This is a genomic window from Streptomyces sp. NPDC044704 (genome assembly GCF_056433525.1).
In genome coordinates, this window is the sequence record NZ_JBWKGY010000013.1 from 56,107 (window position 1) to 113,777 (window position 57,671).

Genomic DNA, 57,671 nt, shown 5'->3' on the forward strand with positions numbered 1-57,671 from the left:
TCCGGGGGATCGGACGAAAGGGGGCGGGGGGACATGAAGCCCATGGCACACCTGGGGGTGGGCATCGGCTGGCGGCCGGAGATCGCGGAGGCGGTCGAACGGCTGCCGGGCCTGGACTGGGTCGAGGTGGTGGCCGAGAACGCCTGTCCGGGCCACCTGCACCCCAGCCTGCTGCGACTGCGCGAGCGCGGCGTCCGCGTCGTCCCGCACGGGGTCTCGCTGGGGCTCGGCGGAGCCGACCGTCCCGACGTCCGCAAGCTGGCCGACCTCGGGGAGCGGGCGGTGGCGCTGGGGGCGCCGCTGGTCACCGAGCACATCGCCTTCGTACGCACCTCCTCGCCCGTCCTGGAGGCGGGGCACCTGCTGCCCGTGCCCCGCACCCGCGACGCCCTGGCCGTGCTGTGCGAGAACGTGCGGATCGCCCAGGACGCGCTGCCCGTGCCGCTGGCGCTGGAGAACATCGCCGCGCTCGTCTCGTGGCCCGGGGAGGAGCTGACGGAGGGGCAGTTCCTGACGGAGCTGGTCGAGCGGACCGGCGTACGGCTCCTCATCGACGTCGCCAACCTGCACACGAACCGGGTGAACCGCGGCGAGGACCCGGCCGCCGTCCTCGACGCGATCCCGCTGGAGGCGCTGGCCTACGTGCACGTCGCCGGGGGCGTGGAGCGCGACGGCGTCTGGCACGACACCCACGCGCACCCCGTGCCGCCGGTGGTGCTCGACGTGCTCGCGCAGCTGCGCGAGCGGGTCGCCCCGCCGGGGGTCCTGCTGGAGCGCGACGACGACTTCCCGCCGGAGGCGGAGCTGGCGGGGGAACTGGAGCGGATCCGCGGCGTGGTGGACCGCGCGGGCACCGGGCGGCCGCGGACACCGGCCGAGCCGGCCGCCACGGAGGAGCCCGCCACCGCGAAGGAGCCGGCCCCCGCGAAGGAGGGCGCCGACGGGGACACCGGGGCCGCGCGCACCCGGGTGGGGCTCGGTCAGGCGGCCCTGCTGTCGGCGCTGGTCGCCGGAACGCCCGTACCCGAGGGCTTCGACCGGCAGCGGATCCGCGTACAGGCCCGGGCCCTGGCCGCCAAGCGCGCCTCGGTGATCGCGAAGATCGCACCGGAACTGCCCGGGATCCTGGGCGGCGCCGACGCGTACCGCACGGCCTTCCTCGCCTACGCCCGGCACCGCCCGATGACGGGCGGATACCGCCGCGACGCCCTGGACTTCGCCGAGCACCTGCTCATCCAGGACCTGCCGGCCGACCCGGCCGCCCGCCGCCGGCTCACCTCCTGGTGGCGGGACCGCTCCGGGGCGCGGCCGCCCCGCCGCATCGTCCGCTGGGCCCGCGCCCTGGTGGGGAGATCCGCGTGAACGTCCTCGCCGCCGCCGTCTGGATCGCCGTCGTCACCTCCACCGTCCTGCTCGTACGCTCCCTGCGCCGCGCCCGGCCCCTGGTGACCGGGCCCGCGCCGCGGCTGCACGACCTGTCCGAGGCCGCCTTCCTGGCGGGCGGCCCCGGCGCCGTCGTCGACGCCGCGCTCGTGTCCCTGCTCGGCGACGGCCGGCTGGTGATCGGCGGACCGGGCATCGTCCACGCCCGGTCCGGGGCGCGGGCCAACGACCCGGCCGAGCGGGCCGTGCTGCTGGCCCTGCGGGCGGCCCCCTCGGGGTGGCTCTACCAGGTGCGCTACGCCGCCATGCTCGACCCGGCCGTGCAGGAGACCGGGGACGCGCTGGCCGCCCGCGGCCTGGTCGCCGAACCCGGTTCGGGGCGCGGCCTGCGGCGCTGGGGCGTGGTCCAGGCCGTGGCGTGCGGGGTACTGGTCCTCCTGTCACCGGTCGTCACCTTCGTCGCCATCGCCCTGGACGCCGGTGGCGGGGTGCCGTTCGCCTTCGCCGTGTTCCCCGTCCTGGTCGGCGGCCTGGTCACGGGCGTCGTGTACGCGAAGCGGGCCGGCCTGCGCATCACCCCCGCCGGGCAGGCCGCGCTCCGGGAGGTCCGGGCACAGCACCTGGGCGACCCCGCCCCGCACGTGCAGACCGCCCTGTTCGGGCTGCGCGGTCTTCAGGACCCGTACCTGCGCTCGCACCTGGTGCCCGCCGCCCGCGAGGCGCGGCTCGCCGCGGCCCAGTCCGGGGCGCGGCCGCACCGGGCGCACTCCTCGTCCGGGCCCTCCGACGCCTGGGTGGTCCCGGTGGTCTGGTGCGCGGCCTCCGACGGCGGCGGGGGCGGCGGCGGATCCGGCTGCGGCTCGGGCGGGGGCTGCGGGTCCTCGGGCGGCGGCTGCGGGGGCGGGGGCGGGGGCGGGTCCAGCTGTTCGTCGGGCGGTTCGAGCTGTTCGTCGGGCGGATCCAGCTGTGGCAGTTCCTCCAGCTCCAGTTGCGGGAGCAGCAGCTCCTGAAGGTCCGGCCCGTCACCGGGACGTCACGGGCTGCTCACGGGAGCGCGCCACCCCTGCCCGGGGGCGTCAACGCCCTGTAGAAATCAAGCATGTTCTGGGTCCTGTTCCTCCTGCTGGCGTGGGCCGGCGTACTGGCGGCCTGCGTCCGGCTCCTGCGCGCCTCGACCGAGGCCGCCGGTCCCGACGGGAGCGTCGTCGTCGACCACCGGCTGAGCCTGTACGAGGCCGCCTACCTGGCCGGCGGCCCCGACCGGGTCGCGGTGGTGACGCTGCTGTCCATGGAGCGCCGGCGGCGGCTGCTGCTCGCCCACACCGGCTGGGCGACCGTCGTCGATCCAGTCGGGCGGGACCCCCACGAGCGGGACCTGCTGGGCGCGTTCGGCCCCGACGGGCAGTCCCCGGTCAGGGCGCTGCGGGCGGCGGCGGCCGGGCACCGGGCCGTACGGGACCTCGCGGACCGGCTGGCCTCGGCCGGGCTCACCGTCTCCGACGCGGTGCGGGGCGCCCTCGCGGACGGCCTCCGGGCGGTCCGCCGGGCCACCGGGCTGGTGCTCGTCCTGGCCGCCGCCTCACTGGCGGCGGCCCCCTCGGGCGCGGGCGCCACGGCGACCGTGCTGTGGTGGTTCTCGCTGCCGCTGCTCCTCACCCTGACCTGCCTGGCCGTCGCCCGCTTCGAAGGGCACCGCCACTCCCCGTGGGCGTCCCCCTCGGGCCGGCGGCTGCTCGTCGAACTGCAGCGCGCGGACGGCCCGGCGGACCCCCTCACCGCGGTGGCCGTGCACGGGGTGCGGGCCGTGACCGATCCCGGCCTGCGGGCGGCCCTCGCCTGACGGCCGGCCCGCCCCCGCCTACGGCAACCGGGGGCGGATCGGGAGGCAACGGGGGCATTGCGCCGGGCGTCCGGCGGTGCGCCTGTACAGGGCGTCCGGCCCGGCATCTCATCGGACCAGCCGATGAGACGAAGGAGCCGCCATGCGGACGACGCCCGGACGCTACGGAGCCGCCGCGGCGGCGCTCTCCCTCGCCCTGTGCCTGCCCGCCCCGGCCTTCGCGGACCCCGCCCCGCCGCCCGGCCCGGCCGGGGCCGGAGCCGGGGCCGGAGCCGCCGGGACCGCCGCCGAGGACGCCGGGGCCGCGCTCGCCGCCCGCCGCGCGGCCCCCGACGCCCCGGACGGGCGCGGCGGGCTCGGCTTCGGCCCCTGCGCCCCGGTCGAGGAACTCCCCAGCCGGGTGCGGTGCGCCGCCCTGCGCGTCCCCCTCGACTACGCGCGCCCCGACGGCCCCCAGATCACCCTCACCGTCAGCCGGGTCCCGGCGACCGGCCGCGGGGGCGTCCCCCGGCAGGGCGCGCTCGTCTACAACCCGGGCGGCCCCGGGGCCTCCGGGATGCACTTCCCCCTGTTCGCGGGGGTCCCGGCCTGGCGGGGCGTCGCCGCCGCCTACGACCTCGTCGGCTACGCCCCGCGCGGGGTCGGCCGTTCCGCCCCGCTGTCCTGCCGGGACCCGGACGCACGGCCGGCCGGCCCGACCCAGGTCCCGGCCGTGCCGTCGGCCGCGTACAAGCGGGAGCGGGTCGCCGCGGCCCGGACGTACGCCCTCGGCTGCGGGCGACGGGCCGGCGGAGCGCTGGCGCACTACACGACCCTGAACAACGTCCGGGACCTGCACGTGCTGCGCGCCGCGCTCGGCGAGGAGCGGCTCACCTTCATGGGGGCCTCGTACGGCACCTACCTGGGGGCGGTGTACGCCACCTTGTACCCGGGGCACGTGCGGCGCATGGTGTTCGACTCGGCGGTGAATCCGGACCCGCGGCGCGTCTGGTACCGCAACAACCTCGACCAGGCCCCCGGCTTCGAGCGCCGTTGGGCCGACTTCCGGACGTGGGCCGCCCGCCACCACGCCGCGTACGGGCTCGGCGCGACCGCGCGGGCCGTGCAGGCGAGTTACGAGCGGGTCCGCGCGGCCGTGGCCCGGACTCCGGCGGGCGGGGTCGTCGGTACGGGCGAACTGCACGCGGCGTACCTCCAGGCCGCCTACTACGACGACGTCTGGCCGGACCGGGCGGCGGCCCTGGCGGCCTTCCTGCGGGGCGATCCGGGGCCGCTGGCCGAACAGGCGGGCCCGCGCCCGGAGTCGGCGGCGGAGGCGGCGAACGCGACGGCCGTGTACACGGCGGTGCTCTGCAACGACGCGCCCTGGCCCGCCGACTGGGAGACCTGGGACCGGGACAACACCGAGCTGGCGGTCCGGGCGCCCTTCGAGACCTGGGCGAACGCCTTCCTGAACCTGCCCTGCGCCTTCTGGCCGGTACCGGAACGGCAGCGGCCGGTGGCGGTCGGGGCGCCGGCGGCGGCGCGGGCCGGGTCCCCGCCGGCCGGGCTCCCCGGGACGCTGATCGTGGCGGCGGAGCGGGACGGGGCGACGCCCCACCGGGGCGCGCTGGAGCTGCAACGGCGGCTCGGGCCGCGGGCGGCGCTGGTCACCGAGGTGGGGGCGGGCGCGCACGGGGTGGCCGGCGGACGCAACGCGTGCGTGGACCGGCGGGTGGAGCGGTACCTGCTGACGGGCGCCACTCCGGGGTGGCGCACCGCGTGTGCGCCGCATCCGGAGCCCGCACCGGTGTCGCTGGACGACCGGGCAGCAAGCGCTCCCAGGGCGCTGCTGCCGCCAGTCGTCTGAACTTCCGGGCGGGGTCTCCGGCTGCGTCGATTCGGGGGCAGTGCCTCCCGATCCCCGGAGGAGGTCGAGTCCTCCGGTCCTTCCCCCCAGGGGAGGTATCAGGCGAGTCCGGCCACCAGATCGGCGACGGACTTGCGGCGCCCGGTGTAGAAGGGCACCTCTTCACGGACGTGCATACGGGCCTCGGAGGCACGCAGGTGACGCATGAGGTCGACGATGCGGTAGAGCTCGTCGGCCTCGAAGGCCAGCATCCACTCGTAGTCGCCCAGGGAGAAGGAGGCGACGGTGTTGGCACGCACGTCCGGGTAGCCGCGGGCCATCTTGCCGTGGTCGGCGAGCATGCGGCGGCGGTCCTCGTCGGGCAGCAGGTACCAGTCGTAGCTGCGCACGAAGGGGTAGACGCTGACGTAGTCGCGGGCGACCTCGTCGGCCAGGAAGGCCGGGATGTGCGACTTGTTGAACTCGGCGGGGCGGTGCAGCGCCATGTTCGACCAGACCGGCTCCAGGGCGCGGCCCAGCTTGGTGCGGCGGAACAGGTTGTACGCGGTCTGCAGCTCGTCCGCGGTCTCGGCGTGCCACCAGATCATGACGTCCGCGTCGGCGCGCAGGCCGGAGACGTCGTAGGTGCCGCGGACCGTGATGTCCTTGGCGTCCAGCTGGTCGAACAGCTCCTGGACCTCGTCGGCGAAGCCGGTGCGGTCCTCCGGGAGGACGTCCTTCAGTTTGAAGACGGACCACAGGGTGTAGCGAATGACCTCGTTGAGGTCCTTCGCCTTCTTCCCCGCGTTGGGAATCTTCTCCGGTGCAGTCATGTGTCCATTGTCCCGTGTGCTGATCAGTGGTCTGCGCCAGGGGTGGCCAACGAGGCGATCACCACATCGGCGGCCTTCCCCGCGCTCGCGACGCAGGCCGGGATGCCGACCCCGTCGTAGAGGGCGCCGCACACGGCCAGGCCGGGCAGGGCGGCGACGGCGGCGCGGATCCGGGCGACGCCGGCGAGGTGGCCGACGGGGTACTGGGGCAGTCCGCGGTCCCAGCGGGTGACCGTGGAGGCCACGGGCCGGGCGCCGAGGCCGACGGCCTCGCCGAGGTCGGCGAGGGAGACGTCGACGAGTTCGGCGTCCTCCCGCTTCAGGTCGTGGTCGTCGCCGTGCCGGCCGACGGAGGTGCGCAGCAGGAAGAGGTCCGGATCGGCCCCGGCCCAGGCCCACTTGTTGCTGGAGAAGGTGGACGCCTTGATGGTGCGGCCGTCGACGGGCGGTACGAGGAATCCGCTGGCCTCGCCCCCGGTGACGGCGGCGGGCAGGTCCGAGCGGCGGAAGGCCATGGTGACCAGCGCCATGGAGGCGTACTCGGCCCCGCGCAGTTCGGCGGCGGCCGCCGGGGCGAGGCCGGACAGCAGGTCGGCGGTGGGGCCGGCCGGGGTGGCCAGTACGACGGCGTCGGCTTCGACGGTCTCGGTGCCGGTCACCACCCGCCAGCCCGTGGCCGTGCGCAGGACCTCGCGGACGGGGGCGGCGGTGCGCAGGTCGGCCCCGGCGGCCCGGCAGGCTTCGGCGACGGCCACGGGCAGGCGTCCGATGCCGCCGTCGATGCCGGCGAAGACGGGGCCGGCGGTCTGCGGCTGACGGGCCGCGCGGGCCTGGACGTCCCGTACGGCCTCGCTCAGCAGGGGGTGCGCGCGGGCGGCGTCGAAGAGCTGGGGCACGGCGGCCCGCATCGAGATGCGGTAGGCGTTGCCGGCGTAGACCCCGCCGAGGAGGGGTTCCACGAGCCGGTCGACGACTTCGTGCCCGAGGCGGGCGGCGACGTACTCGCCGACGGCGACGTCCTCGCCGATTTCGGTGGGGGGCAGCGCGTGCTCGGCCTCGATGCGGGCCAGTCCCTCGGCGGAGAGCACCCCGGAGGCGGCGAGCGGGCCCGGTTCGGCGGGGACGCCCATGACGTGGCCGCGCGGCATGGGGCGCAGGGCGCCGCGGGTCCACAGGTGGGCGGTGGCGGTGGCGGGCGGCTGGAGGGCGTCGGCGAGGCCCACGGCCCGGGCCAGTTCCACGGCCTCGGGGCGGCGGGCGAGCACGGATTCGGCGCCGAGGTCGACGGGGAGGCCGGCGAGTTCACCGGCGTGGAGCTTGCCGCCGAGGCGTGGTCCGGCTTCCAGGAGGGTGACGCGGAGGCCGTCGGAGAGCAGCCGGTGGGCCGCGGCGAGGCCCGCGATCCCGCCCCCGATGACGACGACGTGGGCCGGGGCTCCCGGCCGGTCCGTACGCGTGTCCGCTTCGTGCATGGACACATCGTCTCAGACCGGCCGGTGAGGCCGGACCGTGACCTCATCGGGACCGGCTCGGGACCGCGTGTGCGAAACCGGGAACGGGACGCTGTACGTCGAACCGGCGACACTGGCCGATCCCTCGGGGGGTACTCACCATGCGCACGCTCCACAGACACCGTACGGCGGCGGCCGTCGCCGCCCTGTCCCTGGCCGGGGCCCTCGCGCTGACCGGCTGCGGGGCCGACGGCGCCGCGTCCTCCTCGGACAGGGCCGTGGCCGCGCCGAAGGGGGCCGAGGCCGCCGGCAAGCCGGGGGCCGAGGCGGCCGCTCCCCCGGCGGCGGCGGACGCCAAGGCCCCGCAGGCGCCCGTCGCGGTCCGCCCGCACGTCATCCGCACCGGCTCGCTGGGCATCGAGACGGCCGAACCGCAGAAGGCCCTGGCGGCGACCCGTACGGCGGCGGAGGGCGCGGGCGGCTACGTCGGGAACGAGTCCACCGAGCGCGGCAAGGACGGCCGGATGACCTCGACGGTGACCCTGCGGGTGCCCGGCGAGCGTTTCGACGCGGTGATCGGCGCCCTGGAGGGCAGCGGGAAGCTGCTGCACCGCAAGGTCGAGGCGCGGGACGTCACCGAGAAGGTCGCCGACGTGGACAGCCGGGTCAAGTCCCAGCAGGCCAGCGTGGTCCGGGTGCGGGAGATGATGGACCGGGCCTCGGCGCTGAGCGACGTGGTGATGCTGGAGAGCGAGCTGAGCCGGCGCCAGGCCGACCTGGAGTCGCTGCTGGCGCAGCAGAACGCGCTGAAGGACCAGACCGCGCTCGGCACGATCACCGTGGCGGTGTCGGAGCCCTCCGCCCCGGCGGAGAAGAAGAAGGAGAAGGAGCGGACCGGCTTCGGTGACGCGCTGGCCGGAGGATGGTCGGTGTTCACCACCCTCCTGCGGTACGTGCTCATCGCGCTCGCCGCCGTCCTGCCGTTCGCGGTGACGGCGGCCCTGCTGCTGCTCGCCTTCCGCGCGTACCGCGGGATCCGGCCGGCGAAGCCGCGGACGGGCCCCGCCCCGACCTGGGTCCCGCGCCAGACCCCGGCCGCGCCGGCCGCCCCCGCCGCCCCCGCCGCGCCGGCGGGAAGCCCCGCCTCCACCGGGACGGAGGCGGATGTGGACCGCTGAGCGCGCGGCCGCCCGTAGCGTGTCCCCGTCAGCCCGGCACGGGGTGAACGGCACGGAACGGGGCGGACGATGGCGACGGAACGACTGGTGGTGGTCGGCGGTGACGCGGCGGGCATGTCCGCCGCGTCACAGGCCCGGCGGCTGAAGGGCCCGGCGGAGCTGGAGATCACCGCCTTCGAGCGCGGGCACTTCACCTCGTACTCCGCGTGCGGGATCCCGTACTGGGTCGGCGGCCTGGTCGCCGAGCGGGACGACCTGGTCGCCCGCACCCCCGAGGAGCACCGCGCGCGGGACATCGACCTGCGCATGCGCACGGAGGTCGTGGAGCTGGACCTGGACGGGCGCCGGGTCCGTGCCCGCGATCTGGACTCCGGGACCGAATTGTGGACGGAGTACGACAAGCTGGTCCTGGCGACGGGCGCCCGGCCGGTCCGCCCCCGGCTGCCCGGGATCGGCGCGCACGGCGTGCACGGGGTGCAGTCCCTCGACGACGGCCGGCGTCTCGTGGCCGACCTGGAACGCGCGCCCGGCCGCCGGGCGGTCGTCGTCGGCGCCGGCTACATCGGCGTGGAGATGGCCGAGGCCCTGGTCCGGCGGGGGTTCGGGGTCACCGTCCTGCACCGCGGCGAGCAGCCCATGGCCACCCTCGACCCGGACATGGGCGGCCTGGTGCACACCGCGATGAACGGCATGGGCATCCGTACGGTGTCCCGGGCCGCGGTGACGGGGATCCTGACGGACGGGGAGGGCCGGGCCCGCGCCGTGACCACGGAGGCCGGCGAGGAGTACCCGGCCGACGTGGTGGTGCTCGGCATGGGCGTGGAGCCGCGCACGGCCCTGGCCCGGGAGGCGGGACTGCCGCTGGGCACGTCGGGCGGCATCCTGACGGACTTCTCGATGCGGGTGCGCGGGTACGAGGACGTCTGGGCGGGCGGCGACTGCGTGGAGGTCCTGGACCTGGTGGCGGGCCGCACCCGGCACATTCCGCTGGGCACGCACGCCAACAAGCACGGCCAGGTCATCGGCTCGGGCGTGGGCGGCGGCTACGCCACCTTCCCCGGGGTGGTGGGGACGGCGGTGAGCAAGGTGTGCGACCTGGAGATCGCCCGGACCGGACTGCGCGAGCGGGACGCCCGGGAGGCGGGCCTGCGCTTCGTGACGGCCACCATCACCTCCACCAACACGGCGGGCTACTACCCGGACGCGGCGGAGATGACGGTCAAGATGCTGGCCGAGCGCCGTACGGGCCGCCTGCTGGGCGTCCAGATCGTCGGCGGCGCGGGCGCGGCGAAGCGGGTGGACGCCGCGGCCGTCGCCCTCACCGCGGGCATGACGGTGGAACAGGTCGTCTCCCTGGACCTGGGCTACGCCCCGCCCTTCTCCCCGGTCTGGGACCCCGTCCTGGTGGCGGCCCGCAAGGCCGTCTCGGCGGTCAGGTCGGCCGTCTGACGTCCCGGCCCGACGGGTCCGGATGCGCCGGCGCGCCGCAGGACGGTGTCCTGCGGCGCGCGGGTGCCGCCCCTGGTGGGGGGCGGCGGGGTGTCAGCGGGCCGTCCTGGTGTGGACGTGCTCCACGAGGCGGGTCAGCGCGTCCGGGTCCGTGGTCGGCAGGACGCCGTGGCCGAGGTTGAAGACGTGGCCCTCCAGGCCCGCCGCGGCCGCGAGGACCTCGTCGGTCTTGGCCCGGACGGCCTCGGGGGTGGAGAAGAGCACCGCCGGGTCCAGGTTGCCCTGGAGCGCCTTGCCGGGGCCGACGCGGCGGACGGCCTCGTCCAGCGGGACCCGGTAGTCGACGCCCATGACGTCCGCGCCGGCCTCGCCCATGAGGCCGAGGAGCTCGCCCGTGCCCACGCCGAAGTGGATGCGCGGGACCCCGTACGAGGCGACGGACTCCAGGACCTTCGCCGACGCGGGCATCACCGAGCGGCGGTAGTCCGCCGGGGCCAGGGCGCCCACCCAGGAGTCGAAGAGCTGGACGGCGGAGGCGCCGGCCTCGATCTGGACCTTGAGGAAGGCGGAGGTGATCTCCGCGAGGCGGTCCAGCAGGTCCGCCCACAGCTCCGGGTCCCCGTACATCAGGGCCTTGGTGTGCTCGTGGTTCTTGGACGGTCCGCCCTCGACGAGGTAGCTCGCGAGGGTGAACGGCGCGCCGGCGAAACCGATCAACGGCGTGGAGCCCAGTTCACCCGTGAGCATGCCGATCGCCTCGGTGACGTAGGTGACGTCCTCCGGGGTGAGGTCGCGCAGCTGTGCGAGGTCCTCGCGGCGGCGGATCGGCTGGGCGACGACCGGGCCGATGCCCGGCTTGATGTCCAGGTCGACGCCGATGGCCTTGAGCGGGACGACGATGTCGGAGAAGAAGATCGCCGCGTCCACCTTGTGGCGCCGCACGGGCTGCAGGGTGATCTCCGTGACCAGGTCGGGGCGCATGCAGGACTCCAGCATGGCCGTGCCTTCGCGCACCTTGCGGTACTCCGGGAGCGAGCGCCCCGCCTGCCGCATGAACCACACGGGCGTGTGCGGGACCGGTTCCCGCCGGCACGCCTTCAGGAAGGCGGAATCGTACGTCTGACTCGGCGGGCCCGCGGGGCGGTGGTTGGCACTCACGACCCGAATCTTCGCACGTATGAAGAAGTGCCCGGCCCGGCGCGGGTGTCCCTGCGCCGTACGGGCGCTCGTTCCGCCTAGTCTTCCCGGCATGGCTGCGGCTCAGGGACGATTTTCAGATGGCGCTGACGGTGTGGACAGCGCGAAGGAGAGCTCCGTCCCGCTCCCGTTCCGGCGGGCGGTCGAGGGCTTGAGGAAGGCGCGGCTGCGCCCGGGCATCGAGATCGACCCGACGAAGCCGCCGCAGAGACTGGCGCCGTACGCCTACGCCCTGGAGGCGGCGGTCGTCGACGGCGAGGACGATCTGGCCGACGGCCGGCTGATCCTGCTGCACGACCCCTCCGGGCACGACGCCTGGCACGGGACCTTCCGCCTGGTGACGCTCGTACGGGCGGAACTGGAGCCGGAGATGGCCGCGGACCCGCTCCTCCCGGAGGTGTGCTGGTCCTGGCTGACCGGCGCGCTGGACGCGCGCGGGCTGACGTACGGGGAGCCGAGCGGGACGGTGACCATGGCGAGCTCCCACTACTTCGGGGGGCTCTCGGAGCGGCGGCCCGCGACCCAGATCGAGATCAGGGCCTCCTGGACGCCCCGGGAGGGGGTGGGAGGGGTGCCGGACACCTCGGCCCACCTGTCCGCCTGGTGCGAGCTGCTGTGCCAGATCGCGGGGCTGCCCCCGGTCGGGCCGACGGACACCGTCACGGGCGTGGTGTCCCTGCCACAGCGGCGCGGTCCGCACCACCCGTAGCCGAGGTACCCGGCGGGGCCGTCCGGCCGCACGCGCGCGCCGCGAACGGCCGGCCGGGTCCGTCACGGAGTGTCAGAACAGCGCATCCGTTGCGGGCTTCTGATCACCCACTGATCGATCGTGCGTCCGAATTGCCCGAATTGTTACTCACTAAATCGTGATCATTCCCTAAAGCCGGGCGGGTGACGTGCCGAAGGAGTCAGTGACCATCCGCACGGTTCGCACCGGCTTCCTTCCCCGAGCCGGCCCGTCCCGCCACTCCCCCAGGAGGCCTAGGTGTCCGTTCTTCTCGAGCAGCCCGCAAGCCTGGTCGCCTACCGCCCGAACAAGCCGACGGCTATGGTCGTCGTGGCCGACCCGCGCGTCCGCTCCACCGTGACCCGCCACCTGTGGGCCCTCGGAGTCCGTGACGTGATCGAGGCGTCGTCCATCGCGGAGGCCCGCCCCCGCGTCGGCAGCCCGCGCGACATCTGCGTGGCCGACGTACACCTGCCCGACGGTTCCGGTCTCACCCTGCTCTCCGAGACCCGGGCCGCCGGCTGGCCGAACGGCCTGGCCCTGTCCGCCGCCGACGACATCGGCGCCGTGCGCAACGCCCTCGCGGGCGGAGTGAAGGGCTACGTCGTCACCGGTACGCGCACCAACATCGGGCTCCCCACCAGGCCCGGCGCCGCCCCCATCGGTGCCGCCGCCGCCCGCATGCACCGCCGCCCCCCGGGTGCCCCGAGCCACCCGGGCGGCTACCGAGAGCTCTCCGGCCGCGAGGTCGAGGTCCTGCGCCTCGTCGCGGAGGGCCAGTCCAACAAGGCCATCGGCGTCTCGATGGGCCTGTCCGCCCTCACCGTCAAGTCCCACCTCGCCCGGATCGCCCGCAAGCTGGGCACCGGCGACCGGGCCGGGATGGTCGCCGTCGCCCTGCGGACCGGGATCATCCACTAGGGAGTCTCCCGTGCCGGCCGGAGACCTCCGGGAGAACCGCCGGCGAACCCCGGGAACCGCCCGCCCCTCCCCCTCGCGCCCGTCGACGGAACGTTCCGGCGACGGGCGCGTCACATCCACGGATACCCTTGACCGGTGACCGACGCCCAAGAGACCGCAGCAGACCTGCGCACCACCACCGGGGGCGGCCCCCCGGACGACACGGTTTCGTCCGACGGGCTGCCGACCCCCTTGCTGGAGCCCCGCGAGGGCATTCCCCCGGTCGCGGCCGACGCGGACGCCCTCGCCCGGGTGGTCGCGGCCTTCGCGGCCGGTACCGGGCCCGTGGCGGTCGACGCCGAACGCGCCTCCGGATACCGCTACGGCCAGCGCGCCTACCTGGTGCAGCTGCGCCGCGAAGGCGCCGGCTCCGCGCTGATCGACCCCGTCGGGTGCCCCGACCTCTCCTCGCTGGGCGAGGCCCTGTCCGGCACCGAGTGGATCCTGCACGCCGCCACCCAGGACCTGCCGTGCCTGCGCGAAATAGGCATGACGCCCACCTCCCTGTTCGACACCGAGCTCGCCGGCCGGCTCGCCGGCTTCCCCCGGGTCGGACTCGGCGCGATGGTCGAGAGCGTGCTCGGCTACGTGCTGGAGAAGGGCCACTCCGCCGTCGACTGGTCCACCCGCCCGCTTCCGGAGCCGTGGCTGCGCTACGCCGCCCTGGACGTGGAGCTGCTGGTGGACCTGCGGGACGCGCTGGAGAAGGAGCTGGACCGCCAGGGCAAGCTGGAGTGGGCCCACCAGGAGTTCGACGCCATCGCCTCCGCCCCGCCCGCCCCGCCGCGCAAGGACCCGTGGCGCCGCACCTCCGGGATGCACAAGGTGCGCCGGCGCCGGCAGATGGCCGTCGTACGGGAACTGTGGGAGTCCCGCGACCGGATCGCCCAGCGCCGGGACGTGTCGCCCGGCAAGGTGCTGGGTGACGCGGCGATCGTCGAGGCGGCCCTGGCCCTTCCGGCGAACGTGCACGCGCTCTCGGCCCTGCCCGGGTACGGACAGCGGATGGGCCGGCGTCAGCTGGACCAGTGGATGGCCGCCGTGGACCGGGCGAAGGCACTGCCCGAGAACGAGCTGCCGCAGCCCGGCGCCACTCCGGCGGGTCCGCCGCCGCCGCGTTCCTGGGCGGACAAGGACCCGGCCGCCGCGGCCCGGCTGTCGGCCGCCCGAACGGCCGTCTCGGCGCTCGCCGAGGGGCTGAACCTGCCGCAGGAGAACCTGATCACCCCGGACACGGTGCGCCGGCTGTGCTGGGAGCCGCCGCAGCGGCTGGACGCCGCCTCGGTGGGCGACGCCCTCGCCGGCCACGGCGCCCGCCCCTGGCAGATCGAGCAGGTCACGGCGGCCCTGGTGACGGCCCTCGCGGCCACCGCCTGATCCCGCACGTCCCGTCGCCCACGCGAACCCCCGGCCCCCGGCCGGGGGTTCTCCGTTTTCCGGCGCGGCGCCGCGGTCCCGCCGGCCGCCCCTTCTGTTACGCGGCCATGACACACAAGGCCTTTTGAACACGCTCAACAATCGCTAGTTTCTTGAACATGATCAAAACCGGGTACGCGGCATGGGTGGACGAGTTCGAGGCCGAGCGGGAGCGCCGCGCGGCGCTGGGAGATCCCGACTGGGGGCACGGCGCGCGGCTGCCCGCCGAGATCGTCCGCAGCGTCCAGAAGTTCCAGGTGGGCGAGGACGGCGACGGCTCGGCCCTGACCGGCAAGGCGGAGCGCGCGGGCGACACCACGTACGCGGCGGCGGTGCGGCTGTTCGTCGCCGAGGAGCAGAACCACGCCCGGATGCTGGCGCTGCTGCTGGCCGCCGGCGGCGCGGGGACCCTGGACGGGCACTGGAGCGACGCCGCGTTCGTCCGGCTGCGCCGGCTGATGGGCCTGAAGCTGGAGCTGCTCGTGCTGATGGTCGCCGAGGTGGTGTCCCTGCGGTACTACCGGGCCCTGCGCGACGGCAGTCCCGATCCGCTGGCCTCGGAGGTGGCGCGCCGGCTGCTGGCCGACGAGGAGCGGCACGTCCCCTTCCACTGCCGGCGCCTGAACGAGGGGCTGGCCCCGCTCCCCCGGCCCGTGCGGCGCGCGGTGACCGCCGGGTGGCGGGGGCTGCTCGCGGGGGCGGCCGTCGTGGTGGCCGTCGACCACGGCCCGGCGCTGCGCGCGCTGGGGGTCGGCCGCCGGGCCTTCGTCGCGGACGTGCTGCGTTCCTCGGGGGTCATGGCCTCGGCGATGGCCGACGGGCCGGTTCCGGAGCCGGTGGCGGGACGCCTGGCAGTGTGACCTTCGCCGCTCCTCGGGGAGGGGGTGTGCACATTGGTTACCCACAAGTAGCATGGGCCGGGTGAGCGGGCGCTCAGGACCACGTCCCGGGCCGCCCCCGCGCAGCAGTGCACACCCGCACCTGGAGGAGAGCCAACGTGCCTCGTACCGTCAGGGACGTCGTCTTCGTCGACGGCGTCCGCACCCCGTTCGGCAAGGCGGGCCCGAAGGGCATCTACAACGAGACCCGCGCCGACGATCTCGTCGTCAAGGCGATCCGGGAGCTGCTGCGCCGCAACCCGGACCTGGACCCCGCGAAGATCGACGAGGTCGCCATCGCCGCGACCACGCAGATCGGCGACCAGGGCCTGACGCTGGGCCGCACGGCCGGAATCCTCGCGGGCCTCCCGCAGTCCGTCCCGGGCTACTCCATCGACCGCATGTGCGCCGGCGCGCTGACCGCCGTGACCGCCGTCGCGGGCGGTGTGGCCTTCGGTGCCTACGACGTCGCCCTCGCCGGCGGTGTCGAGCACATGGGCCGTCACCCCATGGGCGAGGGCGTCGACCCGAACCCGCGCTTCGTCTCCGAGAAGCTGGTCGACGAGTCCGCCCTGTTCATGGGCATGACCGCCGAGAACCTGCACGACCGGTACCCGGCGATCACCAAGCTCCGCACCGACGAGTACGCCGTGCGCTCGCAGGAGAAGGCCGCCAAGGCGTACGCCGACGGCAAGATCCAGCAGGACCTGGTCCCGATCTCGGTGCGCAACACCAACGAGGCGGCCGGTGAGACGGGCTGGGGCCTGGTCACCACCGACGAGCCGATGCGCCCGGGCACCACGCTGGAGAACCTGGCCGGCCTGAAGACCCCGTTCCGTACGCACGGCCGGGTCACCGCGGGCAACGCCGCCGGTCTCAACGACGGTGCCACCGCCGCGATCATCGCGTCCGAGGACTTCGCCCGCGAGAACAACCTCCCGGTCAAGATGCGCCTGGTCGCGTACTCCTTCGCCGGTGTCGAGCCGGAGGTCATGGGCTACGGCCCGATCCCCGCCACCGAGAAGGCCCTCGCGCAGGCCGGTCTGTCCATCGAGGACATCGGTCTCTTCGAGATCAACGAAGCCTTCGCCGTGCAGGTGCTCGCCTTCCTGGAGCACTACGGCATCGCCGACGACGACGCCCGCGTGAACCAGTACGGCGGCGCCATCGCGTTCGGCCACCCGCTCGCCTCCTCCGGCGTCCGTCTGATGACGCAGCTGGCCCGCCAGTTCGAGGAGCAGCCGCACGTCCGCTACGGCCTGACCACCATGTGCGTCGGCTTCGGCATGGGCGCCACGGTCATCTGGGAGAACCCGAACTTCAACGCCGAGGGAGACTCCAAGTGAGCACCACCGCTGAGCTCCTGAAGGGCGCGGCCGAGCTGTTCCCGGACGAGGTCGTCACGTCCGCGCACGTCCGTCACCTGGACCTGCCGTTCGGCGCCGGGCGCTTCGCGCTCGTCACGCTGGACAACGGCTTCGACCACACCAAGCCGACCACCTTCGGTCCGCAGTCCCTCGCCAACCTGAACGCGGCGATCGACCAGGTCGAGCAGGAGGCCCTCGCGGGCTCCATCGTCGGCGCGGGCATCACCGGCAAGCCGTTCATCTTCGCGGTCGGCGCCGACCTCAAGGGCGTCGAGCTGCTGAAGCAGCACGACGAGGCGCTCGCCATCGGCAAGGGCGGTCACGACGTCTTCAAGCGCCTCTCGGCGCTGGCCGTCCCGACCTTCGCGTACTACAACGGCGCGGCGATGGGCGGTGGCGTCGAGGTCGGTCTGCACTGCACCTACCGCACCGTCTCCAAGGCCATCCCCGCCTTCTCGCTGCCCGAGGTCTTCCTCGGCCTGGTTCCCGGCTGGGGCGGCTGCGCCCTCCTGCCGAACCTGATCGGCGCGGAGCGCGCGGTCTCGGTGATCATCGAGAACTCGCTCAACCAGAACCGCCAGCTCAAGGGCAAGCAGGTCTTCGAGCTCGGCATCGCCGACGCCTTGTTCGAGGGTGCGGACTTCCTGGAGCAGTCGCTCCTGTGGACCGCGAACGTCCTGAACGGCACCACCGAGGTCGTCCGCGACGAGATCGACCGCGGCGAGGCCTGGGACGCGGCCGTCGCCAAGGGCCGCTTCATCGCGGACTCCAAGGTGCACGGCGCCGCTCCGGCCGCCTACCGCGCGCTGGACATCATCGCCGCGGCCAAGGACGGCGACCTCCAGGCCGGTTTCGACGCCGAGGACACCGCGCTGGCGGACCTCATCATGGGCGGCGAGCTGCGCTCGGGCATCTACGCCTTCAACCTGGTCCAGAAGCGCGCCAAGCGCCCGGCCGGTGCCCCGGACAAGTCGCTGGCCCGTCCGGTCACCAAGGTCGGCGTCGTCGGCGCGGGCCTGATGGCCTCGCAGCTGGCGCTGCTGTTCCTGCGCCGCCTGGAGGTGCCGGTGGTCCTCACCGACATCGACCAGGAGCGCGTGGACAAGGGCGTGGGCTACGTCCACGCCGAGATCCAGAAGCTGCTCGGCAAGGGCCGCATCAACCAGGACAAGGCCAACCGCCTGACCGCCCTGGTGAGCGGTGTCCTGGACAAGGCCGAGGGCTTCGCGGACGCGGACTTCATCATCGAGGCCGTGTTCGAGGAGATGTCCGTCAAGCAGAAGGTGTTCGCGGAGGTCGAGGCGGTCGCCCCGGCGCACGCGATCCTCGCCACCAACACCTCCTCGCTGTCGGTGTCGGAGATGGCCTCCAAGCTCCAGCACCCGGAGCGCGTGGTCGGCTTCCACTTCTTCAACCCGGTCGCGATCCTCCCGCTGCTGGAGATCGTCCGCGGTGAGCAGACCGACGACGCCTCGCTGGCCACGGCCTTCGGTGTCGCCAAGAAGCTGAAGAAGACCGCGGTCCTCACCAAGGACGCCCCGGCGTTCGTCGTGAACCGCATCCTGACGCGCTTCATGGGCGAGATCCAGAACGTCATCGACGAGGGCACCCCGGTGGTCACGGCGGAGAAGGCCATCGAGCCGCTCGGCCTGCCGATGTCCCCGCTGGTGCTGCTGGAGCTCGTGGGACCGGCGATCGGTCTGCACGTCTCCGAGACCCTGAACCGCTCCTTCCCGGACCGCTTCACCGTCTCCCCGAACCTGGCGGCCGTGGTCAAGGCCGGCAAGCGCGGCTTCTACGTCTACGATTCCGGCAAGCCGGAGCTGGACCCCGAGGTCGCCGCTCTCCTGGTCCAGGGCGACGTCGTCCTGACCGAGGAGCAGGTCCGCGACCGCGTCCTGGACGCGGTGGCGCAGGAGATCGGCCTGATGCTGGAGGAGGGTGTCGTGGCCGAGGCCCAGGACATCGACCTCTGCCTCATCACCGGTGCCGGCTGGCCCTTCCACCTGGGCGGCGTGACGCCGTACCTGGACCGTGAGGGCGTCTCGGAGCGGGTGAACGGCAAGAAGTTCCTCGCCCCCGGCGTGGCGAGCGTCCCGGCGTAACGCCCCGGACGCAGGAAGGGCCCGTCCGCACCGTGTGCGGACGGGCCCTTCGCGTTCACTCGGACCGGCCGGGTGTCACTTGCGGCCCGTCCGGCCGTTCTTGACCAGGCGCTGGGCGGCGGGCGAGTCGGGGTTGACGCTCAGCGCCTTCCGGGCGGCCTGACGGCGCAGCTCGTCGCCGGGCTTGCCGAGTTTCGCGGCGGTCTCGGCGATCCGCAGCCACACCAGGGCGCGCCCGCTGCCGGCGGAGATCTCCACGGCGCGCTTCAGGCGCCGCTTGGCCTGGTCGGTCTCCTTGCGGCGGATGTGGGCCTGGGCCATGCCGATGAGCAGGTCGAGGTTCTCGTGTTCGGCGAGGAGGCGGGCGCCGACCTCCAGGACGCCCCGGTCGTCCTTGGCCTCGACGAGCGAGGCGAAGCCGCTGAGCGTGATGTCGGTGAAGGGGACGTCGTCCGCCTCGTTGCGGTCCCGGGCGCCGCGGAAGGTCCAGCCCTTGCCGCGCCGCCACTTCCAGGTGCGCGGGCCGGGCAGGTCCAGGCGGGTCCGGGTGCGCTCGTTGAAGTGCATGGACAGCTCGGGGCGGCCCTCCCACTGGTCGACGGCGGCCTCGACGTACTCCTCGGCCACCGGGCGCAGGAAGGCGTACCGCTTGGGCTGCATGCAGTAGCCGACGGCCTGGACGTACGGGGTGACCTCGGCCCGGATGTGCTCGACGTCCAGCACCCGGTCGGCCGGGGGTCCGGTCGGCGCCTCCAGGTCGGGCAGCAGGGCGTGGGTGAGGGTGGCGGGGATGCGGTTGCTGTTGGCGTACGGGCGCATCCTGCGGATGACCTCCAGCGCGCCGATCTGCGCGACGGGGATGCCGTAGAGCGCGCGGGCGGTGAACAGGCCGGTGGAGAAGCAGCCGATCACCTGGCGGGGGTTCAGGTACGCGAAGACCGTCTCGGCGAGGACGGGCACGTCCAGGACGAGGAAGGGGACCCCCGCTTCCCGGGCGGCGAGGCCGAGGGTGTCGGCGAGGCTGGAGGGGGCGCTGGGGTGCGGTTTGAAGATCACCGAGGTGTAGCCGAGCCGGAGGGCGTGGGTGAACATGCGCAGGTGCAGCTCCTCCTCTTCCTCCTCGGTGAGGATGCCCAGCGGGGAGAGGTACTGGCCGAGGAGGACGGCGGTATCGGGGCCGCGCCGGGCGAGCGCGGGCGGGATGACCCGGTCGAGGATCGGCCTGCACTCGTCGGTGACCTCCGCCATCAGTTTGAGGACGGCTCCGGTGTGGACGGGCTGCGAGGGGGTGCCGTACTCGGTGAGGAGCATGGGCAGCAGGGTGGGGACCAGGTCCAGGTACAGGACCTGCGCGATCCGGCCGTGGATCTGGCGCGGCAGGTCGTTGCGGGTGGGTCCGTAGCTCATCAGGCCGTCGGCGTAGACGGCCAGCGTGGCGTCCGAGAAGATCTTGCAGAGGGTCTGGGCGGGTTTGACCTGGATCGATTCGACGACGAGTTCCAGGGGGCCGGGCCGGATGCCCATCTTCTCGGCCATGACCGTGCGCCAGAGCGGGGCGTCCTCGTCGCGGGGGGCCCACAGCGCGGGGTGGAAGGGGTAGATCAGGTCGTTCCAGTAGACGACGCGGTGGAAGCGCGCGAGGACGGCCGCGGCGCCGGGCATGTGGTGCAGCGGGGTGGCGACCTCGGGGATCTCGACGTTGTTGCAGACGAGCAGGACGCGCTCGCGGTCGTCCTGGCCGAGCTGGCCGGCGTCGATGGCGGCGGCCACCGTCATGGCGCCGTAGAGGGTGGAGGCGGCGAATATCCGGGTCATCGGGCGGCGGCGCCCTGGTGCCGGGACAACAGTGCCCTGAGCTTGTTCACGCGTCCGGAGTCCATTCCCGCGAGAGTTCCTTCGAGGACGTCCTGGGGGAGGTCCCGCAGGATCTGGGCGCCGCGTTCCATGAGGAGCCCCCGCGTGACTTCCTCGTAGGACTCGGCGCGGTCCATGTGAATGACGATGAGGGCGCACAGAGTTCGCATCGCCTTGAACGACAGTTCATATCCGCGGGGGTGTTGCGCCAGCTCCTGGAAAATGAGCCGGAAGGCGGGGAGGAAGTCGAGCTGGCGCTCGTCCGGGGCCTTGGTGAGGGAAGTGGACACGTCACGGCGGTAGAAGATGCCGTGGAGGTCGACGACCCCGAAGGATGCGGTCCGCAGGTGCAGCTTGTAGAACCAGGGCCGGTCCTCGGCGGTCCTCAGCCTCTCGTCGAAGTACAGCGCGCCGGCGTCGAGGAGCCGGCGGCGGTCGTAGACGCCGGCCCAGGACTGCGGGTAGTCCATGAAGGTCGAGGCGTCGACGGGGCCTATGTAGTCCGCGGGATTCAGCGGGAGGGCCCGGGGGGCGAGCGGCGCCATGACGATCTTGCGTTTTCTGCCGTAGACGCGGACGTGGCCGGTGCGCAGGAAGTCGACGCCCGACTGGCTCATCCAGCCGACCAATTGCGCGAGGTATCCGGGCGCGTACCAGTCATCGCCGTCGAGAAAGGTGAAGAACCGTCCGCGGGCGGCCGCGAGGCCGATGTTCCGGGTGGCCGATATTCCCAGATTCTGCTGATTACTCATCAGTACGGCGCCGGGAATGCGCGGCACCATCTCGCGCAGGATCTCTGAGGTCCCGTCAGTGGATCCGTCGTCCACGACGATGAACTCGAAATCCTCCCGGGCATTCAGCACCAAGGACTTGAGCGCCGTCCGGCAGTAGTCGCGGACGTCACACATCGCGACGATTACCGAAAGGGTCACCATCGGAGGCACTCACCATCTCCCCATTTTCGACACACTTCCCCGCGAGGCCACCGGAAGGGCCGCCCGCACGACCCTCCAGTCTACGTTCAAGTAACAGGCCGCCATCATGACAGAACCACTCGGAAGCCCCGTACGGCCACCGCGGTGTGACGTACAACTCCCTTGCCCGCCGAGGCCTATTCGTGACACGTAAGGATCGGATCAGCATGTAAGGTCTAACGGACCGCGCGGCAATCCGCCCTGTGTCCGCGCCCAGCTGCGGCTATCCCGACGGCAGTTGGGCCCGACCGACCGACCAGGAATCACCAGTGCGCATCCACGTGCTCGCAGACTCCGACACCCGCTGGAAATGGGGGGCGGCACTGGCGGTGGGACTGGCTCCGGGCAGCGAGGTCCACGCCCACATGCTCCGCGGCCGCAGCACGCCGACGGCACGCCAGCTCGCGGAGGTCGGCATCACCCCCGCCTCCCTCACGGAAGCCACCCTCGCCGGGTTCGCGGCGGCACCCGAACTCGACGGCGCGGACCTGATCATCCTGGGCACCGTCGGCGGCGCGACGCACGCGGCGCTGCACGCGCTGGCCCGCCGCTTCCGCAACGCCCGGCGCCGGCCGATCCTCATGACCGGATACGTGGGCGTCGTCTACGAGAAAATGGCCGACGGACTGCTCCTGCGCGCGGGCGCCGACATCGTACTCGCCAACAGCCCTTTCGACCGGCGCCGGTTCACCGACATATACGAACCCCTGGGAATTCCCGCCTCCTGCATCGTCCAGACCGCACTCCCCTTTCTCGACCAGCGGCCCTACGACCCGAACCGCACCCACGCCCGGCACCCTTATACGGTGTGTTTCGCCGTCCAGCCCTCGGTACCCGCCGACCGAAACGGCCGCCTCTACCTGCTGCGCCGCGCGATATCCCACGCACGGCTGCGCCCGGGACGCGACGTACTCGTCAAACTCCGCAGCAGACCGGGCGAGGCGACCACCCACGTGGAAGCACACCACTACCAGGTCCTCGCCGAACAGCTCGAAGAACCCCTGCCCCCGAACCTGCATTTCGTGTACGGCAACATGTCGGAAACCCTGGACCGCACCGACCTGCTGGTGACGGTCAGTTCCACGGCCGCACTCGAATCGATGCACCGCGGCATGCCGACCGCGATCCTGAGTGATCTCGGCATACGCGAGATCCACGGGAACCACTATTTCGCCGCCTCCGGCTGCGTCACCGACTGGACGGCCATAGACGAGGGCGCGGCCCCTCTCGCCCACGAATCCTGGACAACTGACCAAGGAATTCGATCCGATGATCCCTACGCGGAACTCCGGGCCCGGATCGATGAATTGTGGGGCATTCCGCTGCCGCCCGTGACCCCCTTCTACACGGCCGGCAGCGCCCCCGAATACGTCGGCACGCTGCTGCGCCGCAGGGGCCTCGACCCCGACGGCTCCCCCGGCGCCGGAGCCGTCACCCGCCGGGCCGGCCCGATGCGGCGCACCTCCCGCCGCGTACTGAAGGTCGCCTACCAGTTCGGCGTCCAGCGGGTCGCCCCGAAGATCCAGCAGTGGGGCGGCGTATGACCGGCCCCGCCCGCGCACCACACCCGGCACCCCCAGGGGAGAACCTCGTGAACGTCACCGCCGTCATACCCGCCCGGGGCGGCTCCAAGGGCATCCCCGGCAAGAACGTCGCGGAGGTCGGCGGAGTGCCCCTGGTCGCCCGGGCCGTCCTGGCCTGCCGCGCCGCCGCGCACGTCACCCGGGTCGTGGTGTCCACCGACGACGCGGCGATCGCCGCCGCGGCCCGCGCCGCCGGCGCCGAGATCGTCGAACGCCCCGCGGAACTGGGCTCCGACCGGGCCTCCAGCGAATCCGCGCTGCTGCACGCCCTGGACCGGCTGGAGGAGCGGCACGCGGAGCCCGTCGGCGTCCTGGTCTTCGTCCAGTGCACCAGCCCCTTCGTCACGGCCGAGGAAGTCGACGAGACCGTTCTGGCCGTCGTACGGGACGGCGCGGACTCCGCCTTCACCGCCGTGCCCTTCCACGGGTTCCTGTGGGGCACCGGGCCCGCCGCCGGGCCCGGGCACCGCGCGCACGGCGTCAACCACGACAGCGCCGTGCGCCAGCGCCGCCAGGACCGTACGCCCGAGTACCTGGAGTCGGGCGCCGTCTACGCCATGCGCGCCGACGGCTTCCGCCGGCACGGCCACCGCTTCTTCGGCCGGACCCAGCTCGTCCCCACGGCCCCCGAACGTGCCATCGAGATCGACGAGCCCGGCGACCTCGCCCGGGCCCGCGCCCTGGCCCCCCTCCTCGACGCGCCACAGCGCGCACCGCACGTACCGGCCCAGCCGGCACCCCCGCAGCACATCGGAAAGGAACTCTGAACAGTGGTACACAGCAGCCGCGTCCGCCGCATCGGAAACAAGGAGGTCGGCACGGGCCGGCCCACCTACGTGATCGGCGAGATCGGGATCAACCACAACGGCGAGCTCGCCAACGCCCTGGCGCTCGTCGACGCGGCCGCCGAGGCGGGCTGTGACGCCGTCAAGTTCCAGAAGCGCACCCCCGAGATATGCACCCCCCGCGACCAGTGGGACATCGAACGGGACACCCCCTGGGGCCGGATGACGTACATCGACTACCGCCACCGGGTGGAGTTCGGCGAGGACGAGTACCGCGCCATCGACGCGCACTGCGCCGAACGCGGCATCGCCTGGTTCGCCTCCCCCTGGGACACCGAGGCCGTCGCCTTCCTGGAGAAGTTCGACGTCCCCGCCCACAAGGTGGCCTCCGCCTCCCTCACCGACGACGAACTGCTCCTCGCCCTGCGCGCGACGGGCAAGACGGTCATCCTGTCCACCGGCATGTCCACGCCCCAGCAGATCCGGCACGCCGTGGAGGTGCTGGGCAGCGAGAACATCGTCCTGCTGCACGCCACCTCCACCTACCCGGCCAAGCCCGAGGAGCTGAACCTGCGGGTCATCAACAGCCTGGAGGCGGCGTACCCGAACGTCCCCGTCGGCTACTCCGGGCACGAGACGGGCCTGCAGACCACCGTCGCCGCCGTCGCCATGGGTGCCTGCGCCGTGGAACGGCACATCACCCTCGACCGTGCGATGTGGGGCTCCGACCAGGCCGCCTCCGTCGAACCGGGCGGCCTCACCCGCCTGGTGCGCGACATCCGGACCATCGAGACGGCCCTCGGCGACGGCGTCAAGCGCGTCTACGACTCCGAAATCGCTCCGATGAAGAAGCTCCGCCGCGTCCAGGGCGTCCTCGCCGCCGAGGGCGTGACGGCCTCGGCATGAGCGGCACCCTCGCCCTGGTGGAGAGCCCGGCTCAACTACTGAACGTCCTGGAGTGGGCCCACGTCCACCCGGGCGAGGCAGCGTCCCTCACCGTCGCCGTGCTCCAGCCGACGGATCCGCGCTCCCGGGCGCAGGTCCGCCGGCTGTGCCGGTTCGCTTCCCAGGCCCAGGTGGCGTGGCGGCGCTACGAGGTCCGCGCCGGCTACCTGGAGCGGGCCCAGGAGCTGCTCCGGCTCGGCCGGGCGGTCGCGGCAGCCGAACGCCTGGTGATCGGGGACCTGTTCTCCCGTACGATCCAGCTGCTGCTGCCGCGGTCCAAGGCCGGCGAGGTGGTCGTCGTGGACGACGGCACGGCCACCACGGAACTCGTCAGCCTGCTGACGTCCGGCCGGCAGCTGACCCGCTGGCACCAGGGCGGGGCGAGACCGTCCGCCAAGGGGGGCCCGGTGAACCGCTGGCTGGCCCGCGAGGGCCTGGCCCGCGCCACCTTCTTCACCTGCATGCCGGTCGAGGCCCCGCCGGGCACCGAGATCCGGGCCAACACGTACGCGTGGAGCCGCGAGACCTTCGGCCCGGTGCGGGTACGGGCCGGGGCCGACCTGGCGGGAAGTTCCCTCGTGGAGACCGGAGTCATCGACGAGGACCGGTACGTCGAGGCCGTCGCCTGGATCGCGGGCAGCCGCGGGGCGGGCCGGTACCTGGCCCACCGCAGGGAGGACCGGCCGAAACTGGACCGGATCGCCGCCGCCACCGGCATGGAGATCGTCCACCCCGAACTGCCCCTGGAACTGACCGCGTTGACCGAGCCCATCGGCCTGTCCGTGCTGACCTTCGCGTCCACCGTCGCCTACACCCTGCCCATCGTGCTGGCCGGTTCGCCGGTGCGGGTGGAGCTGTGCGAGATCGACGACGACTGGATCACCCCGGACACCGCGGAGCGTTCGGTGGACTTCCTGCGGAGGATCTCCGCACAGGCCGTGCTCCGGCACGGCCTGAAGAGCATCCCGCCGCAGGGGCGTGCCCGGCGGTCGTCAGAACCGCTGCCAGCGCCCCAGTGAGAGGGCCGAGCCGTCCTTCTGCCGGTTCACGAGGAGTTCGCCGCGGGCGCTGATCGTGGCGACGACCACCCTCCCGTGGCCGTCGACGGCGAGGGCCGGGGACTCCAGGCCCTCCTCGCCGATCTCGGTCCACCAGAGCCCGGCGGCCTCGTGCTCGGTGGGGTACGCGGCGAGTGCCGTACGGCCGCCGACGGTCCGGTGGGCCAGCACGGTGCAGTCGTGACCGTCGACCACGGCGCGGGCGGCGGCCACGGCCCCGGCGGCGGGCCCGCCGCCGAGGGCCAGTACGCCCGCGCCCTCGCGGTACGCGAACACGCCGCTGCCGTCCGCCGCGTGCCAGAAGTGGGTGACGCGGCCGGGGGCCGTCTCCAGGGTGGCGACCGAGCCGTCCTGGGCGAGGTACGCGATGTCCCCGGCCCGTCCGAGGGGGCTGCCCGGGCCGCTCTGGGCCCACAGCGAGATCCCCTTCTCGCCGGGGGCCGCGAACCAGACCCGGCCCTCGGCGGTGGAGGCGGCGCAGGTCCCTTCGAAGGTCTTGCTGCCGCGCAGGTCGTCCCAGGCCCCCCAGGCGCCCTTCTTGTCCTGGCGGCGTACGTGGATCCCGCGGCCGGCGTTGCGGACGAAGACGTGGGGTGCGCCCAGGGCGTCCACGGCGATGCTCGGCGGTCCGCCCCGGTGGGACATCTCCGGCTTGCGGTAGAGGGTGCCGAGCGATTCCCACGGGCCCAGCGGGCGGCCCGTCTGGTACTGCACCGCGTGGTGGTAGGTGACGGTGACGCCCTCGCCGTCGGGCGGCCGGTGCCGGCGCCGGCCCACGAAGTGGGCGTACCCGTCCGGTCCTTGGCCCACGGTGAGGTCGGTCAGGTCCGGTGCGGGGAACAGGTCGGGGCCGCTCCAGGCGGGGCCGCCGGGTGTCCGCTCGGTCCAGCGCAGCAGTCCGCCCTCGGTGCGCGCGTAGGCGGTGAGCCGTCCGTCCCGGCCGGCGAGGACCCAGCGGCCGGTGAGGGGGCCCAGGGCCACGGAATCCCAGTCACGTGCGGGGGCGGCTGCGGATCCCGGCGCGGGTGCGCGGTGGGCGGCCGATTTGCCTGCCTTGCGCGTGGATCGCGTTGCCATGGACCGCCAGCAACCCTTCCCCTTCACCACTCGAACGGATTCAGGATACCCCGGGGCCCTTCTGGCGCGTTCCTGCGCTTATCTTGTAGCCCGCGAGACTCCCGCACCCCGTTCGGAAGGCCGGTCCCCGGGCATGACTTCAGACAGCACCGCCACGACGACGCCGCAGGAGGGCCGGGCGGCCTCCGGGCGTGCGCCCCGCCCGCCCCGTTCGCGCGGCAGCCGGATCCGGCGGGTGCTGGCCTGGAGCGCGGCCGTGCTGGTCCTCGGCGCGGCCGGCACCGGCTGGTGGGTGTACAGCCACTTGAACGGGAACATCGACAGCGTCGACCTGAACCAGGCGATCGGCGCGGACAACCGTCCGCCGAAGGTGGTCGAGAACGCCCAGAACGTCCTCGTGCTCGGCTCGGACTCGCGGGCCGGGGCCAACGGCGACCTCGACCACGGCGACGTGAGCGGCGCCCGCTCCGACACCGCGATGCTGGTGCACATACCCGAGGGCCGGGCCAGGGCCACCGCGGTGAGCATCCCCCGCGACACCCTGATCTCCCGGCCCGAGTGCAAGGACAAGGACGGAAAAAACGTTCCTTCCGCCCAGCGGGTCATGTTCAACTCGGTCTACTCGCTGGCCGGCCCGGCCTGTGTGGTCAAGACCGTGGAGCAGCTGTCGGGGATCCGCGTGGACCACTTCGTCGAGGTCGACTTCGCGGGCTTCAAGGGGCTGGTGGACGCGCTCGGCGGGGTCACCGTCACCCTCGACCAGCCGATGACGGGCGCGAAGGGCGGTCTCAAGCTGGACGCGGGCACGCACCGGCTGGACGGCGCCGCCTCGCTGAAGTTCGTCCGGACCCGCTACGGCTACGGCGACGGCAGCGACCTCGGACGCATAGGCCTCCAGCAGCAGTTCATGCTCGCCATGCTGTCCGAGATCAAGAAGCAGGACGCCCTCGGCAACCCGGCCCGGCTCTACAAGCTCGCGGACGCCGGCACCAAGTCGCTGACCACCGACTCCGATCTGGCCTCGCTCACCGCGCTGTCCGACTTCGCGCAGAGCATGAAGGGCGTGGACCCGGCCACGATGGAGACCATCATGCTGCCCGTGGCCTACGACAAGGTGGACCGCAACCGGGTGGTCGTGGCCGAGCCACAGGCCTCCCAGCTGTGGGAGGCGCTGCGCACCGACCAGAAGGTCCCCGCCTCGGCGAAGGACTCCCCCGCCAAGGGCGGCGGCCCGGGCGCCAAGTCCCCGGCGCCCAAGCCGTCACCCTCCTCGTCCTCGTAGGGCAGGGCGCGGGCTCCGCCCGCCGGCCCGGCCCGTCGGCCCGTCAGAATTCCGCGTCGCGGCCCGTGCGGCCCAGCCGGCTGTGGCTGCGGCTGTAGAGGAAGTAGACGACGATGCCGATCGCCATCCAGATGCCGAAGCGGATCCAGGTCTCGGCGGGCAGGTTCAGCATCAGCCAGAGCGACGCCGCGATCGACACGATCGGGATGAACGGCACCCACGGGGTCCGGAAGGCCCGGTGCAGGTCGGGGCGGGTCCGACGCAAGATGATCACGCCGAGGGCGACGATCACGAAGGCGAACAGGGTGCCGATGTTCACCAGCTCCGCGAGCTTCTCCAGGCTGGTGAAGCCGGCGAGGACCGCGATGACCACACCGAGCAGGATGGTCGCCCGGTAGGGCGTGCGGTACTTGGGGTGGGTGACGGAGAAGACGCGCGGCAGCAGTCCGTCTCGGCTCATCGCGAAGAACACGCGGGTCTGTCCGAGGAGCAGGATCATGCACACCGTGATCAGCCCGACGGACGCGCCGAGGCTGATGGCGCCGGCGAAGAACGGCTGGTTGACGGATTTGAAGGCCTCGGCGAGCGGTGCCGTCGGTGACATCTCGGTGTATTTCTGCATGCCGGTGACGACCAGTGTGACGGCGACGTAGAGCACCGTGCAGATCACCAGCGAGCCGAGGATGCCGCGCGGCATGTCCCGCTGCGGGTTCCTGGTCTCCTCGGCCGCCGTCGCGACGACGTCGAAGCCGATGAAGGCGAAGAAGATCAGCGAGGCCGCGGTGAAGATGCCCATGACGCCGAAGTTGGTGGGCGCGTAGCCGAAGAGCAGCTGGACCAGTGGTGCGTGGAGGCCGCCTCCCGCTTCCTGCGGCTGCGCCGGCGGGACGAACGGGGAGTAGTTGTCGGCCTTGATGAAGAACAGGCCCGCGATGATGACCAGCATCACCACGGTGACCTTGATGGCGACGACGATCGCGGTGATCCTGGCCGACAGCTTCGTCCCGACGACCAGGACGGCGGTCAGCACCAGGATCAGCAGGAACGCCAGCAGGTCGAAGGTGCCGCCCGCATCGGGTCCGGACAGCGCGGTGGGCAGGTCCCAGCCCAGGTTGGTGTGCATGAGGTGGCGCACGTACCCGGACCAGCCGACCGCCACCACGGCGGTGCCCAGCGCGAACTCCAGCACCAGGTCCCATCCGATGATCCAGGCGGGCAGCTCGCCGATGGAGGCGTACGCGAAGGTGTACGCCGACCCGGCCACGGGCACCGTGGACGCGAACTCCGCGTAGCACAGGGCCGCGAGGGCGCAGACGACGCCCGCCACCACGAAGGAGAGCGCGGTGGCGGGTCCGGCGTTGTTCCGGGCTGCGATACCCGTGAGGACGAAGATGCCCGTGCCGATGATGACACCGACACCGAAGACCGTCAGGTCCCAGGCCGAGAGCGATTTGCGGAGCGCGTGTTCCGGCTCCTCCGTGTCCCGGATCGACTGCTCGACCGATTTGGTGCGGAAAGGATTGTTCAGATCCGTACTCACCGACGCACCTCCGAACAGGTGGCGTACGCAGCACGCGGACGCGAACGGGCCGGGAGGCCCACCCCTTCAGGGTGATCTCCCGGCCCGTGACGTGCAACCCCGCGCGAACTAGTCGACGGTGGCGGCCCGCTCGCTGTCGAAACGCCCGTCCAGCTTGGCGACCAGGCCCGTGACCTGCCGCGCGATGTCCGGGGCGGTCAGGCCGATCTCGGCCATGATCTCCTTGCGGAGGGCGTGGTCGAGGAAGCGCTGCGGGATGCCGAAGTCCCGCAGCGGGACGTCCACCCCGGCGTCGCGCAGGGCCTGCGAGACGGCGGCGCCGACACCGCCGGTGCGGCCGTTGTCCTCGACGGTGACGACGACCCGGTGCCCGTCGGCGAGCGGGGCCAGGGCCTCGTCCACCGGCTTGACCCAGCGGGGGTCGACGACGGTCGAGGTGATGCCCTGCTTGTCGAGCAGGTCGGCGATCTCCAGGCACATCGGGGCGAGCGCGCCGACCGAGACGATGAGTACGTCCGGACGGGTGACGTCGGCGGCCGGGGTGCGCAGGACGTCCATGCCGCCGATGCGGCCGACGGCCGGTACGGCCGGGCCGACGACGCCCTTGGAGTAGCGCACGACCGTCGGCGCGTCCTTGACCTCGACGGCCTCGCGGAGCTGGGCGCGCAGCTGCTCGGCGTCGCGGGGCGCGGCCAGGCGCAGGCCTGGGACGACCTGGAGGATGGACATGTCCCACATGCCGTTGTGGGAGGCGCCGTCGTCGCCGGTGACTCCGGCCCGGTCCAGGACGAAGGTGACCCCGCACTTGTGCAGGGCGACGTCCATCAGGACCTGGTCGAAGGCGCGGTTCAGGAAGGTCGCGTAGACGGCGAAGACCGGGTGGACGCCGCCGGTGGCGAGGCCGGCGGCCGAGGTGGCGCCGTGCTGCTCGGCGATGCCGACGTCGTAGATCCGGTCCGGGAAGACCTCGGCGAACTTGTTCAGGCCGACCGGGTGGAGCATGGCGGCGGTGATGCCGACGATGTCCGGCCGGTCGTGGCCGAGCTTGACCATCTCGTCGGCGAAGACGGAGGTCCAGCTGGCGGCGGCGGTCTTGACCGGCAGGCCGGTGTCCGGGTGGATCACGCCGACCGCGTGGAAGCGGTCCGCCTCGTGCTCCAGGGCCGGGGTGTAGCCGCGGCCCTTCTGCGTGAGGCAGTGCACGATGACCGGGCCGCTGAAGCGCTTGGCGCGCTGGAGGGCCGACTCCAGGGCCTCGATGTCGTGGCCGTCGATGGGCCCGATGTACTTCAGGCCGAGGTCCTCGAACATGCCCTGCGGGGCGATGAAGTCCTTGAGGCCCTTCTTGGCGCCGTGCAGGGTCTCGTAGAGGGGCTTCCCGACGACCGGGGTGCGCTCCAGGAGGTCCTTGCCGCGGGCCAGGAAGCGCTCGTAGCCGTCCGTGGTGCGCAGGGTCGCCAGGTGGTTCGCGAGGCCGCCGATGGTGGGGCCGTACGAGCGCTCGTTGTCGTTGACCACGATGACGAGCGGGCGGTCCTTGGCGGCGGCGATGTTGTTCAGCGCCTCCCAGGCCATGCCGCCGGTCAGCGCGCCGTCGCCGATGACGGCGGCGACGTGGTGGTCCTCGCGGCCGAGCACCTCGTTGGCCTTGGCGAGGCCGTCGGCCCAGCCCAGCACCGTGGAGGCGTGGGAGTTCTCGATGACGTCGTGGTCGGACTCGGCGCGCGAGGGGTAGCCGGAGAGGCCGCCCTTGGAGCGCAGGTTGCCGAAGTCCTGGCGGCCCGTGAGCAGCTTGTGCACGTAGGCCTGGTGCCCGGTGTCGAAGAGGACCTTGTCCTTCGGGGACTCGAAGACCCGGTGCAGGGCGATCGTCAGTTCGACCACCCCGAGGTTGGGGCCGAGGTGCCCGCCGGTCTTGGAGACGGCGTCGACGAGGAAGGACCTGATCTCGGCGGCGAGCTGGTCGAGCTCCTCCAGGCTGAGCCGGTCCAGATCGCGCGGTCCCTTGATGCGGGTCAGCAGCACCCGTGCCTCCTTGCAGTTGCTTGCTGGTCTGTCGAGTCTAATGTTCCGCTCGCGAGGGCGGTCATCGGGCGGTACCCGTAGGGTCACGCCTTTGTCATACCTGTACACCTCGTCGCGGAATCACACATCCCAAACGGGCGCATACCCGCACACCTGTACGCACACATGTACGCACAGGTGCCCGGCGCCACGCGAAGTGGCACCGGGCACTGTGACGGTTCTTACCGCCTGGGGACGCCCGAGGGCGCGCGGTCAGGCGCGTCCGGCCGTCTTCTGGGTCTTGCGGGTGACCGAGTCGATGACCACGGTGGCGAGCAGGACCGCACCGGTGATCATGTACTGGATCGGCGTCGCGATCCCCTCCAGGGCCAGACCGTACTGGATGGAGGTGATGACCATGACGCCGAGGAGGGCGTTCCAGGTCCGGCCGCGGCCGCCGAAGAGGCTGGTGCCGCCGATGACGGCCGCCGCGATCACGTTCATCAGCAGGTCACCGGCGCCGGCGCTCTGGTTGGCCGCCGCGATCTTGGAGGCCCAGAAGAGCCCGCCGATGGCGGCGAAGGTACCGGCGATGGAGAACACCGCGATGCGGATGCCGGTGACGTTGATGCCCGCGCGCCGGGAGGCCTCGACGCTGCCGCCGAGCGCGAAGACGTTGCGGCCGAAGGAGGTGCGGCGCAGGACGAAGTCCGTGCCGACCAGGACCAGGACGAAGAGCACGACCGCGAGCGGCAGGCCCTTGTACTGGTTGAACACGGCTGCCGGGCCGAAGGTGAACAGCGCCAGCACGCCGGTGCGCAGCAGGATCTCCGTGAGCGGCCGGGAGGGCACGCCCGCGGCCTGACGGCGCTTGTTGTCGGAGAAGGTGGCCAGGAAGTACCCGATCACGGCGACGGCCGCGAGGCCGTAGCCCGCCGCGACGTCCGAGAAGAAGTACGTGGTCAGCTGCCCGACCACGCCCTCGGAGTCGAGGTTGATGGTGCCGTTGCTGCCGAGGATCTGCAGCATGGCGCCGGACCAGAACAGCAGGCCCGACAGGGTGACGGCGAAGGCCGGGGCGCCGATGCGGGCGAAGAAGAAGCCGTGGATGGCGCCGATCAGCGCGCCGCCCGCGACGGCGGCGAGGATCGCGAGCCATTCGTTGACGCCGTGGGTGACGGCGAGGACGGCCACGATCGCGCCCGAGACGCCGCTGACCGAGCCGACCGAGAGGTCGATCTCCCCGAGCAGCAGCACGAAGATGATGCCGACGGCCATCATGCCCGTCGCGACCATGGTGATCGCGATGTTGGTCAGGTTCTCCGGGGAGAGGAAGTTCGAGTTCAGCCCCTGGAAGATGCTCCAGATGATGATCAGGCCGAGGACGACCGGGATGGAGCCCAGGTCACCCGCCTTCATCTTGCGGCCGAACTCGCTCAGGTACCCGGAGAAGCCCTGCTCGCGCACGAGCAGGCGCGGGTCCACGGCGGGGATGGCGTCCGCCGCGGCGGCCGGGTTGACCGGGTCCACGTGCTCCGCCGGGCCCTTGCCCAGGGGATCGGCGGCGGGATTCTGGGTGCTCACTTGCGGGCCTCCCCGGTGCGGGCCGCCCGGCGGGTCACGGCGTTGTCCGTGGCCCCGGTGATGGCGGAGATGATCTCTTCCTGCGAGGTGTCGGCGACGCTGAAGACACCGTTGTTGCGGCCCAGCCGCAGGACCGCCACCTTGTCGGCGACGGCCTTCACATCGGCCATGTTGTGGCTGATGAGGATGACGGCGTGGCCGCGCTCGCGCAGCCGCTCCACCAGGTCGAGGACCTGTGCGGTCTGCTCGACGCCGAGGGCGGCGGTGGGCTCGTCGAGGATGACGAGCTGCGGCTCGCCCAGCATCGAGCGGGCGATCGCCACGGTCTGGCGCTGTCCGCCGGAGAGCGAGGCGATCGGGATCCGGACACTGGGGATCCGGATGGACAGGGTGGTCAGGAGCTCGCGGGCGCGGCGCTCCATCTCCACCTCGTCGAGGATGCCGCGGCGCTTGAGCTCGCGGCCGAGGAAGAGGTTGCCGACGACGTCGATGTTGTCGCACAGCGCGAGGTCCTGGTAGACCGTCGCGATGCCGAGGTTCTGGGCGTCGTGGGGCTTGGTGATCGAGACCGGGCGGCCCTCCCATTCGATGACCCCGTCATCGATGGGGTGCACGCCGGCGATGGTCTTGACCAGCGTGGACTTGCCGGCGCCGTTGTCGCCGACGAGGGCGACCACCTCACCGGAGTGGATCTCGAGTTCTACGTCGGTCAGGGCCTGAACGGCGCCGAACCGCTTCGAGACCCCTCGCAACGCCAGCACGGGCGCAGCGGACACATGAACCATCTCCTTCGCCGCCTGACCGGCGGGGATGTCGTGCAAAAGAGCAGGAGCGGGGCGGATGGGGGACGACACGAGGTCGGGGAACGCGGGGAGCGGGGACTGCGGGGACCGCAGCGAACGCGGGGGACATACGAGAAACGTTTCTGCCCGGCGCTCCGCGGGTGGCGGGGAAGTTGGGCGGGGCGCCGGGCAGGCGCGGGGGCCGCCTCGGCCGGAGCGGAGGCGACGGGGCCTACTTGAGGCCGAGGGTGGCGCAGGCGGCCGCGTACTTCTCGGTGCAGATCTCTTCGACCGTGTAGACGCCGTCCTTGACGACGGTGTCCTTGATGTTCGCCTTGGTCAGCGAGACGACCGGGATCAGCACGGACGGGACGCCCTTGAGGGTCGGGCTGTCGACCTTCTGGTTGATGATCCCGTCGATCTTCTCGCCCTTGGCGAGGGCGACGGCCATCTCCGCGGCGGCCGTGGCCTCCGGGGCGTACGGCTTGTAGACGCTCATGAACTGCTCGCCCGACACGATGCGCTGCACACCGGCGAGTTCGGCGTCCTGGCCGGTCACGGGGGGCAGCGGGGACAGGCCGGCCGCCTTGAGGGCGGTGATGATGCCGCCGGCCATGCCGTCGTTCGCCGAGTAGACGCCGATCACCTTGTCCTTGCCGAGCGCGGAGAGGGCGCCCGCCATGTTGGTGTTCGCGTTCTCGGGCTTCCACTCGACGGTGTCGTACTCCTTGCCGATGTTCACCTTGCCGTCGAGCACGGAGTGCGCGCCCTGCTTGAACAGCTTGGCGTTCGGGTCGGTGACCGAACCGTTCATCATGACGATCTGGCCGTCCTTGGCCTTGTCGCCCAGCGCCTCCAGCAGCGCCTTGCCCTGGACCTTGCCGACCTCTTCGTTGTCGAAGGAGGTGTACGCGTCGATCGGGCCCTCGGCCAGGCGGTCGTAGGCGACGACCGGGATGCCCGCGTCCTTGGCCTTCTTGACCGAGCCCGCGATGGCCTTGGCGTCCACCGCGTCGAGGATCAGGACGTCCACCTTGTTGGTGATCATCGTGTCGACCTGGGAGTTCTGCGTGGTCGCGTCCTGCTTGGCGTTGGCGTAGACCACCTCGGCCTTGCCGCCGGTGAGGTCGGCAACCTTCTTCTCGATCAGCGGCTTGTCGAACTTCTCGTAGCGCGCGGTCTGGTTCTCCGGCAGGAGCAGACCGACCTTGATGGCGTCACCCTTGGCGGCTCCCGAGTCCTTCGGGGCGTCCCCGGCCTCCTTCGCACTGCCACAAGCGGCAAGTGACACGGCCATGGCACCGGCGGCGACGGCTACGGCGGCTCTGCGCATACGCGTGTTCATTACTTGAACCTCCCTGACGAGGCCGCAACGCTGCGGCCGAGGTGGATGTGAGTCAACCCCGGCCGCAAGTTTGCCGTCAAGGAGTGAATCCTTAACGAGATGACAACGGTGCCATCCGTTATCTAACTGAAGACATGACGGCAGGCGCTCGCACTCCCATCCCATTTTCCGCCAAAAGCGTCGAATCGCCCATCTCGCTGAGTACGAGGGCCAGCGCGCCGAGCACCTCCGCGCGGCCCCCCAACGACCCCGTGAGGACGGACAGCTGGCGGGCCGCGCTCGGGATCGCGTACCGCCCGACCGACTCCCGGATCGGCGTCAGGACCAGCTCCCCGGCCTCCGCGAGCGAGCCGCCGAGCACCACGCGGCTCGGGTTGAGGAGGTTGCACAGGCTGGCCACGCCGCTGCCGATGTGGCGGCCCACGTCGGTGACGACCCGGCGGCAGCCGGGGTCCCCCTCCCGGGCCAGCTCCACCACCCGCTCCATCGTCAACTCCGGCCCGTGGCTGCTCTCCAGGAGCGGCAGCACGTAGCGGGCGGCGGCGAAGGTCTCCAGGCAGCCGCGGTTGCCGCAGCGGCAGACGGGGCCCGATTCGTCGAGGGTGATGTGCCCGATCTCCCCGGCGGTGCCGCCCGGACCCCGGTAGATCTGACCGTTGATCACCAGGCCCGCGCCGACACCGCTGGCGACCTTGATGTACGCCAGGTCCTTGACGCCGCGGCCGCTGCCCCAGACCAGCTCGCCCAGCGCGCCGAGGTTCGCGTCGTTGTCGACGTAGACGGGCACGCCCAGGCGCTGCGAGAGCTCCTGGCGCGGGTTGATCCCGGCCCACCCCGGCAGGATCGCGGTCGAGCCCAGGGTCCCGGACTCCACGTCGATGGGGCCGGGCACGCCGAGGCCGACGCCGATGACCTTGTCGCGGCCCACCCCGATGCCCTCGATCAGCCGGCCGACCAGCGCCTCGGCCCGGTCGAAGCCCTCCACCCAGGACGCGTCCACGTCCAGCGGTTCGGACTCCTCCGCCAGCACCTGGTGCGCGAGGTTGCCCACGGCCACCCGCAGGTGGGTGTGTCCGAAGTCCACGCCGATCACGATGCCCGCGTCCCCGCTGAGCGAGACGCTGCGCGCCCGGCGGCCGCCGGCCGAGGTGTCGGTGACCTCGACGGTTCCGGCCTCCTTGAGCTCACGGACGATGTTGGAGACCGTGGCCGCCGACAGTCCGGTGGCGCGGGCGATCTCCGCCTGGGTCAGCGAACCGGCGAGCCGCACGGCCCGCACGACCCGTTCCAGATTCGCGCGATGCAGCGAGGACTGCGATCCGGGAGTCTGCACGACTCATCCACTCCTGCCCATAAGCGACGGCCAGCCGTCGCCCCCCGGCCGGCCGTCGCGGCTACGCGCTCCGAGACCCCGGCGTCTCTCCAACTTGTGAAGCTTAAGTCGAGCCTTTGGGCCTCCACACGTCAAGAGGCTGACGCAGCACGAAACGGACACCGGTGACCAAAAGGATGATCGAGGACCTCCCGGATCGTGTTACGGTCGCTGAGGCGCCGGTCCTCTGCGGCCTTTCCGGCCGGACCGGGCGCCGTGCCATGACAGCGCTACGCGAGGAGGTGTTCGGGATGAGTCCCGATCGAAGTCCTCGCAGCGCTCACGTCCGCTGACCTTTCCGGCCGGCCGACCCTTTTCCCGAGTGCGCACGGCAGCGCCTGACGCTGCTCCGTGCATTTTTTCACCCCTTCCGCATGCCCTGCACCTCGTGGCGCCGGGCTGCGTCATCCATGCCCACCGGCGCGCCCGGGGCCCTCCGTCCCGCCACCGCGCCGACCCATGATCACTCCACGTGACCGTGCGGCTCCGCGCTGCCCGGACGCCGTGGAGGGAGGTAGTCGTCATGACCATGCTCACCCCTCGTACCCCCGCGAAGCTCGCACCGCCGGGCCGGACCCGCCGCGAGCGCAAGGCCGCCGAGCTGGAGGCCGGCACCCGCCTCGTCGGCGAGCGCCTCGCCGCGACCAGCGCCCGCTCGGGCGTCCAGGTCCTCCAGGACCTCGACACCTCGCGCGGCGGACTCACCCACGCCGAGGCCGCGCTCCGCCTGGAGCGGCACGGCGCCAACGTGGTCGCCCGGGAGCGGGCCCCGCACTGGCTCGTCCAGCTCGCGAAGGCGTACGGGAACCCGTTCATCGGGGTCCTGGTCTTCCTGGCCGCCGTGATGTTCTGGCAGGACCCCGCGGACCCGGGCGTCGTCATCCTCTCCGTGATGGTGGGGATCAGCGGACTGCTGCGTTTCTGGCAGGAGTTCCGCTCGGGCCGCGCCGCCGACGCGCTGAAGCAGCTCGTCACCACCACCTGCGCGGTGCAGCGCCGGGCCGGCACCGGCTCCGCCCCGACCACCTTCGAGGTGCCGATGGACCAGGTGGTTCCGGGCGACCTCGTGAAGCTGGCCGCCGGTGACCTGATCCCGGCCGACCTGCGGCTCGTCGCCGCCAAGGACCTGATGGTCTCCCAGGCCGCCCTGTCCGGGGAGTCGCTCCCGGTCGCCAAGGCCGACATCAGGGGCGGCGACGACGCGGGCGCGGCCGCCTGCGCCGACCCGGTCGAGGCCGGCAACCTCTGCCTGACGGGGACCTCGGTCACCTCCGGAACCGCCACCGGCGTCGTCGTCGCGACCGGCGCCGGCACCTACTTCGGCTCCATGGCGGGCTCCCTGGTCGGCGAGCGTCCGCAGACCAACTTCGACACCGGCGTGCGCAAGGTCAGCTTCCTGCTGATCCGCTTCATGCTGGTCATGGTCCCGGTCGTCTTCATGGTCAACGGCCTGACGAAGGGCGACTGGGACGAGGCCTTCCTCTTCGGCATCGCCGTCGCCGTGGGCCTGACGCCCGAGATGCTGCCGATGGTGGTCTCCGCCAACCTGGCCCGCGGCGCGGTGGCCATGTCCCGGCGGAAGGTCGTCGTCAAGCGGCTCAACGCGATCCAGAACCTGGGCGCGATGGACGTGCTCTGCACCGACAAGACCGGCACCCTCACCGAGGACCGGATCGTCCTGGACCGCTACCTCGACGTGCACGGCGAGGAGGACGCCGAGGTCCTGGAGTACGGGTACCTCAACGCGCACTTCCAGACCGGACTGCGGAACCTGATGGACCGGGCGGTCATCGACCGCGTCGACGAGGCCGAGGAGGTTGTCGTCGACGCACGGTTCTCGATGGTCGACGAGATCCCCTTCGACTTCGCCCGGCGCCGGATGACCGTCGTCCTCAACCGCAACAGCGTGGTGGGCGCGGGCGGCCGCACCGAACACGTCATGATCACCAAGGGTGCCGTCGAAGAGGTCCTGGACCTGTGCACCCACATGACGGACCGCGGCGAGACGGTCGAGCTGACCGAGCAGCTGCGGTGGCACGTCACCCGGATCGCCGAGGACAACAACCGGCGGGGCCTGCGCGTCCTCGCCGTCGCCACCCGCACGGTCGCCGAGCCCCGCGACACCTACACCGTCGCGGACGAGGACCGGCTGACCCTGGTCGGCTTCCTCGCCTTCCTCGACCCGCCGAAGGCCTCCGCCGCCGCGGCCCTCCAGGGCCTGGCCGACAAGGGCATCGCGGTCAAGGTCGTCACCGGCGACAACGAGCTCGTCGCGGCCCGCGTCTGCGCCGAGGTCGGCATCGAGGTGGGCCACGTGGTCCCCGGCTCCGAGGTGGACGCCCTCGACGACGCGGCGCTGCGCGCGCTGGCCGCCCGTACGACCGTCTTCGCCAAGGTCAACCCCCTCCAGAAGGCCCGGATCGTCCGGGCCCTCCAGGCCGAGGGGCACACCGTCGGCTTCCTCGGGGACGGGATCAACGACGCGGCCGCCCTGCGGGACGCGGACGTCGGCATCTCCGTCGACACCGCGGTGGACATCGCCAAGGAGTCGGCGGACATCATCCTGCTGGAGAAGGACCTGACCGTCCTGGAACAGGGCGTCGTCCAGGGCCGGACCACCTTCGGCAACACCATCAAGTACATCAAGATGACCGCGTCGTCGAACTTCGGCAACGTCTTCTCGGTGCTGGTGGCGAGCGCGTTCATCCCCTTCCAGCCGATGCTCGCGATCATGCTGCTGGTGCAGAACCTGGTCTACGACATCTCCCAGCTGGCCACGCCCTGGGACCGGATGGACGAGGAGTACCTGCGCAAGCCGCGCAACTGGGACGCCAAGGGCATCTTCCGCTTCATGGTCACCATCGGTCCGATCAGCTCGGTCTTCGACATCGCGATGTTCGTGATCATGTGGAACGTCTTCGCCGCGAACAGTGAGGCGAGCCAGTCCCTCTTCCAGTCCGGCTGGTTCGTCGAGGGCCTCCTCTCGCAGACCCTGATCGTCCACATGATCCGCACCCGCAAGATTCCCTTCGTCCAGTCCCGCGCCTCCTGGCCGGTGATGGTGATGACCGTCCTCGCGGTGCTGACCGGTCTGTGGCTGCCGTTCTCGCCGCTGGCCCCTTCGCTGGGCTTCGTGGCCCTGCCGGCGGGCTACTTCCCGTGGCTGATCGGTGTCCTGCTCGCGTACTGCACGCTGACGCAGCTCGTGAAGACCTGGTACATCCGCCGGTTCAACACCTGGCTGTAGAGGGGAGGGCGGGCCGATGACGCTGCTCAGCGAAGGAGAGATGGCCGGGCACCTGGCCGCCGCGCTCGGCTTCGGGGCGCTGATCGGCCTGGAACGGCAGTGGCGCGCCCGGATGGCGGGACTACGCACGAACGCCCTGGTCGCGGGCGGGGCCGCGCTGTTCGTGCTGCTCTCGCAGTACGGGTTCCTCAGCGCGGTCTCGGAGGTGAACTACGACGGCTCCCGGGTCGCCGCCCAGATCGTCTCCGGGATCGGCTTCCTCGGCGCCGGAGTGATCATGCGGGACGGGCTCAGCGTCCGGGGCCTGAACACGGCCGCCACCCTGTGGTGCTCGGCGGCCGTGGGCTGCCTGGCGGGCGTGGGCCTGTTCGTGCTGGCCGCCTTCGGGACGGCGGGCGTGGTGGGGGCGAACCTCCTGCTGCGCCCGCTGGGCCGGCGGCTCGACCGGGAGCCGCGGGGCGGGGCCGAGGTGGCCTCCGACTACCACTTCGAGGCGGTGTGCCTGGAGGCGGAGGAGGCCCGCGTCCGCCACCGGGTGGTCGACGCGCTCGGCCGGCCCGGCTACCAGCTGCGGGAGATCCGCAGCCAGGACGGGCCGGCCGCCGGTCTGGTCACCGTGTCGGCGCTGCTGACCGCCGAGGGGACGCAGGGCCGGACGCTGGAGGAGGCGGTCAGCAGCCTCTCCCTGGACCCGGCCGTCTCGGCGGTCGGCTGGTCGGTCCTGCCGGACCCGGCTACTTGAGGGTCGCGGAGGTCAGACCGGCCTGGATCTGGCGCTGGAAGGAGAGGTAGACCACCAGCATCGGGATCATCGCGATGGTCACGCCGGCGAACAGCACCGGCAGGTCCGTCTCGTAGCCCATCTGGTACTGGAGCTGGATCAGGCCCTGGGTGAGCATGTACCGCTCGGGGTCCGATCCGCTCTGCGGCTGCATCAGCACGGAGGGCAGGATGTACTGGTTCCACTGGCCCAGGACATTGAATATCCCCACGCTGATCAGGCCGGGCTTGGCCATCGGCAGCATCACCTGGAAGAAGATCCGGGTGTCGGAGGCCCCGTCGATCACCGCCGCCTCGTGCACCGCCGTCGGCAGCGTACGGAAGAAGGAGTGCATGAAGAAGACCGTGAACGGCATCGAGTAGGCGACGTAGACCAGGATCAGGCCCTGGTAGCTGTTGAGCATGTCCAGGCGCTTGACCATGAAGAACAGCGGTACGAGCGCGAGGAACACGGGGAACATGGCCCCGCTGACGAAGAAGTAGTAGATGATCCGGTTCCCCTTGAAGGGGTACCGGGCCAGGACGTAGGCCGCCATGGAGCCCAGCAGCATGGTGAGCGGCACCGAGAACACCATCACGATGAGGGTGTTGGCGAAGTAGTCGCCGATCCCCTTGTCCCAGGCCCGCCCGAAGGCGTCGAAGTTCCAGTTCGAGGGCCAGCTGAGGGCCGAGCCGCCGATCTGCGAGTCGGTCTTGAAGGATCCGAGCGTCAGCCAGATCAGGGGCAGGACGATCAGTATCGCCCAGACGGCCAGGAAGCCGTGGGAGAAGACGTTGAGCGCCATGCCGTCGGAGGCGCGGTTCCCGCCCGCCTTGGGGCGGCCGCTGCCGCCGGACTTCTCGGCCGCGGCCTCGCCGGGGGCCTTGATCACTGTGGTCATCGTGTCGTCTCCCGCTCAGAACTCGATGCGCTCGCGGCGGGTGGCGCGCAGCGTGACAAGGGAAAGGATCAGGGTCAGGATCAGCATGACCACGCCCATGGCGCAGGCGTATCCGCTCTTGCCGAAGTAGAGGAAGTTGCGCATCAGGACCGTGGCCATGACCTCGCTGTGGTGGTCGGGTCCGCCGCCGAACTGGCCCGAGGTCATGGTCGACACGAGGACGAACATGTCCATCGCGGCGATGCCCAGGTAGACCGCCGAGGTCTGTACGGAGTCCCAGAGCAGCGGCAGCGTGACCTTGACGAAGGTCTGGGCGCGGCCGGCGCCGTCCAGCAGGGCGGCCTCGTAGATGTCCTTGGGTACGGACTGCATGGCCGCGGAGAAGAGGACCAGGTAGAAGCCGACGCCGTGCCAGACGACCACGAGCAGCAGGCACCAGAGCACGAGGTCGGGCTCGTTGAGCCATTCGACGGGACGGGCCTGGTCGACGACGCCGATCCGGGTGAGGAAGCCGTTGAGCAGGCCGCCCTCGTCGCTGCGGTAGACGGCGCCGAACAGCACCGCGAGGATGGCGAGGGAGAGGACCTGCGGGAAGAAGTAGACGACCTTGTAGAAGGCCGATCCCCGTACGCCCCGGACGCCGCCGGCCCCGCTGCGCCCTCCCGCGTTCACCATGAAGGCGAAGAAGAGGGCGAGCAGGATGGTGATCGTCGGGACGAACACCAGGAGCAGCAGGTTGTGCCACAGGGCCCCGAGGAAGACCTCGTCCTCCATCAGCGTCGAGTAGTTCTCCAGGCCGACGAAATCGAACGTCGGTGACTGGCCCGACCAGTTGGTGAAGGAATATCCGAACGTCTGGACGTACGGCCAGATGACGAAGGTCAGGTACAGCGCGAGGGGCAGGACGAGGAATCCGGCGATGAAGCCGCCCCGTCCCCTGCTCGTGGCTACTTGGCTCATGGTGTCCGTCCCTGGTGGTTCCGGGTGACCGGTGGACGCGGTGTCAGCTGCGCTTGTTATTCTTGGCGTTCGGGTCCTTGGCCGCCTTGTCTACCGCAGCCTGGGCCCGCTTGATCCATTCCTTGGGCTGGATGCGCTGGGCCATCAGCTCATTGGACGCGTTCTCCAGCTCGGTGCCCATCTCGCTGTACCACTCGGTGTACAGGTAGTTGAAGGTGTTGTCGCCGGCGCCCTTGAGCGCCTCGACGGCGGACTGGGTGCCGGGCCGCAGCTTGACCGTGGGGTCCACGCCGTCCTTGACGACGGTGAGCGAGTTGGCCTGCTGGGCGAAGGTCGTCGACCATTCGCGCGAGAGCATCGAGCGCAGGAACTCCAGGCCGCCGGCCTTGTTGGCGGCCTTCTCCGGGACGATGAAGGGCTCGCCGGCGCCGGCCCGGATGGCCTCGAAGGGGAGCTTGCTGTCGGGCAGCAGGGGCATCGGCAGGAACTTCATGTCGAAGTCCTCCGGGGTCTGCTTCAGCTGCTCGTTCTCCAGCCAGGATCCGGAGGGGATGAAGACGGCCTTGTACTGGTTCCAGGCGGTCTGGGACTCCGTGTGGGTGAGGCCGTTGGTGCCCGGCATCAGGAGGCCCTTCTCGACCACCTCGTAGACCGCCTCGACCGCGGCCAGGGCCGCCGGGTTGCCCTCGAAGGCGTTCGGCTCCAGGTTGTCGATGGCCTTCATGGCCTCCAGACCGCCCTTCTTGGCGATCAGGTCCATGATGACGACGTTGATGTAGTACGGGTACTTGCCCTGGTGGGCGAGGCCGCCGATGCCGGCCTCCTTCGCCTTCGTGCAGACGGCCAGGAACTCGTCCCAGGTCTTCGGCGCCGTCCAGCCCTTGTCCTTGAAGAGCTTGCCGGAGTACCAGAAGCCGAAGACGGTGTACACGTAGTTCAGGGCGACGAACTTGCCGCCCTGCGTGCCCTGTTCGACCGTGCCCTTGATGAGGGTGTCGCGGACCTTCTTGGCGGGGTCGTCGAGCGAGGGGGCGTCGAGCACCTGGGTGAGGTCGGCCAGCTGGCCCCCCTTGAAGAGGACGTCGAGCTTGATCTGCTGGGCGCCGGCGTCGTCGACGACGTCCGGCGGGTTGCCGCCGTTGAAGCGGGGCTGGAGCTTGGCGGTGATCTCCTGGGTGCCGAGGTGGGAGCTGGTGGTGCCCCACTTCTTGTCGAAGGCGGCTTCCCATGCCTTCGCGTAGTCGTCACCGAATCCCCCCTTGAAGACGACCACCTCCAGCTTGCCGCCCTTGGCGACGCCGAAGGGGTTCTCGGGGGAGGTGGCCGCCTTGGACTCGTTGCCCTTGGGGGCCGCCTCGCCGCCGGAGGCGCAGGCGGACAGGAAGCTCATCGTCGGGACGGCGATCAGGCCGAGTGCCGCGGAGCGCTTGATCAGGTCCCGGCGGCCGAGGCCCTCACCGGTGTGGTTCTCGCCGTGGGCGGAGGTGGATCCCATGCTCAAGTCCTCGCCTTCGTCAGGAGTGTGAAGGAGGCGGGAAAACACGGCAGTTCCCGTGCATGCGGGCATCACCGCAGGTCCCCGCCGTCCCCCGGTCCGGGGCCGCTCATTGCGCGGTGGTCCGGACGGGCACAGGTATAGTCCACTTCCGCTCGGCTGAGCAAGATCGTGCACAAGGATCGTCCCCGGCTTTTCCGAGTTGAGACCTCACCGTCACCTGGCCTGCTCCCCCTGGAGCGCCCGGGCCAAACGGAAGGGCCGTATCCCCTTGTCGGGGATACGGCCCTATGGTGCCGATCTCGGACGGATCGCTCCGCCCGGCGCGCCCTTAGCCCCGGATGAGGTTCCGGAGCACGTACTGCATGATGCCGCCGTTGCGGTAGTAGTCCGCCTCACCCGGCGTGTCGATGCGGACGACCGCGTCGAACTCCACACCGGTCTCGGTGGTCACCTTGACGGTGCGCGGGGTGGTGCCGTTGTTCAGCTCCTCCACACCGGTGAAGGAGAAGGTCTCCTGGCCGGTGAGGCCGAGCGAGGAGGCGGTGACGCCCTCGGGGAACTGCAGGGGCAGGACGCCCATGCCGATCAGGTTGGAGCGGTGGATGCGCTCGTAGGACTCGGCGATGACGGCCTTGACGCCGAGCAGCGCGGTGCCCTTGGCGGCCCAGTCGCGGGACGAGCCCGAGCCGTACTCCTTGCCCGCCAGGATGACCAGCGGGATGCCGGCGGCCTGGTAGTTCTGGGAGGCGTCGTAGATGAAGGAGACCGGCGCGCCCTCGACGGTGAAGTCGCGGGTGAAGCCGCCCTCGGTGCCCTCGGCGATCTGGTTCCGCAGGCGGATGTTGGCGAAGGTACCGCGGATCATGACCTCGTGGTTGCCGCGGCGGGAACCGTACGAGTTGAAGTCGCGGCGCTCGACGCCGTGCTCCGTGAGGTACTTGCCGGCCGGGGTGTCGGCCTTGATGGCACCGGCCGGGGAGATGTGGTCGGTGGTGACCGAGTCGCCCAGCTTCGCCAGCACGCGGGCGCCGGCGATGTCGGAGACCGGGGTGGTCTCCATCGTCATGCCCTCGAAGTAGGGGGGCTTGCGCACGTAGGTGGACTGCGGGTCCCACTCGAAGGTGTTGCCGGTCGGGATCGACAGCGCCTGCCACTGGGCGTCGCCCGCGAAGACGTCCTGGTAGGACTTGCTGAACATGTCCTCGCCGATGGCGTTGGCGACGACGTCGTTGACCTCGGCCTCGGAGGGCCAGATGTCCTTGAGGAAGACCGGCTTGCCCTCGGTGTCGGTGCCGATGGCCTCGGTGGTGATGTCCACCTTCATGGAGCCCGCGATGGCGTACGCGACGACCAGCGGCGGGGAGGCCAGGTAGTTCATCTTGACGTCGGGGTTGATGCGGCCCTCGAAGTTGCGGTTGCCCGAGAGGACCGAGGTGACCGCGAGGTCGTGCTCGTTGATCGCCTTCGAGATCTCCTCGTCCAGCGGACCGGAGTTGCCGATGCAGGTGGTGCAGCCGTACCCGACGAGGTTGAAGCCCATCTTGTCGAGGTACGGGGTCAGGCCGGCCTTGTCGAAGTAGTCGGTGACGACCTTCGAGCCCGGGGCCAGGGTGGTCTTGACCCACGGCTTGCGGGTCAGGCCCTTCTCGACGGCCTTCTTGGCCACGAGCGCCGCGGCGACCATGACGTAGGGGTTCGAGGTGTTGGTGCAGGAGGTGATCGCGGCGACGGTGACGGCGCCGTGGTCGATCTCGAACGAGGTGCCGTCGGCCAGGGTGACCTGGGTCGGGCGGCTCGGCACGCCGTTGGCGGAGGCCGGGGCGTCGGAGGCCGGGAAGGACTCCTTGCCCGCCTCGTCGTCGTCCTCGACGTAGTTGCGCACGTCGAGGGCGAACTGCTGCGAGGCGTTCGCGAGGACGATGCGGTCCTGCGGGCGCTTCGGGCCGGCGATGGAGGGGACGACCGTGGAGAGGTCGAGCTCCAGCTTCTCGGAGAAGTCCGGCTCGGCGGCCGGGTCCAGCCACAGGCCCTGGGCCTTGGCGTACGCCTCGACGAGCGCGACCTGCTGGGCGTCGCGGCCGGTCAGGCGCAGGTACTTCAGCGTCTCGTCGTCGATCGGGAAGATCGCGGCGGTCGAGCCGAACTCCGGCGACATGTTGCCGATGGTGGCGCGGTTCGCGAGGGAGGTGGCGGCGACGCCCTCACCGTAGAACTCGACGAACTTGCCGACGACGCCGTGCTTGCGGAGCATCTCGGTGATGGTCAGCACGAGGTCGGTGGCGGTGGTGCCGGTGGGCAGCTCGCCGGTCAGCTTGAAGCCGACGACGCGCGGGATCAGCATGGAGACCGGCTGGCCGAGCATCGCGGCCTCGGCCTCGATGCCGCCGACGCCCCAGCCCAGCACGCCGAGGCCGTTGACCATGGTGGTGTGCGAGTCGGTGCCGACGAGGGTGTCGGGGTACGCCTGGCCGTTACGGACCATGACCGTGCGGGCCAGGTGCTCGATGTTGACCTGGTGGACGATGCCGGTGCCCGGGGGGACGACCTTGAAGTCGTCGAAGGCGGTCTGGCCCCAGCGCAGGAACTGGTAGCGCTCCTTGTTGCGGCCGTACTCCAGCTCGACGTTCTGCGCGAAGGCGTCCTTCGTGCCGAACTTGTCGGCGATGACCGAGTGGTCGATGACCATCTCGGCGGGCGAGAGCGGGTTGATCTTCGCCGGGTCGCCGCCGAGGGCCTTCACGGCCTCGCGCATGGTGGCGAGGTCGACGACGCAGGGGACGCCGGTGAAGTCCTGCATGATCACGCGAGCCGGCGTGAACTGGATCTCCTCGCTGGGCTGGGCCTGCGAGTCCCAGTTCCCGAGCGACCGGATGTGGTCGGCGGTGATGTTCGCGCCGTCCTCGGTACGGAGCAGGTTCTCCAGCAGGACCTTCAGGCTGTAGGGAAGGCGGGCGGAGCCCTCGACCTTGTCCAGCTTGAAGATCTCGTACGACTCGTCGCCCACCTGCAGCGTGCTGCGGGCGTCGAAGCTGTTCGCCGACACGACAGTCTCCTTCATGCATGATTTCGCGCGTATTACCGCAATCCTGCCGCCACGCCCCTTGGCCAATCCGCTAAGGTAAGGCTAAGTTAGGTAACCCTTACCAGCGGGGGCGGCTGCGGTACGCCTTCGGCAGATATCTCGATGTCGAGATAACTCTAGTACATGTCCGGGGGCGGGGACGAGGCACGCACCCCGGCGATCGCCGGGCGTGCCGCCGACCGGGCGCTTCCGCATGCCTGGGCGCCGACCGCATGAGCTGTACAGATGCATCGAAGTCGACATTCCGGTCCGGCTCAGGGGTGACGGCCGTCACGGACGGGGACCGTACGGAAGTACCCCAAACACGGCGCCGCGGGGACGGCCGCCCGCAGCCGTCCACGACTGCCGGCGAGCGGGGGACCCACCGGGGCAGATGGCCGCAAAGGGTGCGGGGCGACGCCGATCGCGCCACGCCGCTGTCGCCGGCGCCGCTGCCGGGATCAACTCCCCGACGCGCTCCGGTACAACTCCCCACCCCAGGCCGGGAGCAGCCGCTCGCCCCGCACGGCCGCGCACCGCGCACACCTGCCACACGGCGGGTACGAAACGGAATCTGACGGTCGGTGACACCCGTCTGCCACACCCAGCGCGAGCGCCATCTCATATCTGAGATACCGTGCACCCATGGCAGACGACTACCTCGTACGCATCGGCAAGCTCATCCGTGACGCCCGGCAGCACCGTGGCTGGACGCAGAGTCAGCTCGCGGACGCCCTCGGCACCAGCCAGAGCGCCGTGAACCGGATCGAGCGCGGCAACCAGAACATCAGCCTTGAGATGATCGCCCGAATCGGTGAAGCTCTCGACAGCGAGATCGTGTCTCTGGGCTACGCCGGTCCGATGCACCTGCGCGTCGTCGGCGGCCGGCGCCTGTCCGGTGCCATCGACGTCAAGACGAGCAAGAACGCCTGTGTGGCCCTGCTGTGCGCCTCGCTCCTCAACAAGGGCCGCACCGTCCTGCGCCGCGTCGCGCGCATCGAGGAGGTCTACCGCCTCTTGGAGGTCCTGAACTCCATCGGCGTGCGCACCCGCTGGATCAACGACGGCGTCGACCTGGAGCTCATCCCGCCGGCCCGTCTCGACATGGACGCCATGGACGCGGACGCCGCCCGCCGGACCCGCAGCATCATCATGTTCCTGGGCCCCCTGCTGCACCGTATGGACCACTTCCGGCTGCCCTACGCCGGCGGCTGCGACCTCGGCACCCGCACCATCGAGCCGCACATGATCGCCCTGCGCCGCTTCGGCCTGGACATCACCGCGACCGAGGGCATCTACCACGCGCAGGTCGAGGCCGGCGTCTCCCCCGACCGCCCGATCGTGCTGACTGAGCGCGGGGACACGGTCACCGAGAACGCGCTGCTGGCCGCGGCCCGCCACGACGGCGTCACCGTCATCCGCAACGCCTCCTCCAACTACATGGTCCAGGACCTCTGCTTCTTCCTGGAGGCGCTCGGCGTCAAGGTCGAGGGCATCGGCACCACCACCCTCACCGTCCACGGCGTCCCCGTCATCGACGTGGACGTGGACTACTCGCCCTCCGAGGACCCGGTCGAGGCGATGAGCCTGCTGGCCGCCGCCGTCGTCACCGAGTCCGAGCTGACGATCCGCCGGGTCCCGATCGAGTTCATGGAGATCGAGCTCGCGGTCCTGGAGGAGATGGGCCTCGACCACGACCGCTCGGCCGAGTACGTCGCCGACAACGGCCGCACCCGCCTGGTCGACCTCACGGTCCGCCCCTCCAAACTCGAAGCGCCGATCGACAAGATCCACCCGATGCCCTTCCCCGGGCTGAACATCGACAACGTCCCGTTCTTCGCCGCCATCGCCGCGGTCGCCCAGGGCCAGACCCTGATCCACGACTGGGTGTACGACAACCGGGCCATCTACCTGACCGACCTCAACCGCCTCGGCGGCCGCCTCCAGCTCCTGGACCCCCACCGCGTCCTGGTCGAGGGCCCCACCCGCTGGCGCGCGGCGGAGATGATGTGCCCGCCGGCACTGCGCCCGGCCGTGGTCGTCCTCCTCGCCATGATGGCGGCCGAGGGCACCTCGGTCCTGCGCAACGTCTACGTCATCAACCGCGGCTACGAGGAACTCGCGGAACGCCTCAACTCGGTGGGCGCCCAGATCGAGATCTTCCGCGACATCTAAAGGACGCGGAACAAGGACCCCGCCCGTTCCGGGCGGGGTCCTTGGCGTAAAACCATCTGGATCATCCGGGCAGAACAGGCATCCTTCACAGAGGCACTGACGGTGTCTCAAAACTGAAGGGGTGGGGGATGGGGCTTCCCGAGCCGGTGGGACGGCAGTCGGACGTGGCGTACCTGCCCGCGGCCGGCCATCACGTGGTTCTCGGTACGGCGGGGACCGGAAAGACCGTGATGGCCATGCTGCGGGCGCTGTACTTGTCGGACCCAGGAGTGGCGGGATCCGGCAGGACCCTGCTCGTGACCTACAACAACGCTCTCGTCTCCTACCTCAAACACTTCGCCGGCGAAACGGACCGGCTCGACATCTGCACCTACGGCAAGTTCGCCCGCGGCTTCCTGCACCACCACGGCGCGATGAAGGGCCAGGCGATCGCCACGTCCTTCACCCGTCGGCGGCTGATCCGGTCCGCGCTCGCGGCTGTGGCCCCGAAATACGCGACGCACAAGTTCTTCGAGAGGGATCCCGGATGGTTCGAGGACGAGATCGCCTGGATCTCCGGCATGGGTCTGCGCACTTGGGAGGCGTACGAGGCCGTTGACCGGCTGGGCCGCCGCACGCCCCTCAGCGTCTCCCTGCGCGAGGTCGTTTGGGAGATCGCGCAGGAGTACCGGCTGCGGCGGGCAGCAGAGGGCCACGCGTACGACTGGCACGACATGGCCGCCGCCGTGCGCGACCACCAGGCCGCGGACGACGGGCCACGGACGTACCGGCACGTCATCATCGACGAAGGCCAGGACCTTTCCCCGGAGGAGATACGGTCGCTCGCGGAGGTCGTCGACCCCGAGGGCTCCGTGACCTTCTTCGGCGACTACGCCCAGCAGATCTACGGGCAGGGGATGTCGTGGCGGGCCTGCGGCCTGAAGGTGGCCCGCGTCGAGATGTTCAAGGACAACTATCGCAACTCGGCCGCCATTGCCCAGTTCGCCATCGCCCTGAGCGAGTTGCCCTTCTTCGGCCGCACCGATGAGCTCGTGCCGCCGGTCGCGCCCCGCTCCAGGGGTTCGCTGCCCACGCTCGTCGCGTGCACCGACCGTGCACAGGAGATATCGGTGATCCGGTCGACCGCCCAGCAGCTGGGCCAGGTGGGGACGGTCGCCGTACTCGGCCGTACCTGGGCCGATGTGGACGAGGTCTGCGCGGGCCTGGCGGCCCGGCGGATCGACAAGGACCAGAGGTTCCGCTGGGACTACGCGCCGGGGGTGTACTACACCACGTACCACTCGGCGAAGGGCCTCGAGTTCGACACGGTCCTGATGCCCTTCTGCTCGGGAGACACCCTGCCCCTCCCCGAAGTGGTCAAGGCCCTGGGCTCGGACGACGCGGACGAGCGGGAGTCGAAGCTCCTCTACGTCGGCATCACGCGCGCCAAGTCGGACCTGGTCATCACCTACAGCGGAACGAAGACCCACCTGCTGCCGGAGGGCGACGGCCTGTACGCGGAGGTGCGGCCGTGAGCCGTACCAGCGGACTCGCCCTGGCCGAAGCGCTACGACGGAGCAAAGCCACCCGGCTCGCCCACTTCACCCCTGCCCGCAGTTTCCCGCACATCCTGCGCGACGGGGCGATCCGCAGCAGCAAGGACCTCGCGGAAACTGCACCCGAGCAGTTCACCCCCACCGATCGCGAGCGGTTCGACCGACAGCCCGACAAAGTCTGCTGCACCTTCCAGTTCCCCAACGGCTACTACCTGGCACAGGCCAGGCAGAAGCCCGACCACCAGAACTACCCGGACTGGATCTGCCTGTTCCTGGACGTGGAGCTGGCCCTGCGCGAAGGCACGCTCTTCGCGCCGTGCAACGCGGCGAAGCAGAGCGGCGCGCGGCTGCGCCCCGGCCCCGAGGCGCTGCTGGAACTCTTCGCCGCGACGAGTGACGACTGGCCGCGCGGAGCGGGCCATCTCCAGGGGGCCGCCACCAACTTGCAGGCGGAGGTGCTGATACCGGGCCCCATCGAACTCAAACACGTCCTGGCCGTCGCCATGCCCAGCCACGAGGCGGTGGCCAACGAGCTGGCACGGCTGCGCATCCTCAAGGCCGAAGTACCGCCTTTGACCTGGCTCGTGGAGCCGGTGCTGTTTGATAGGAACCGACTGAGCAGCCGCGTGCGCAACGGGCCTCCCCTCGCCGAGGCCGTCTGGGTGCCGCCGCAGAGTGATGGGATGACCCGGTGACCGGACAGAAGCCGGCAGACCTGTTGGACCGTACCCGCGGCGTGCTGTTCGGGGCGGCCGTCGGTGACGCCTTGGGCTGGCCACAGGAGCAGCGCAGCGGCATCGTCGGGGGCCAGGCCTCGCGCACCGCGGCACCAGCTCTCGCCTTCCGCCCGTGGCTGCGCTGGGCCGGCAGCCAGTACACCCGCTACCGGGACCCGGTCGCAGCGGGCGAGTACAGCGACGACACCCAGCTGCTGCTCGCGACGGCTCGCGCCTGCCTGCGCGGAGACGACTGGCGGAGCTGGCTCACCGAGGTAGAGCTCCCGGCATGGCCGCTCTACCAGCGCGGCGGCGGTCGGGCCGTGCTCAGCGCGTGCCGCAGCTGGCAGGCCGGTGCCCGCCCTTGGGAGGGTCAACGCACCAAGGCCGGCGCCTACTTCAACGCCGGTGCCAACGGGGTGGCCATGAGGATCGCGCCCCACGCCGTCCACACGCTGACCGACTCCTCTCCGGAGCGGCTGGTCTCGCGCGTGGTGGCCGACGGGGTACTGACCCACGGGCATCCCCGCGCGCTGCTCGGCGCGGCGGTCTACGCCCTGGCCGTCAGACACACGCTCCGTCAGCAGGACGCCGGCGAGTACGGGGACGTCGTGCTCGCCGTGACCGACATGCCGCAGTGGCGCGATCCCGTCCTCGCGCGCGGGGCCCTCCCCGAGGGCTGGTCGACCGCCTTCACGGACGCCACCGGTGGTTCGTTCGACACGGCGTGGGCCGAGACCGCTCGGGAGATGGACGAGTTGCTCGCAACGGCGCGATCGTCTCTGGAGCGGGCCGCCCTCGCCGACGACGTGCAGACCCTCGCGGCACTCGGCTGTTTCGACAAGCAGCGCAACGGCGCGGGTACCGTCTCGGCCGCCGCCGCCTGCTACCTGGCGGCGCGTTCCTCGGTACGTCCGACCATGGGGCTGCTCAGGGCTGCCTTCCTGGACCGTGCCGACACCGACACGCTCGCCTCGATGACCGCCGCGCTGCTCGGCGCCCTGCACGGCACGGACTGGATCGCGCCGCTGATGCGCGAGGTACAGGACGGCGCCTGCCTCTCGCGCACGGCCGCCGCGTTGACCGGACCGCTCCCGGCCGCCGACGCGACCGAGAAGGAGCGCACGGAGGTGCAACAGTCCGAGTGGCTCAGTTCCCTCGTGGAGGACGGGAACACGGAGCGGTTCGTGGACGGCCGCGCCGTGACACAGGTGCGGCACTACAGCCTGGACAGCAAGAGCCAGGACGTCACGCGCTTCGCACTGACCCTGGACGACGGCCAGTCGCTGTACGTGGACCGCGCGGTGAAGCGGGGAGTGTCTCCGGCCCCGGCACGGCAGGAGCCGCCCGCCGCACCCGCCGCGGGGGTGACCCGTATGGCCATCCACGTACGCAACCTCGCGGAGACCCGGAAGTTCTACGGCGAAGTGCTCGGGCTTCCTGTGCAGGACAGGGGGCCCGTGCTCTATGTGACACCTTGGCTGGCCCTGTTGGAGATGTCGGGCCCCCTGGACACTCCGACGGCAGGACCGTTGCAGTTCACCGTGCAGACCTCGGACCCGGCGCGCATCACGGCCATGGTGGACCAGTACAACGTGCCGGTCACCCCCCGGGGCCCCCGCGACATCCCGGGCTCTCTGCGGGTGATCGACCCGGATGGCCACGAGGTCCTGGTGTGGCCGGTGGATGAGCGTCCCGTCGCATAGCCGGCTGCACCCCGTCCCCACCCCGCTCACGTGGGTGGACAGCGAGAAGGTCCAAGCACAGTTCTGCGACATCCAGGACAAAAAACCTCCGCACTCCACCCGGAGGGCCCCGGGCCGTGCAGAATGGCAGCGCCCCCTCCCCGACGCAAACGGGGAGGGGGCGCCGTGCTGTGTGCGTCAGAAGCCCTGACGCTGGTACGGCAGCCCGCGGATCTGGCGGCCGACTTCGGAAGCGGGGTTGTTCAGCGCCTCGTAGACCTTGTGGCCCGAGTCCCGGGCACCTCCGGCCCAGCTGACGGTGCCCCTGTCGTTGACCTTGGCGGCGACACCGCCCCAGTAGTCGGCCTCCCGCTCCCAGCGGACGTCTTCCAGCAGGCCCTGCACGGTCTGCCCCTCGGGGAGCGTCTCCTTGGACCAGGACATCTGACGGTGGACCGTGGCTCCGAGGCCGGCGAGGACGGCGGGCGCGGTGATGGCCGTCTTGGCGTGGAAGAGGTCGGCGTGGTCCCGGATCAGGGCGCTCAGCGCCTCGACCGTCTCGCGCTTGACGGCGTTCGGATCGGTGTCCTTGATGTCGTCCGGGTCGACGTCGCCGGAGGCGGCGTGGATGCCGGGCTTGCCGAGGATGGTGGTCACGACGAGGGTGCGCAGACCGGAGAGGGTCATCCACTCCCGCGCCTTGGAGTTGACCTGGCGCTTGCCGGTGATCACGAAGTCGGCGAGGGGGCGCTCCTCGCCCTCGTGGGTGACCGCGGTGCTGTCGACGAGCATCTGGGTGATGGTCGTGGCGAAGTCCCGCATGTCCATCGACAGCGCGAGGGACTTGTCGACGGGGGCACCCTTGAGGTTGCGGTCGTGGAAGATCTGGCGGGCTTCCAGGACGCTGATGCCGTGATAGACCTCGAAGGCGATCATCGCGCCCTCGAAGTCGAAGTCCTTGAGGCCGTAGGCGCCGGGGTTCTTCTTGATCCGGTGGAGGGCGGTGACCTGGGTTTCGCCGTCGATGGCGATCAGGCCGTTGCGGATCGGCAGGTACGAGGAACCGGTGGCGGGATCGATCGTCAGCGGGCGACGGCACCAGAGGGTGACCGGCGGGATCGACCAGGCGTTCCCGAACTCGCCCTTCAGTCCGGCCGCGATGTAGTCGGCGTAGCTGACGACGTTCTGCCCCTTGGGGCTGCGGGGGGTCCCGATGAGGCGCTGGACCTCCGCCCGCATCCGGGCGTAGTCGTCCGGTTCGCGGCCCGCCTTCACGTCGCGGGCTGCGACCTCTTCGACCTCCATGGGGTCGTTGACCAGGTTCGTCAGGTTCTCGATGTCGAGGCGACCGATGACGAGGGTGTCCCTGATGACCATGAGGTCGATCGGGAGCCCGTTGGTGATGGGCTTCAGGGCAGGAGCCCGGAAAGTGTCAGCAGACAACGCAGTCCCTTCGTCCGACGACCGTCGACTGACGGAACGTCACGCGCTGGATGCTAGCGGACATCGCGACAACTGCTCAACTGCGGCGGGGAGTTCAGCCCTCAAAGGTGTTCCGCAGATACGAATCTGCCATCTGCGGCAGGACGTGGCCGGTTCCCCTCCCGCCCCGCGTGCAGGATCCGGGGAATCCGGATGCCGCAGCCTGCTCGGTGCTGGGTACGATCGGCGGGTTTCGACTCGTGCCAGGAGAGCCGCCCGTGTACCCGCCGCCGCATTCGCACCCGTCCGCGCCCGTACCGGGGCGGTGGCAGCGCCCCGCGCTGATCATCCTGATGCTGGTCTTCGTGCCGCCCCTCGGCATCGTGCTCGCCTGGCGCGGGCTGTGGAGCCGCAGGCGGAAGGTCGTGGCGACCCTGTTGTCCGCGATGTGGTTCGCGCTTCCGGGCCTCGTCGACTCGCCCGGGAAGGCGCCCCTCGCGGACGCCGGGCCCCGGGTGGAGACCGTGTCCGCGGCCCCCGTCCCGGGCCCGACGCCCTCCTCCTCGCCCACGCCCGCGCCGAGCGAGCCGGTGGCCTCGTACGTCGGGCAGGGCCTCAAGGAGGCGAAGGCGGCCGCCCGGGACGCCGGGTACGACGCCGTCTCGCACGACGCCTCGCCGGGCAACGCCGGCCAGTGGGACGACGGGAACTGGCGGGTCTGCTTCCAGGAGCCGGCGGCCAAGCCCCTGCGGAAGCGGCCCACGCTCGACTTCGGCGTGGTGCGCGTCGAGGAGCCGTGCCCCGCGAAGGACGGCGACCCGATCCCGCACCCGAAGATGCCGAAGGTCGTCGGGCTCGCCTTCGCGCGGGCCTCCGAAGTCCTGCGGCCCCTCGGCCTGCGGGCCGTGGAGGCGCGCAGCGCCTACACCGACGTCACCCTGCCCGGCGCCGTGGACGAGTGGACCGTCTGCTTCCAGGACCCGCGTGAGGACCAGGAGGTCACGTACCCGCGGAACAGGACCGCCCACCTCTCCCTCACCGCCCCCGGTACGCCCTGCCCGGGGCGGGAGAACACCGAGCTGCGCCCCGACCCGGATCCGGACCCGGACCCGGACCCCGCACCCGCGCCGCCGCAGCGCGGGGGCTCGTCCTCCGGCGGCAGCAGCGGCGGGGGCAGTGGCGGCGGGGGCGGGCAGGCCGGCGTCCAGTTCGGGCGGTTCTGTTCACCCGTCGGTGCCCGCGCCACCACCGGCGACGGACGGCCCGCGAAGTGCTTCATGGGCAAGGACGGCCGGGCCCGCTGGGGTTACGGCAGCTGATCGGCCGGCATCGGCAGACCGGGCCGCCCCGGCGGGCTCCGGGCACACTGGACGGGGGCGCGCCCCGGCACCCCGGGAAAGGGGAATCGCATGGCGAACGGCTGGCTTCCGCCCGCGGAGTACGTCGAGACCATCGCCCGGGCGACCAGTTACGCCTGCCTGTACTTCACCGATGCCGCCGGGCGGCCGGTGCAGCTGCGGGCGGTGCATTCCTACGAGGAGTGGCAGTGGCCCGGCGGGAACATGGATCCCGGGGAGACGCCGTGGCAGTGCGCGGTGCGGGAGTGTCTGGAAGAGACCGGGATCGTGTTCGGGGGGCCGCCGCGGCTGCTCGGTACGCACTTCATCGGGCACCAGGGCGAGGCCTGGCCGGCGAACCACATCGGGTTCGTCTTCGACGGGGGCACGCTCACGGACGAGCAGATCGCCGGGATCGTCCTGGACCCGGCGGAGCACAGGGAGGTCGGGGTCCGCTCGGTGGCGCAGTGGGAGGCGCTGATGACCCCGGTGAACTTCGCGCGGCTGCGGGAGATCGACGCCGCGCGCAGGGAGGGACGGGTGGCGTACCTGGAGACCCCCTGACGGCGGATTCCGTGCCACTGGAACATGACTCCAAACGCCTGCCCCGGGCGGAGCGGCCCGCATAGGCTTCGGCGGTTGCACCACTGCTGATCCTGGGGGGTCATTCCATGTTCCACCGTAGGGGCGTTGCCATAGCCGGCGCCGTGGGGGCCGTCGTCCTGTCGCTGGCCGGCTGCGAGGACTCCGCGCCGAAGAAGGGCGCGGACGCCAAGCCGAGCGCCGCGCCGTCGGCCAGTGCCGCCGCGTCGGCCTCGCCGAGCGCGTCCGCGCGGCCGGTCATGCCGGCCGTCGTCGGGACGAAGTTCGCGGCGGCCGAGACCGAGGTGAAGAAGGTCGTCACAGCGCCGGTCGAGGCCCGCGCCGCCTACGCCGACGTCAAGCTGCCCGCCGACCGTTCCGCGTGGGACGTCTGCTTCCAGACCCCGGCGGCGGGCAGCGAGGTCACGGCCACCGCCTCCGTCGAACTCTCGCTCGTCGCGCCCGGTACCCCGTGCCCGGACAAGGCCGGAGCCACCCTGCGGCCCTCGAAGGCCCCGGCCACCACCCCGGCACCGGCCCCGACGAAGTCCAAGGCCACCACCGGCGGGACGACCGGAACGGGCGGGACCACCGGCGGTACGAGCGGCTCCACCGGCACCACCGGCGGTACGAGCGGTACCACCGGCGGCACGGCCACCGGCGGCGGGGGCAGCGTCTACTACAAGAACTGCGACGCCGCGAAGGCCGCCGGAGCGGCGCCCATCCGCCGCGGCCAGCCCGGTTACCGGGACGCCCTCGACCGGGACAAGGACGGCATCGCCTGCGACAAGTAGGCGAGCGCGCACAGGGACGCGGGGGGGCGGTTTCCGGCCGCCCCCCCCGCCGTCCCTCGCCGGTCACGGCGGGGGACGGCAGAATCGGGCGCATCGGTACGGCGTCGAGGGGGCGGCCATGGCAGTGGAAACGCGAGCGGGCAGGGAAGTTCCGGAGCTGGAGGGGGTCCCGCTGCTCGGGTCGCTCCTCGACCTGACGTC

At 71.5% G+C, this 57,671-nt stretch carries 44 protein-coding genes (1 of these 44 running past the window's edge); 27 read left to right on the forward strand and 17 right to left on the reverse strand.

Annotated features, from left to right (window positions below):
* Positions 1-33 precede the first annotated feature (33 nt).
* The 4 genes from AC07B0_RS27710 (at position 34) to AC07B0_RS27725 (ending at position 5,072) form a co-directional block, all read left to right on the forward strand.
* Positions 34-1,362 (forward strand): MbnB/TglH/ChrH family RiPP precursor modification enzyme, encoded by a 1,329-nt coding sequence (locus AC07B0_RS27710; RefSeq protein WP_469379286.1) that lies wholly within the window; start codon positions 34-36, stop codon positions 1,360-1,362.
* Positions 1,359-2,393, forward strand: coding sequence for a TIGR04222 domain-containing membrane protein (locus tag AC07B0_RS27715; protein ID WP_469379288.1), 1,035 nt, complete (start codon positions 1,359-1,361; stop codon positions 2,391-2,393). The genes AC07B0_RS27710 and AC07B0_RS27715 overlap by 4 nt, the downstream gene beginning before the upstream one ends.
* A gap of 89 nt (positions 2,394-2,482) precedes the next feature.
* Complete coding sequence (locus AC07B0_RS27720; RefSeq protein WP_356878036.1) at positions 2,483-3,223, forward strand: TIGR04222 domain-containing membrane protein; 741 nt, start codon at positions 2,483-2,485, stop codon at positions 3,221-3,223.
* A 142-nt stretch (positions 3,224-3,365) separates the two neighbouring features.
* Positions 3,366-5,072, forward strand: a complete 1,707-nt coding sequence (locus AC07B0_RS27725) for an alpha/beta fold hydrolase (RefSeq protein WP_478899134.1) — start codon at positions 3,366-3,368, stop codon at positions 5,070-5,072.
* 98 nt (positions 5,073-5,170) lie between these two features.
* On the opposite strand, the gene hemQ is transcribed toward AC07B0_RS27725, so the two are convergent.
* Together hemQ and hemG are read right to left on the reverse strand one after the other, a co-directional pair.
* Positions 5,171-5,884, reverse strand: coding sequence for a hydrogen peroxide-dependent heme synthase (gene hemQ / locus AC07B0_RS27730; RefSeq protein WP_356878038.1), 714 nt, complete (start codon positions 5,882-5,884; stop codon positions 5,171-5,173).
* A gap of 23 nt (positions 5,885-5,907) precedes the next feature.
* Entirely contained in the window at positions 5,908-7,356 is a 1,449-nt protein-coding gene (hemG, locus tag AC07B0_RS27735) for a protoporphyrinogen oxidase (protein WP_478899135.1), read from the reverse strand.
* A 140-nt stretch (positions 7,357-7,496) separates the two neighbouring features.
* On the opposite strand from hemG, the gene AC07B0_RS27740 reads away from it, so the two are divergent.
* Together AC07B0_RS27740 and AC07B0_RS27745 are read left to right on the forward strand one after the other, a co-directional pair.
* Complete coding sequence (locus AC07B0_RS27740) at positions 7,497-8,513, forward strand: DUF4349 domain-containing protein (RefSeq protein WP_478899136.1); 1,017 nt, start codon at positions 7,497-7,499, stop codon at positions 8,511-8,513.
* A 69-nt stretch (positions 8,514-8,582) separates the two neighbouring features.
* On the forward strand, positions 8,583-9,962 hold the full coding sequence (locus tag AC07B0_RS27745; protein ID WP_478899137.1) for an FAD-dependent oxidoreductase: 1,380 nt from the start codon (positions 8,583-8,585) through the stop codon (positions 9,960-9,962).
* Positions 9,963-10,055: 93 nt separating this feature from the next.
* Here the strand turns inward: AC07B0_RS27745 and hemE are convergent, their stop codons facing one another.
* Positions 10,056-11,120, reverse strand: a complete 1,065-nt coding sequence (hemE, locus tag AC07B0_RS27750) for a uroporphyrinogen decarboxylase (RefSeq protein ID WP_356878042.1) — start codon at positions 11,118-11,120, stop codon at positions 10,056-10,058.
* A 91-nt stretch (positions 11,121-11,211) separates the two neighbouring features.
* On the opposite strand from hemE, the gene AC07B0_RS27755 reads away from it, so the two are divergent.
* The 6 genes from AC07B0_RS27755 (at position 11,212) to AC07B0_RS27780 (ending at position 18,612) form a co-directional block, all read left to right on the forward strand.
* Positions 11,212-11,868, forward strand: coding sequence for a DUF3000 domain-containing protein (locus AC07B0_RS27755; RefSeq protein WP_356878043.1), 657 nt, complete (start codon positions 11,212-11,214; stop codon positions 11,866-11,868).
* A 276-nt stretch (positions 11,869-12,144) separates the two neighbouring features.
* The gene (locus tag AC07B0_RS27760; RefSeq protein WP_007267191.1) at positions 12,145-12,807 is read left to right on the forward strand and encodes a helix-turn-helix transcriptional regulator; all 663 of its coding nucleotides are present in this window, start codon (positions 12,145-12,147) and stop codon (positions 12,805-12,807) included.
* A gap of 135 nt (positions 12,808-12,942) precedes the next feature.
* The gene (locus AC07B0_RS27765; protein ID WP_356878044.1) at positions 12,943-14,223 is read left to right on the forward strand and encodes a ribonuclease D; all 1,281 of its coding nucleotides are present in this window, start codon (positions 12,943-12,945) and stop codon (positions 14,221-14,223) included.
* 158 nt (positions 14,224-14,381) lie between these two features.
* Positions 14,382-15,122 carry a ferritin-like domain-containing protein gene (locus AC07B0_RS27770; RefSeq protein WP_469379299.1) on the forward strand — a complete coding sequence of 247 codons (741 nt, stop codon included), beginning with the start codon at positions 14,382-14,384 and terminating at the stop codon, positions 15,120-15,122.
* A 137-nt stretch (positions 15,123-15,259) separates the two neighbouring features.
* A complete protein-coding gene (locus AC07B0_RS27775; protein ID WP_478899138.1) occupies positions 15,260-16,486 on the forward strand; it encodes a thiolase family protein in 1,227 nt (408 codons plus the stop codon).
* The gene (locus AC07B0_RS27780) at positions 16,483-18,612 is read left to right on the forward strand and encodes a 3-hydroxyacyl-CoA dehydrogenase NAD-binding domain-containing protein (RefSeq protein ID WP_478899139.1); all 2,130 of its coding nucleotides are present in this window, start codon (positions 16,483-16,485) and stop codon (positions 18,610-18,612) included. The genes AC07B0_RS27775 and AC07B0_RS27780 overlap by 4 nt, the downstream gene beginning before the upstream one ends.
* Before the next feature lie 75 nt (positions 18,613-18,687).
* Here AC07B0_RS27780 and AC07B0_RS27785 read toward each other — a convergent pair whose 3' ends face one another.
* Both AC07B0_RS27785 and AC07B0_RS27790 read right to left on the reverse strand, forming a co-directional pair.
* Positions 18,688-20,427, reverse strand: a complete 1,740-nt coding sequence (locus AC07B0_RS27785; protein WP_469379302.1) for a polysialyltransferase family glycosyltransferase — start codon at positions 20,425-20,427, stop codon at positions 18,688-18,690.
* Positions 20,424-21,401 carry a glycosyltransferase family 2 protein gene (locus AC07B0_RS27790; RefSeq protein ID WP_478899140.1) on the reverse strand — a complete coding sequence of 326 codons (978 nt, stop codon included), beginning with the start codon at positions 21,399-21,401 and terminating at the stop codon, positions 20,424-20,426. The genes AC07B0_RS27785 and AC07B0_RS27790 overlap by 4 nt, the downstream gene beginning before the upstream one ends.
* A gap of 308 nt (positions 21,402-21,709) precedes the next feature.
* Here AC07B0_RS27790 and AC07B0_RS27795 point away from each other — a divergent pair, with 308 nt between their 5' ends.
* From AC07B0_RS27795 to AC07B0_RS27810, 4 genes are read left to right on the forward strand one after another with little or no spacing between them, the layout of a single operon-like run.
* Positions 21,710-22,984 (forward strand): DUF6716 putative glycosyltransferase, encoded by a 1,275-nt coding sequence (locus AC07B0_RS27795; RefSeq protein ID WP_469379304.1) that lies wholly within the window; start codon positions 21,710-21,712, stop codon positions 22,982-22,984.
* Between the two features lie 47 nt (positions 22,985-23,031).
* A complete protein-coding gene (locus AC07B0_RS27800) occupies positions 23,032-23,790 on the forward strand; it encodes an acylneuraminate cytidylyltransferase family protein (protein WP_467296967.1) in 759 nt (252 codons plus the stop codon).
* A 3-nt stretch (positions 23,791-23,793) separates the two neighbouring features.
* Positions 23,794-24,714: an N-acetylneuraminate synthase family protein gene (locus AC07B0_RS27805; protein ID WP_356878052.1), complete on the forward strand. Its 921-nt coding sequence runs from the start codon at positions 23,794-23,796 to the stop codon at positions 24,712-24,714.
* Positions 24,711-25,772, forward strand: coding sequence for a hypothetical protein (locus tag AC07B0_RS27810; RefSeq protein ID WP_356878053.1), 1,062 nt, complete (start codon positions 24,711-24,713; stop codon positions 25,770-25,772). Before AC07B0_RS27805 ends, AC07B0_RS27810 begins: the two co-directional genes overlap by 4 nt.
* Here AC07B0_RS27810 and AC07B0_RS27815 read toward each other — a convergent pair.
* The gene (locus tag AC07B0_RS27815; RefSeq protein ID WP_356878054.1) at positions 25,746-26,888 is read right to left on the reverse strand and encodes a PLL family lectin; all 1,143 of its coding nucleotides are present in this window, start codon (positions 26,886-26,888) and stop codon (positions 25,746-25,748) included. The two genes, AC07B0_RS27810 and AC07B0_RS27815, sit on opposite strands and share 27 nt — an antisense overlap.
* A 133-nt stretch (positions 26,889-27,021) precedes the next feature.
* On the opposite strand from AC07B0_RS27815, the gene AC07B0_RS27820 reads away from it, so the two are divergent.
* The gene (locus tag AC07B0_RS27820) at positions 27,022-28,170 is read left to right on the forward strand and encodes an LCP family protein (protein WP_356878055.1); all 1,149 of its coding nucleotides are present in this window, start codon (positions 27,022-27,024) and stop codon (positions 28,168-28,170) included.
* Positions 28,171-28,213: 43 nt separating this feature from the next.
* On the opposite strand, the gene AC07B0_RS27825 is transcribed toward AC07B0_RS27820, so the two are convergent.
* The 6 genes from AC07B0_RS27825 to AC07B0_RS27850 form a co-directional block, all read right to left on the reverse strand.
* Entirely contained in the window at positions 28,214-29,710 is a 1,497-nt protein-coding gene (locus AC07B0_RS27825) for an amino acid permease (protein WP_356878056.1), read from the reverse strand.
* Between the two features lie 108 nt (positions 29,711-29,818).
* Positions 29,819-31,735 carry a 1-deoxy-D-xylulose-5-phosphate synthase gene (dxs, locus tag AC07B0_RS27830; protein ID WP_356878057.1) on the reverse strand — a complete coding sequence of 639 codons (1,917 nt, stop codon included), beginning with the start codon at positions 31,733-31,735 and terminating at the stop codon, positions 29,819-29,821.
* Positions 31,736-31,987: 252 nt separating this feature from the next.
* Complete coding sequence (locus tag AC07B0_RS27835) at positions 31,988-33,268, reverse strand: sugar ABC transporter permease (protein ID WP_467297132.1); 1,281 nt, start codon at positions 33,266-33,268, stop codon at positions 31,988-31,990.
* A gap of 26 nt (positions 33,269-33,294) precedes the next feature.
* A complete protein-coding gene (locus tag AC07B0_RS27840; protein WP_467296976.1) occupies positions 33,295-34,083 on the reverse strand; it encodes an ATP-binding cassette domain-containing protein in 789 nt (262 codons plus the stop codon).
* 229 nt (positions 34,084-34,312) lie between these two features.
* Positions 34,313-35,425, reverse strand: coding sequence for a sugar ABC transporter substrate-binding protein (locus tag AC07B0_RS27845; protein WP_356878059.1), 1,113 nt, complete (start codon positions 35,423-35,425; stop codon positions 34,313-34,315).
* Between the two features lie 118 nt (positions 35,426-35,543).
* Positions 35,544-36,758, reverse strand: a complete 1,215-nt coding sequence (locus AC07B0_RS27850) for an ROK family transcriptional regulator (protein ID WP_356878060.1) — start codon at positions 36,756-36,758, stop codon at positions 35,544-35,546.
* A 562-nt stretch (positions 36,759-37,320) separates the two neighbouring features.
* On the opposite strand from AC07B0_RS27850, the gene mgtA reads away from it, so the two are divergent.
* Both mgtA and AC07B0_RS27860 read left to right on the forward strand, forming a co-directional pair.
* The gene (gene mgtA / locus AC07B0_RS27855) at positions 37,321-40,044 is read left to right on the forward strand and encodes a magnesium-translocating P-type ATPase (protein ID WP_356878061.1); all 2,724 of its coding nucleotides are present in this window, start codon (positions 37,321-37,323) and stop codon (positions 40,042-40,044) included.
* 16 nt (positions 40,045-40,060) lie between these two features.
* Complete coding sequence (locus AC07B0_RS27860; protein WP_467296981.1) at positions 40,061-40,786, forward strand: MgtC/SapB family protein; 726 nt, start codon at positions 40,061-40,063, stop codon at positions 40,784-40,786.
* Here AC07B0_RS27860 and AC07B0_RS27865 read toward each other — a convergent pair.
* The 4 genes from AC07B0_RS27865 to acnA form a co-directional block, all read right to left on the reverse strand.
* Entirely contained in the window at positions 40,779-41,705 is a 927-nt protein-coding gene (locus tag AC07B0_RS27865) for a carbohydrate ABC transporter permease (protein WP_356878063.1), read from the reverse strand. The genes AC07B0_RS27860 and AC07B0_RS27865 overlap by 8 nt on opposite strands.
* 15 nt (positions 41,706-41,720) lie before the next feature.
* On the reverse strand, positions 41,721-42,665 hold the full coding sequence (locus AC07B0_RS27870; protein WP_356878064.1) for a carbohydrate ABC transporter permease: 945 nt from the start codon (positions 42,663-42,665) through the stop codon (positions 41,721-41,723).
* A 43-nt stretch (positions 42,666-42,708) separates the two neighbouring features.
* Positions 42,709-44,160, reverse strand: coding sequence for an N-acetylglucosamine/diacetylchitobiose ABC transporter substrate-binding protein (gene ngcE, locus AC07B0_RS27875; protein ID WP_356878065.1), 1,452 nt, complete (start codon positions 44,158-44,160; stop codon positions 42,709-42,711).
* Between the two features lie 331 nt (positions 44,161-44,491).
* On the reverse strand, positions 44,492-47,221 hold the full coding sequence (gene acnA / locus AC07B0_RS27880) for an aconitate hydratase AcnA (RefSeq protein WP_356878066.1): 2,730 nt from the start codon (positions 47,219-47,221) through the stop codon (positions 44,492-44,494).
* Positions 47,222-47,869: 648 nt separating this feature from the next.
* On the opposite strand from acnA, the gene AC07B0_RS27885 reads away from it, so the two are divergent.
* The 4 genes from AC07B0_RS27885 (at position 47,870) to AC07B0_RS27900 (ending at position 53,356) form a co-directional block, all read left to right on the forward strand.
* Positions 47,870-49,399, forward strand: a complete 1,530-nt coding sequence (locus AC07B0_RS27885) for a helix-turn-helix domain-containing protein (protein ID WP_356878067.1) — start codon at positions 47,870-47,872, stop codon at positions 49,397-49,399.
* A 128-nt stretch (positions 49,400-49,527) separates the two neighbouring features.
* The gene (locus tag AC07B0_RS27890) at positions 49,528-50,913 is read left to right on the forward strand and encodes a 3'-5' exonuclease (RefSeq protein WP_356878068.1); all 1,386 of its coding nucleotides are present in this window, start codon (positions 49,528-49,530) and stop codon (positions 50,911-50,913) included.
* Positions 50,910-51,629 carry a DarT ssDNA thymidine ADP-ribosyltransferase family protein gene (locus AC07B0_RS27895; RefSeq protein ID WP_478899141.1) on the forward strand — a complete coding sequence of 240 codons (720 nt, stop codon included), beginning with the start codon at positions 50,910-50,912 and terminating at the stop codon, positions 51,627-51,629. Before AC07B0_RS27890 ends, AC07B0_RS27895 begins: the two co-directional genes overlap by 4 nt.
* Complete coding sequence (locus AC07B0_RS27900) at positions 51,626-53,356, forward strand: ADP-ribosylglycohydrolase family protein (RefSeq protein ID WP_478899142.1); 1,731 nt, start codon at positions 51,626-51,628, stop codon at positions 53,354-53,356. The genes AC07B0_RS27895 and AC07B0_RS27900 overlap by 4 nt, the downstream gene beginning before the upstream one ends.
* 177 nt (positions 53,357-53,533) lie before the next feature.
* On the opposite strand, the gene AC07B0_RS27905 is transcribed toward AC07B0_RS27900, so the two are convergent.
* A complete protein-coding gene (locus AC07B0_RS27905) occupies positions 53,534-54,778 on the reverse strand; it encodes a DNA sulfur modification protein DndB (RefSeq protein ID WP_478899143.1) in 1,245 nt (414 codons plus the stop codon).
* A gap of 257 nt (positions 54,779-55,035) precedes the next feature.
* Here AC07B0_RS27905 and AC07B0_RS27910 point away from each other — a divergent pair, with 257 nt between their 5' ends.
* The 4 genes from AC07B0_RS27910 to AC07B0_RS27925 form a co-directional block, all read left to right on the forward strand.
* A complete protein-coding gene (locus AC07B0_RS27910) occupies positions 55,036-56,076 on the forward strand; it encodes a hypothetical protein (RefSeq protein ID WP_478899144.1) in 1,041 nt (346 codons plus the stop codon).
* A gap of 90 nt (positions 56,077-56,166) precedes the next feature.
* On the forward strand, positions 56,167-56,658 hold the full coding sequence (locus AC07B0_RS27915) for an NUDIX hydrolase (protein WP_356878073.1): 492 nt from the start codon (positions 56,167-56,169) through the stop codon (positions 56,656-56,658).
* 107 nt (positions 56,659-56,765) lie between these two features.
* Complete coding sequence (locus tag AC07B0_RS27920; RefSeq protein ID WP_356878074.1) at positions 56,766-57,470, forward strand: excalibur calcium-binding domain-containing protein; 705 nt, start codon at positions 56,766-56,768, stop codon at positions 57,468-57,470.
* Positions 57,471-57,588: 118 nt separating this feature from the next.
* Positions 57,589-57,671, forward strand: the 5' portion of a protein-coding gene (locus AC07B0_RS27925; protein ID WP_356878075.1) for a cytochrome P450. It continues 1,300 nt past the right edge of the window; the window shows 83 of its 1,383 coding nt (coding positions 1-83); the start codon lies at positions 57,589-57,591; its stop codon lies off the right edge, out of view.

Excerpts from the sequence above, each read along its gene's own strand:
- AC07B0_RS27710 (WP_469379286.1), top strand. The coding sequence starts at position 34 with ATGAAGCCCATGGCACACCTGGGGGTGGGCATCGGCTGGCGGCCGGAG.
- AC07B0_RS27720 (WP_356878036.1), top strand. The coding sequence starts at position 2,483 with ATGTTCTGGGTCCTGTTCCTCCTGCTGGCGTGGGCCGGCGTACTGGCG.
- AC07B0_RS27725 (WP_478899134.1), top strand. The coding sequence starts at position 3,366 with ATGCGGACGACGCCCGGACGCTACGGAGCCGCCGCGGCGGCGCTCTCC.
- hemQ (WP_356878038.1), bottom strand. The coding sequence starts at position 5,884 with ATGACTGCACCGGAGAAGATTCCCAACGCGGGGAAGAAGGCGAAGGAC.
- hemG (WP_478899135.1), bottom strand. The coding sequence starts at position 7,356 with ATGCACGAAGCGGACACGCGTACGGACCGGCCGGGAGCCCCGGCCCAC.
- AC07B0_RS27740 (WP_478899136.1), top strand. The coding sequence starts at position 7,497 with ATGCGCACGCTCCACAGACACCGTACGGCGGCGGCCGTCGCCGCCCTG.
- AC07B0_RS27745 (WP_478899137.1), top strand. The coding sequence starts at position 8,583 with ATGGCGACGGAACGACTGGTGGTGGTCGGCGGTGACGCGGCGGGCATG.
- AC07B0_RS27755 (WP_356878043.1), top strand. The coding sequence starts at position 11,212 with ATGGCTGCGGCTCAGGGACGATTTTCAGATGGCGCTGACGGTGTGGAC.
- AC07B0_RS27770 (WP_469379299.1), top strand. The coding sequence starts at position 14,382 with ATGATCAAAACCGGGTACGCGGCATGGGTGGACGAGTTCGAGGCCGAG.
- AC07B0_RS27785 (WP_469379302.1), bottom strand. The coding sequence starts at position 20,427 with ATGACCCGGATATTCGCCGCCTCCACCCTCTACGGCGCCATGACGGTG.
- AC07B0_RS27790 (WP_478899140.1), bottom strand. The coding sequence starts at position 21,401 with ATGGTGACCCTTTCGGTAATCGTCGCGATGTGTGACGTCCGCGACTAC.
- AC07B0_RS27810 (WP_356878053.1), top strand. The coding sequence starts at position 24,711 with ATGAGCGGCACCCTCGCCCTGGTGGAGAGCCCGGCTCAACTACTGAAC.
- AC07B0_RS27815 (WP_356878054.1), bottom strand. The coding sequence starts at position 26,888 with ATGGCAACGCGATCCACGCGCAAGGCAGGCAAATCGGCCGCCCACCGC.
- AC07B0_RS27820 (WP_356878055.1), top strand. The coding sequence starts at position 27,022 with ATGACTTCAGACAGCACCGCCACGACGACGCCGCAGGAGGGCCGGGCG.
- AC07B0_RS27840 (WP_467296976.1), bottom strand. The coding sequence starts at position 34,083 with ATGGTTCATGTGTCCGCTGCGCCCGTGCTGGCGTTGCGAGGGGTCTCG.
- AC07B0_RS27845 (WP_356878059.1), bottom strand. The coding sequence starts at position 35,425 with ATGAACACGCGTATGCGCAGAGCCGCCGTAGCCGTCGCCGCCGGTGCC.
- mgtA (WP_356878061.1), top strand. The coding sequence starts at position 37,321 with ATGACCATGCTCACCCCTCGTACCCCCGCGAAGCTCGCACCGCCGGGC.
- AC07B0_RS27860 (WP_467296981.1), top strand. The coding sequence starts at position 40,061 with ATGACGCTGCTCAGCGAAGGAGAGATGGCCGGGCACCTGGCCGCCGCG.
- AC07B0_RS27865 (WP_356878063.1), bottom strand. The coding sequence starts at position 41,705 with ATGACCACAGTGATCAAGGCCCCCGGCGAGGCCGCGGCCGAGAAGTCC.
- AC07B0_RS27870 (WP_356878064.1), bottom strand. The coding sequence starts at position 42,665 with ATGAGCCAAGTAGCCACGAGCAGGGGACGGGGCGGCTTCATCGCCGGA.
- ngcE (WP_356878065.1), bottom strand. The coding sequence starts at position 44,160 with ATGGGATCCACCTCCGCCCACGGCGAGAACCACACCGGTGAGGGCCTC.
- acnA (WP_356878066.1), bottom strand. The coding sequence starts at position 47,221 with ATGAAGGAGACTGTCGTGTCGGCGAACAGCTTCGACGCCCGCAGCACG.
- AC07B0_RS27885 (WP_356878067.1), top strand. The coding sequence starts at position 47,870 with ATGGCAGACGACTACCTCGTACGCATCGGCAAGCTCATCCGTGACGCC.
- AC07B0_RS27890 (WP_356878068.1), top strand. The coding sequence starts at position 49,528 with ATGGGGCTTCCCGAGCCGGTGGGACGGCAGTCGGACGTGGCGTACCTG.
- AC07B0_RS27915 (WP_356878073.1), top strand. The coding sequence starts at position 56,167 with ATGGCGAACGGCTGGCTTCCGCCCGCGGAGTACGTCGAGACCATCGCC.
- AC07B0_RS27920 (WP_356878074.1), top strand. The coding sequence starts at position 56,766 with ATGTTCCACCGTAGGGGCGTTGCCATAGCCGGCGCCGTGGGGGCCGTC.